Here is a 57611-nt window from a genome sequence, read left to right on the forward strand (position 1 = left end):
CGCGATCGCCACTAATCCCCGACCGGCTCGTCCTCGAGAACGACCGCAGGCGCGCCCAGCACGGCCAGTAGGTGTTTCTCCACCGCGGCCCTCGCGTTGAGTTCCGGCGGCACCGCCACGCAGAAGACATCGGCCGCCGTCGACCCGAAGGTGTTGACCTTGGCCCACAAGATGTCGGTCTGGGCACGCTCCAGCGCCCGGGTCAACAACGCGAGCAGACCCACCCGGTCCATGGCGCGAACCTCCAGGATCAGCTGGCCGGGAGTATCGGTGTCCAGCCAGAGGATGCGCGGCGGTGCGGTGGAACGCGTGACCGGCACCCCTACCTGGACCTCGCCGGCCCGGGCGGTGGCCGAGATGGCGGCCTCGCTGTCGCGCTTCTCGAGCGTGGCGCAGACGTCGATATCCCCGTGCAGGGCGCCCACGAACTGCTGACGCAGCAGTTCCGCGGCAGGCGGCGAACCGAACAGCGGTGACACCACGAATTCGGTGATCACCACGCCGTCGTGGATGTTCACCGAAGCCGAGTGGACCCGCAGCGAGTTCAGTGCCAGCACCGCCGCGGCCTTGGACACCAGCCCGCGCTGATCGGGCGCCACCATCACCGCGCACAGCCGCTCGGTGCCGCCGGGTTGCAGCTCAACGTGCACGCCCTGGTGCGCGGCCAGCGAAAGATAGTGCGGCGCAGTGGGTTCGGCTTGTGGCAGCGCCTCCCCCGCCATTGCCAAGCGGCAGCGACGCACCAGGTCCTCGACGAGCGACGCCTTCCAGTCGCTCCACACACCCGGTCCGGTGGCCTTGGAGTCCGCCTCCGACAGGGCATGCATGAGTTCGAGCAGCTGCGGGTCACCGCCGAGCGCCTCGGAGACCGCCTCGATGGTCTTGGGGTCATTCAGGTCACTTCGGGTGGCGGTGATGGGAAGCAGCAGGTGATGACGAACCATCTTGGAGATCGTGTCCACGTCGGCGGGCGCCAGCCCGAGCCGCTGCGCGATCGGGATCACCAGATCGGCCCCGAGCACGCAATGGTCCATTCCCCGGCCTTTGCCGATGTCGTGCAGTAAGGCGCCCAGGGCGAGCAGGTCCGGCCGGGCCACGTTGGTGGTCAGTGGCGCCGCGTGCACGGCGCACTCGACGACGTGACGGTCCACCGTCCACTTATGTGAGACGTCGCGCGGCGGTAGGTCGCGGATCGCGTCCCACTCGGGCAGCAACTGGCCCCACAGCCCGGTCCGGTCCAAAGCCTCGATGGTCGGCACCGCGGTGGGGCCGGCCAGTAGCACCACGAGGAGGTCATCCAGGGCCTCGCGCGGCCACGGGGTCGGTAGCGGCGGCGCGCTGTCCAGACGGCTCAGGGTGGCGGCGCCGATCGGGACGCCGGTGTCAGCCGACGCGGCAGCCACCCGCAGCACCAGCCCGGGGTCGCTTTCCGGGTGGGCTTCGCGGGCGAGCACGATCTCGCCGGCGTACTCGACAACGCCCTCATCCAGCGGTCGCCGCTTGGGCCGTCGCATCAAGGCGGTAAGGCCCCGTTTGGGCAGCGCATTGGCGGCGGTGCGCAGTCCCGTGACGGCATGGAAGCTGATGGTGCGCCCGGCGCTGGACAGCATCCGCGCCAAGTCGAATCGGTCACCGACGCCGAGCTTTTCGCTGATCTCGTCGGCGAACTGGGCCAGCAACTGGTCACGGCCGCGACCGGAGACCACGTGCAGTTCCGTACGCACATCGAGCAACGTCAGGTACGCATCGTCGAGCGAACCGACCGCGGTGTCCGGACGGGCCATGCCGTGGCGGTCGATGAGTTGCGCCAGGGCCAGGGCGTTGAGCAACTGAACATCGCGCAGCCCGCCGCGGCCCGACTTGAGGTCGGGCTCCGCGCGATGTGCGATGCGGCCCAGCCGCAGCCAGCGGGCATGTGTCATCTCGACGAGTTCGTCCATGCGAGAACGAATTCCGCTACGCCATTGCCGCTTTATCCCGTCGATCAGTTCGGTCGACAAGGCTTCGGCTCCGGCGATGTGCCGCGCTTCCAGCAAGCCCAGCGCGGCGGTCAAGTCGGCGCTGGCCGTGTTCAGCGCCTCACTGACGGTACGCACGCTGTGATCGAGCCGAATATTGGCGTCCCACAACGGATACCACAGCTTGTCCGCGATCGGGCCCAGCACTTCGGGTGGCTTGCCGTCGTGCACCAGCACCAGGTCGAGGTCTGAATACGGCAGCAACTCCCGCCGACCGAGACCACCGACCGCCACGATCGCGAAGCCGCTCTCGTGATTGATGCCGATTTCGGAAGCCTTTGCAACGAGCCAGCTTTCGTGCAGATCGAGCACCGCCTGCCGCATCTCGGCCGGTTTCATGCCGCAAAGTCCGTCAGACAGCAGTGCGCGCCGCGCGGCAGCCAGATCGACTGCCGCGGCGGCGCTTCCTGCTTGCGGTGCGTCCGATTGCGGGGGGTCCGGCCGGTTCGGTGTCACACCCGGCCGGCCCGTCTGCTTTTGTCGGACAACGTGCGGCTACAGGGCGTCGGACCCGCGCTCACCGGTGCGCACCCGCACGATGGTGTCCACGGGGCTGACCCACACCTTGCCGTCGCCGATCTTGCCCGTTCGTGCCGCCCGGACGATGCTGTCCACGACCTTGTCGACAATGGAGTCGTCGACAACGACTTCGATCCGGACCTTGGGCACGAAGTCGACGGAGTACTCAGCGCCCCGGTAGACCTCGGTGTGGCCCTTCTGCCGCCCGTATCCCTGGATCTCGCTGACCGTCATACCCAGGACGCCGGCGTCCTCCAGGCTGGTCTTGACGTCGTCGAGGGTGAACGGCTTGACGATCGCGGTGATCAGCTTCATTTCTATTCCGCCTCAACTTTCTCGGCCACTCGCGCCTGCAGGCCGTTCGGGGTGTCCGGCAGGCTGGCGCGGGGAAGAACCGAACCGCTGGCCACCGCGAAATCGTAGCCGCTCTCAGCGTGCTCCGACTCATCGATGCCCGCCGCTTCCTGCTCTGCTCCCAGCCGCAGCCCAATGGTGTACTTCAGGATAAGCGCCAGGACAAGAGTGACGATCCCGGAGTAGGCCAGGACGCTGAACGCGCCCACCGCCTGGCGTTCGAGCTGGTCAAACCCACCGCCGTAGAACAACCCCTTGGACACACCGGCGACGCCGTTGATCGCGACGCTCTCGGGTGCGGCCACCAGGCCGACCAGCAGGGTGCCGGCCAGACCGCCGACCAGGTGCACGCCGACCACGTCGAGCGAGTCGTCGAAGCCGAGCTTGAACTTCAGCCCCACGGCCAGTGCGCACAGCACGCCGGCGACCACACCGACGACCAGTGCGCCCAACGCGTTCACCGACGAGCAGGAGGGCGTGATCGCGACCAGTCCGGCGACGATACCCGAGGCGGCACCCAGCGTGGTGGCCTTGCCGTCCCGGATGCGCTCGGTAAGCAGCCAGGCGAGCATCGCCGCGGCAGTGGCGATCGTGGTGGCCATGAACGTTGACCCAGCGGCGCCGTTCGCGCTGGTCGCCGACCCCGCATTGAAGCCGTACCACCCGAACCACAGCAATCCGGCGCCGAGCATCACGAATGGCAGGTTGTGCGGCCGGAACAGTGTCGTGGGCCAGCCCTTGCGCTTGCCCAGCACGAGCGCCAGCATCAGGCCGGCAACACCGGCGTTGATGTGCACCGCGGTTCCGCCGGCGAAGTCGATCGCGTGCAGCTTGTTCGCGATCCAACCGCCCTTCTCGGCGGCGAACCCGTCGAACGCGAACACCCAGTGCGCAACCGGGAAGTACACCAACGTGGCCCACAGACCGGAGAACACCAGCCAGGCGCTGAACTTGAGCCGGTCGGCGACCGCACCAGAGATCAGGGCGACCGTGATGATCGCGAACATCAGCTGGAATGCGACGAATACGGTGGCGGGCAAGGTGCCTGCCAGCGGGATATCTGTCGCCGCGACGCCCTTGGCGGCATCGGCCGCGACCGAATTGCCGCCGATGAGGCCCTTCAGGCCCCAGTATTCGGTCGGGCTGCCGACAACGTTGCCGGTGTCGGTGCCGAATGCCATCGAGTAGCCATAGAGCACCCACAGCACCGTCACGACGCCCATGGCACTGATGCTCATCATGATCATGTTGAGCACGCTCTTGGCACGAACCATGCCGCCGTAGAAGAACGCCAGCCCCGGCGTCATCAGCAGCACGAGTGCCGAACTCGCCAGCATCCAGGCCGTATCGCCGGTATTGGGCTGGCCCATCATCGGGAAACTCACTCGCTATCACCTCCAGTCAGCGTTGGGAGGGCCCCAGAATGATGACTGGCGACCTGATCCAGAACCTTGCGCATAAGTTGTTGCGCAAATGGGGCAGCGGTGTTTCGTGGGGATTAACGTAAAAGTGGCTGTGTAAGAGCTTTCAGCCGAGCAGGGCGTCGACGAAGGCCGCCGGCTCGAACGGGGCCAGGTCATCGGCTCCCTCACCGAGCCCGACCAGCTTCACCGGCACCCCGAGTTCCTGCTGGACGCGGAAAACGATGCCGCCCTTGGCCGTTCCGTCCAGTTTGGTCAGCACCGCGCCGGTGATGTCGACCACGTCGGCGAATACCTTGGCCTGAGCCAGGCCGTTCTGCCCGATGGTGGCGTCCAGGACCAGCAGCACCTCGTCGACCGCCGCCCGGCGGGTGACCACCCGTTTAACCTTGCCCAGTTCGTCCATCAAACCGACCTTGGTGTGCAGGCGTCCGGCGGTGTCGATGAGGACGACGTCGGCGCCGGCCTGGATGCCTTTGTCGACGGCATCGAACGCCACCGACGCGGGGTCGGCGCCTTCGGCTCCGCGCACCACTTCCGCGCCGACCCGCGATCCCCAGGTCTCCAGCTGGTCGGCCGCCGCGGCGCGGAACGTATCGGCGGCGCCGAGCACCACGCGGCGTCCGTCGGCCACCAGGACCCGCGCCAGCTTGCCGACGGTAGTGGTCTTGCCGGTGCCGTTGACGCCGACGACGAGCAGCACGGAGGGGTGATCGGCGTGCGGCAGTGCCCGGATCGACCGGTCCATCTCGGGATGCAGCTCTTTGATCAGGACGTCGCGCAACACCGCCCGGGCGTCTGCTTCGGTGCGGACGTTGCTGCTGGCCAGCCGGCTGCGCAGTTGCGACACCACCGCCGCGGTGACCACCGGCCCCAGGTCGGCGACCAACAGGGTGTCCTCGACGTCCTGCCAGGAGTCTTCGTCCAGGTCGCCGCCGCCGAGCAGGCCCAGCATGCTGCGGCCGAGCGCGTTCTGTGTCCGGGCCAGCCGCCCGCGCAACCGCTCTAAGCGCCCCTCCGGGGGCTCGATGACTTCGATGTGCGGTGCTGCGGGCTCGGGCTCTGGTTCTGGCTCTGGTTCGGGCTCTGGTTCTGGCTCTGGTTCGGGCTCTAATTCGGGAAGGTGAACCTCGGAGATGGGGCGCTTGGGCGCGTCGCGCGGAATGGTGGCGTCATCGCCGACGGCGGGGAGCCCGGTGGTGTCGATGCGTTCCGGTGGCTGCACGGTCGGTGTCTGGCTGAACGTGATGCCGGACGACGCGGTGTATCCGCCGGAGCGGTCGATCGCTTCGGGCGCGGCTTTGGGAGCCAGACGTATCCGGCGCTTGCGGTAGCGCACCAGGCCGAAGACCAGCGCGGCGATGACGACCAGGGCGGCGATGACCGCGATGGCGATCCATAGACCTTGCGACACGCTGATAGATCCTTCCCAGATGTTCGGGGGGTTACCTGTGCTGAACGGGCTGAAGGGCCGAACCCCACGCTACGGGCAACCTACGAGGAGTTGGCCACCAACCGGTCGACCTGCTGCCCACGGATTCGCTGCGAGATGACGGCGGTGATCCCGTCGCCCTGCATCGTCACGCCGTAGAGCGCGTCGGCCACCTCCATGGTGGGCTTCTGGTGGGTGATGATGATCAGCTGCGAACTTTCCCGCAGCATCTCGAACAGCCCGATCAGCCGCCGCAGGTTGGTGTCGTCGAGCGCGGCCTCCACCTCGTCCATGATGTAGAACGGCGACGGGCGGGCGCGGAAGATGGCGACCAGCATCGCCACTGCCGTCAGGGCCTTTTCGCCGCCGGACAGCAATGACAACCGCGTGACCTTCTTGCCCGGCGGACGCGCCTCGACCTCGATCCCGGTGGTGAGCATGTCGTCGGGCTGGGTCAGCCGCAGGCGGCCTTCTCCGCCGGGGAACAGTGCGGTGAACACGGTCTGGAATTCTCGTTCGACGTCCACGAACGCCTCGCTGAACACCTGCAGTATCCGCGCGTCGACGTCGGCGACGACGTCGAGCAGATCCTTGCGGGCCGCCTTGACGTCTTCGAGCTGGGTGGACAGGAAGTTGTAGCGCTCCTCCAGCGCAGCGAACTCCTCGAGGGCCAGCGGGTTGACCCTGCCCAGCTCGTTCAGCTCGCGTTCGGCGCGCTTGGCCCGGCGCTCCTGAGTGGCGCGGTCGAACGGCAGGGGCGCCGGGGCCACCACCTGCTCACCGCGCTCGCGGGCCTGTTCGAACTCTGCCACCTCGAGATCGCTCGGCGGCAACGGGACTTCCGGCCCGTACTCGGCGACAAGGTCGGCCGGCGCCATCCCGAACTGCTCGAGGATCATCTGCTCGAGCTGCTCGATCCGCAGCGCCGCTTGCGCGTTGGCCACCTCGTCGCGGTGCAGCGCATCGGTGAGAGCAGCCACCCGGGTGCTCAACTGACTTGTTTCTTCGCGCACCGCTGCCAGCGCCGCCGAGCGTTGCTGCCGCTCGGCGACCAGCTCGTCACGCAGTTGCGACGCCGCGTCCACCACCCGGTTGAGCCGCCAGGCCAGCAGCCGCCCCGACTCGGCCACCGCCGCAGCCACTGCCGCCGCACGCAGCCGGGCATCCGCGGCTTGTTCGGCCCGGATCCGCGCCTCGCGCTCGGCCGCCGCGGCGCGCCGCAGCGAATCAGCGCGCCCACGAACGGCATTGGCGCGCTCCTCGGCGGTGCGCACGGTCAAGCGCGCCTCCACCTCGACACTGCGGGCTTCGTCAGCGGCGGCGGCAATCTCCTGCCGATTCGCGGGTTCGGCCGCGTCCACGTGTTCGGTCTGCTGGGCGTTGCGCAGTCGGGTCTCGAGTTCGACAACCTCCTGCAGGGTCCGAGCACGCCCGGCTTCCAGCTCCTCACGCTGGGCCAGCAGCCTGTTCCACTCGTCCTCGGCCGTCCGGGCCTCCTGCCCCAACCGGCCGAGCTGTTCATAGATCGCCGAGATCGCGGTGTCGGATTCGTTGAGTGCGGCCAAGGCCTGCTCGGCGGCGTCCTGCCGGGCCCCCTGCTCGGTCAGCGCACCCGACAACGCGGCATTGAGCTGCGCCACCTGCGACTCCGCGGCGGCCAGCTCGTTGCGTGCCTTCTCGATCTCCGAGGCGATCTCCAAGGTCGAGACTTTGCGGTCAGACCCGCCGCTCACCCAGCCGGCACCCACCAGGTCACCGTCGAGCGTCACCGCGCGCAGCTCGGGTCGACGGGCAACCAGATCCAGTGCTTCGCCAAGATCGTCGACCACCGCAACACCCGACAGCATGGCCATCATCGCGCCCCGCAATCGCGGCGGCGCCTCGATCAGGTCCAGCGCCCACATCCCCCCGCGGGGCAGGTCGGCTGTCAGCGCGGGCGCCTCGACCGGCCAGTCGCCGAGCACCAGCGCCGCGCGCCCGCCGTCGGCCTGCTTCAGCGCGGCGACCGCGGTCCGGGCTGCGCCCAGCCCGTCGACTGCCAGCCCGTCGGCGGCCGACCCCAGCACCGCGGCCAGCGCCGCCTCGTATCCGGAGCGAACCTTGACAAGCTCGGCGACCGAGCCGAAAAGACCTGCGGCATTGTGGTTCCGGGCCAACCACGCGGTGCCGTCTTTACGTTCCAGGCTGACCGACAGCGCGTCGATGCGGGCCCGCAGCGAAGCCACTTGGCGTTCGGCGGCGCGTTCGGCGGCCTGCAACTCGGTGACCCGGTCGTCGGTCAGCCGCAACGCGGCCATCGTCCGCTCGTGATGCTCGTCCAGACCGACTTCGCCATGGTCCAGTTCGCCGACCCGGCCCTGAACGCTTTCGAACTCGGCACGGGTCTGGTGTGCCCGCGCGGCGGCGTGCTCGATTCGCTCCGACAATCGCGCAACGCTGTCGTCGATCGATTCGACGCGGGCCCGCATCGTCTCCACCTGCCCGGCCAATCGGGCCAGGCCTTCGCGCCGGTCGGCTTCGGCGCGCACCGCCGCCATATGCGCCTTGTCGGCTTCGACGGCGCGGCGCTCCCGTTCGGCCAGTTCGGCGCGCGCGGCGTCGAGCCGGGTGCGCGCTTCGGCGAGTTCGGCCAGCAGCTGCTCCTCGAACTGGGCCACCTGCTCGGCCTCGGCCTCCAGCGCGTCAGGGTCGGTATCGCTGGTCCGGGTCGGCTCCAGATCGAGATGGTGGGCGCGTTCGCTGGCGATGCGGACGGTTGCGCCGACACGCTCGGCCAGGGCCGAAAGCCGAAACCAGGTCTGCTGCATGGCTTCGGCGCGCTGCGACAGATCGTTCAGCGATTCCTCGTGGGCGGCCAGTTCCTCAGCTGCCACCGACAGCCGAGCGGCGACTTCGTCGTGTTCTCGCCGCATGGTGTTCTCGGTGTCGAAGATCGCCTGCCGCTCGGAGCGCCGGTGGACCAGATCGTCGGCCGCCAGTCGCAGCCGGGCATCGCGCAGATCGGCCTGAATGGTCTGGGCTCTTCGAGCCACCTCGGCCTGGCGGCCAAGCGGCTTGAGTTGGCGGCGCAGCTCGGTAGAGAGGTCGGTGAGCCGGGCCAGGTTCGCCGCCATCGCGTCGAGCTTGCGCAGCGCCTTCTCCTTGCGCTTGCGGTGCTTGAGCACGCCCGCGGCTTCTTCGATGAACGCGCGACGGTCCTCGGGACGGGATTGCAGGATTTCGTCCAACTTGCCCTGGCCGACGATCACATGCATCTCACGTCCGATGCCAGAGTCGCTCAACAGCTCTTGTACGTCCATCAAACGGCAGCTGCTGCCGTTGATTTCGTATTCGCTGGCACCGTCGCGGAACATCCGGCGGGTGATGGAGACCTCGGAGTAGTCGATCGGCAGCGCGTTGTCGGTGTTATCGATGGTGACGGTGACCTCGGCCCGGCCCAGTGGCGCACGCGAGGACGTGCCGGCGAAGATGACGTCTTCCATCTTTCCGCCGCGCAGTGTTTTGGCCCCCTGCTCGCCCATCACCCAGGCCAGCGCGTCGACCACGTTGGACTTGCCAGATCCGTTAGGCCCGACGACGGCGGTGATGCCCGGCTCGAAACGCAGAGTCGTTGGCGCGGCGAAGGACTTGAAGCCCTTCAGCGTCAGACTCTTGAGGTACACGAGGGGCCAGATTACCGCTCGGACTGCACGGTCCCTCGCCGCACGCGACCGCCCAGGCGGCAGTTTCGGTGATCTTTATCGCCGGGATCGACGACTGGCGTCGCAGTGGCCACAACTGCCACTTCAGTCTCTCTCCTGGACGGCACTCTGTTTGCCCGGCGACAGCGGTCTGCTACCGCTCGACGAATCCGCTGAAGTGCTCCGTCGGCTCCGACCAGTCAGCGACAACCTTGTCCACGCGCCCCGGCGCGCTGTCGCCCCGCAGCAGTTCGAGGAGCCGTTCGCCGCCCTCGCGCGGCCCGTTGGCAACCACCAGTACCCGGCCGTCAGCCTCGTTGGCGGCATAGCCGGTCAGGCCCTGCTCAAGGGCCCGACAGCGGGTCCACCAGCGGAAGCCGACCCCCTGGACATGCCCGTGCACCCAGGCGGTGAGCCGGACCTCAGGATTCGACATCGACCACCTCGAAGGTGACGCGGGTACCGGCCTTCAAAGTGCGCCCGACGGTGCAGACTGCGTCGATGGCCCGGTTGACGACCACCAGCAGACGCTCCTTGTCCTGCTGAGTCAGGCCGGAGAGGTCTAGTTCGAGCTTCTCTTCGAGAAGGGGGTAGACCTCGTTGTCCCGGTCGGCGGCACCGGACACCCGGACCACCGCCCGGTAGTCGTCCCCGAGGCGGCGGGCCAGCGGCTGGTCGCTGGACATCCCGCTACATGCGGCGAGCGCGATCTTCATCAACTCACCGGGGGTGAAAACACCGTCGACGTCTTCGCTGCCAATCAGTACCTGCGCTCCCCGCGAGCTGTGCCCGGTGTACCGGCGCGTGCCGGTTCGCTGCACCCACAGTTCCGTCATGGCTCCCTTTCTACTGCGTGCCCACCGGCAGCGATCCACGAGCGTCCGCAAAATGCCAGCCTTCGCGGCGTGTCCGTGTACAAACGCGGGCCCTCGCCCCGCGGGGCCTCACCGTCAACGCCGCGGCTTCGGCTGGCAGCGCGGGCAGTAGAACGACGAGCGGTTCATGAACTTCTCCCGCCGCATGACCGCGCCACAACGTCGGCAGTTCTCGCCATCGCGGCCGTAGGCGTCCAGCGAACGGTCGAAGTAACCCGATTGCCCGTTGACGTTGACATAGAGCGAATCGAACGACGTACCGCCCTTGGCCAGCGCCTCGCGCATCACTTCGCCCGCCGCATCCAAGATGGCCAACAGCCGGCGGCGGGACAGGGTGACAGCGATCCGCGCGCCGTTGACCTTGGCCCGCCACAACGCCTCATCGGCGTAGATGTTTCCGATCCCGGACACCACCTGCTGGTCCAGCAGCTGGCGCTTGATCTCGGAGTATTTGCGCCGCAACACGTCAACCACCGCGCCGGCGTCGAATCGGGGATCCAGCGGATCACGGGCCAAGTGCGCCACCGGGTCAGGCACCACGCTGCCGTCCACCGTCACCAGGTCGGCAAGCATCCATCCGCCGAATGTCCGCTGGTCTGCGAAACTCAGGACGGTTCCGTCGTCGAGCAACGCCGAAATCCGGACGTGGTCGGCCCGCGGCACCGCCCCCAGCAACATCTGCCCGCTCATGCCCAGGTGCACGACGAGCGCGGTGTCAGACTCGCCCCCCTCTGTTTCGAGGGTCAGCCACAGGTATTTGCCGCGCCGATCGGTGCCAGTGATGCGGGCTTCGAGCAGGCGGGCGGTCAGGTCTGCGGGACCGGCTTCGTGCCGCCGCACGGCGCGGGGGTGGTGAACCCGGACCCCGGTGATCGTCTTGCCCACGACGTGGGCCGCAAGACCGCGCCGCACCACCTCGACCTCGGGTAGCTCAGGCATCTAGTGATGATCGCAAGCGCGGCGACGCCGCGCGCCGGTGGTCCCCCACGCCTGCTGGGACGGGTGAAAGCGTCGGGTCCCGCGCACCACTAGCCCGCAGTGTCGACAGCTTCCAGGGCCTCGAGCGCTTTGTACGCGGCCGAGGCGGCCTGCTGCTCGGCCTCCTTCTTGGAGCGCCCGACACCCGTCCCGTACTCGGTCTCCATCACCACAACCACCGCGGTGAACTCTTTGTCGTGGTCGGGCCCGGTGGAGGTCAACAGGTAGGACGGCGGACCCAGCGCTCGCGCCGCGGTCAGCTCCTGCAGGCTGGTCTTCCAGTCCAGGCCGGCCCCCAGCGTGGGCGCGGCGTCCAGCAGCGGGCCGAACAACCGCAGGATCGTCGCGCGCGCCACCTCGATACCGTGCTGCAGGTAGATCGCCCCCAGCAGGGATTCCATTCCGTCTGCCAGAATGCTGGACTTGTCGGCCCCTCCGGTGTTGGCTTCGCCACGCCCCAGCAGCACGTGGGCTCCCAGCCCCTCCTCGGTGAGGTCGCGCGCGACGTCGGCCAGCGCGTGTGTATTGACGATGCTGGCCCGCAACTTGGCCAGGTCACCTTCGGAACGGTCGGGGTGACGGTGGTAAAGGGCGTCGGTGATGGTCAGTCCCAATACCGCGTCCCCGAGGAACTCCAGCCGCTCGTTGGTGGGCAGCCCGCCGTTCTCGTAGGCGTAGCTCCGATGTGTCAAAGCAAGTGAAAGCAGGTCATCGGGCAGATCGACGCCGAGCGCATCAAGCAGTGTCTGTCGCGACGGGGTCACCGCTCACCTCGCCGGCGGGTGTCAACGTCATCCTGGCCAGGCAGCATCGCGGCCAGCTTGGCCCATCTGGGGTCGATCTGTTCATGCTGGTGGCCGGGTTCGGCAGCCAGCGACACGCCGCACTGCGGGCACAGTCCCGGGCAATCCGGCAAGCACACCGGCGAGAACGGCAACTCCAGCCCGACGGCATCGATGATCGGCTGCTCCAGGTCGATGGTCTGGTCGACGACGTGCCCCACTTCGTCTTCCTCGGTGGTGGCCTCGGTCGCACTGTCCGGATAGGCGAATAATTCGGTGAGCCCCACCCGCACGTGCCCCTCGATCGGCGACAGACAGCGGCAGCATTCGCCGGCCGTCGGCGCCTCCACCGCGCCGGTCACGAGCACGCCTTCCGACACCGATTCGACTCGCAGATCCAGCTGCAACGCCGCCCCGGGCTGGATGGCGATCAGCTCCACACCGATGCGCGAAGGACTGTCCACGGTGTCGTGCACCGCGAACATGGATCCCGGACGTCTTCCGAGCCGGGCAATGTCGATGGTTAACGGCGTCCGGGCGCGCCGCTGCGCCGTGTGGCCGTGCTGCCGTGCCATACGGGAATCCTACGGCGCGCAGCGCAAAGTTCCACTGCCGCGAGCGGAGCGCCCGCCGGCTACCGCGTTACGTAGTCGTGCGTGCCGGCAGCGGTGCGAAGCTGGTGACGACCCCGCCCCACCGACCGGAGCGTGCCGTTGAGGAACTCTTCGAACTCGGCAAGTTTGTTATCGACATAGATGTCGCATTCACCCCGCAACCGGTCGGCCTCGGCGTGGGCGGTGTCGATGAGTCGAGTGGACTCGGCATGAGCCGCCTGGACCACCTCGTTCTGCGACACCAGCCGCTGCTGTTCCTTGATGCCCTCTTGCACGGCCTTCTCGTATGAGATGTTGCCGTTCTCGATCAGCCGGTCGCACTCGGTCTTGGCGCGGCTGACGCTGGCCTCGTACTCGCGCTTCGCTGAAGCCGCGATCCGCATCGCCTCCTCGCGAGCCTCCCCGACCATCCGCTCGCTATGTTGGCGCGCCTCGCTGACCATTCGGTCGGCTTGTGCCTTCGCGTCGGAAAGCAGCCGGTCGGCCTCGGCGCGGGCATGGTTGATCATCGACTCGGACTCGGTGGTCGCGGCGGACACCATCGAGTCGGCGTGTGTCTTGGCGTCGTGCAGCATCGAATCGCGCGCGTCCAGGACGTCCTGCGCATCGTCGAGTTCGCCGGGGATCGCGTCTTTGATGTCGTCGATCAGTTCCAGCACATCGCCGCGGGGTACAACGCAGCCTGCCGTCATCGGCACGCCGCGGGCCTCTTCGACAATGGCGCTCAACTCGTCCAGCGCTTCAAAGACTCGGTACACGGCCATACCCTCCTGGCGTCATTAGTTGTTACCAGTGTGCCTGGTGTTACGTCTGTGACAGCGGTGATGGCACCGGTGTGTCGGCCTCTATTTTCAGTTGTTCGTGTACCTACAACCTGGACGCCGCAGACGGTCCCTTACCCACCTGGTGTGCCACCAGACTATCGCCGCGGCCCTGCTCCCGGCACTGCGTGCGGCAGCGCATGGACCACCGGCAGCCAGAGCCGGGTACGCCCTGACGGGGCTCGGTGTCGACGGGGGCGTCGATCGGGCGTCGAACAGCGCGTTTTCGGACTCACGCTATGCTGGCGCGGTGCACGGGAGTTCGGCAAACAGCAACAACGAGGAGAACGTTGATAAGCCGACGCTGTATATATTCCCGCACGCCGGAGGGACTGCCAAAGATTACGTCCCGTTTTCCCGCGAGTTTTCCGGCACCGTAACGTGTATCGCCGTGCAGTATCCCGGCCATCGGGACGGAGCCGGCCTGCCATCACTGTCCAGCATTGCCGCCCTCGCCGACGAGATTTTCGCGCTGATGAAGCCGGCGGCCCGCCCGGACATTCCGGTGGCATTTTTCGGGCACAGCATGGGCGCAATGTTGGCATTCGAAGTCGCCGTGCGGTTCCAATCGGCCGGCTACCGGGTAATCGCCTGTTTTGTGTCAGCCTGTTCGGCCCCGGGGCATTTCAAGTACAAACAAGTCAGGGGCATGTCCGACGTCGAAATGGTGGACTTCGTATCGCAGATGACCGGCATGAATCCAGATTTCTTCAACGACGAAGAATTTCTAGTGGGCGTGCTACCCACGTTACGTGCGGCGCGCGTCATCGCCGGTTACGACAGTCCGCCGGAGACGAAGCTGGCATGTCCCATCTACGCCTTCATCGGCGACAAAGACTGGATAGCAAGCCAGGAGGACATGGCGACGTGGGTCGATCGAACGACATCGGAATTCGCGCTGCGGGTGTTTCCTGGAGACCACTTCTACCTCAACAGCAATCTGGCTGAACTGGTCAGCGATATCGGGACCAGAACAGTCGAATGGTCTCGCGGAAGTTAGCTGCTCCACGTAGTCTGCCGCCACCTGGGCGCGGTTGACAGCGCCGCGGTCCCGGGCAGCAGGTTCGCTACTCACCGGCGCACAGCGGATGCCATGAGGTCGCGCTGCGATACGCGGGCTCTAGGTGGCGGTGGAAGCCGGCCCCGATCCGGCCGCGGCCGGCCAGGTACCTTCGCCTGAGGTGTTACGCTCGTAACAACGGGACGCCGGTCCCAAAAATGGGCGACCCGGATTTGAGAACTGCAGGCTCGGTCCTCACCAAGCCCACACCCGCTACGGGTGTAGCACAGGTCACTCCAAATACAGCACCTGGCAGGGGTGAGATGAGATTCAATGCAGTTCAGCCAATAGTGCCGTCGTGCGTAGAGCGTTGCGTCCGCTGTGGGAACTGTGTGGATTTCCCGATAATGCCCGCGCACGCCCCCCGAGATGATTACCGTTGAACACGCGACTAGTTGTATGGGGAGCGAGATTAGTTCAGGGGCGGTAACGACACGGCACACCGGGGTGCCACGGTCGGAACGTAAATAATCTTCGACGGGGACTGGGCAACTAAGACGTGCGGGACTTCGGCATTGGACCCACCGCTGTGCGGACCCAGTCGGATGCCAGTGGTCCGAAGCAGAGAACAAGAGCAGACAGTCGAATAGGAGCGTAACGCGATGCCGGTGACTGACGGTTCCCTTCCCGCTTTGCTGAAAAAGCGGGCCGAACAGCAGGCCGATACCGCGGCATACACATTTATCGATTACGGTTTAGACCCTAACGGATTTGCTGAGACCCTGACGTGGTCTCAGGTGTACGGTCGGGCGCGTGTCATCTCCGAAGAGCTCAAGCTGTGCGGTGCGGCCGGCGACCGGGTAGCGATTCTGGCGCCGCAGGGCTTGGAATACGTGATTGCCTTCCTCGGCGCAATACAGGCCGGATTCATCGCCGTGCCCCTGTCGACACCCCAGTACGGCATCCACGACGACCGCGTTTCCGCGGTACTTCGTGACTCCCAGCCCGTCGCCGTTCTCACCACGTCATCGGTGGTGAGCAACGTCGCGAAATACGTGTGCGCACAGCACGGGAAGGCCGCTCCGGTCCTTATTGAAGTTGATCTACTCGATTTGGACTCGCCGCGTGAATCAACGGGCGTCCCGCGCCTCGCCAGTGGCGCGGCGTATCTCCAATACACGTCCGGATCCACCCGAACACCCGCTGGCGTAATTGTGTCGCACAAGAATGTCGTAGCGAATGTGACCCAAAGCCTGTACGGCTATTTCGGGGATATCGCGAAAATTCCCAAGGAAACCGTCGTCGTGTCGTGGTTACCGCTATTCCACGACATGGGTTTGATTCTTGGAATCTGCGCCCCCCTGGTCGCCGAACGCAGTGCGGTGCTGTTGAGCCCAATGGCATTCCTGCGCCGCCCGGCCTGCTGGATGCAACTGCTCGCCACCAAACCGTCGCCCTTTTCCGCTGCGCCGAATTTCGCCTTCGAATTGGCAGTGCGCCGAACGTCCGACGACGACATGACCGGTCTCGACCTGAGCGACGTGGTCGGCATCGTCAGCGGCAGTGAGCGGATCCATGTGGCGACCGTGAAGCGCTTCACCGAGCGATTCGCCAGGTTCAACCTCAGCCCCACCGCGGTCCGCCCTTCCTACGGCCTCGCCGAAGCGACGCTGTACGTCGCCGCCCCCGAACCTGGAACCGCACCCAAGACGGTGCGGTTCGACTATGAACACCTATCCGCCGGTCAGGCCAAGCGCTGTGGTTCCGACGGGTCGGTGGGCACCGAACTCATCAGCTACGGGTGCCCCGACCCGTCCGCGGTGCGGATCGTGAACCCGGACACCATGGTCGAGAACATGTCCGGCGACGTCGGCGAGATCTGGGTGCACGGCGACCACGTGGCTCTGGGTTACTGGCAGAAGCCCGAGCAGACCAACCGCACCTTCAACGCGCACATCGTCGACCCGGCCCCGGGTACGCCGGAGGGACCGTGGCTGCGCACCGGCGATCTGGGCGTCCTGTCCGAGGGCGAACTGTTCATCATGGGCCGCATCAAGGACCTGCTCATCGTCGACGGCCGCAACCACTACCCAGACGACATCGAGGCGACGATCCAGGAGATCACCGGTGGCAGGGTCGCCGCGATCTCGGTGCCCGATGACATCACCGAGCAGTTGGTGGCCATCATCGAGCTGAAACGCCGCGGCGCGTCGGCCGAAGACGCCATGCACAAGCTCCGCTCGGTCAAGCGTGAGGTCACCTCGGCGATATCCCGGTCACACAGCCTACGGGTCGCCGACCTGGTCCTGGTGTCTCCCGGCTCCATTCCCATCACGACCAGCGGCAAGATCCGGCGTTCCGCCTGCATCGAGCGGTATCGAAGCGACGGCTTCAAGCGGCTGGACGTGACCGTATGACAGCGAGCATCAGCGGCGAGGCCGACCTGCGCCACTGGCTTATCGACTACCTGGTCACCAACATCGGGTGCAGGCCCGACGAGGTCGATCCCAACCTGTCCCTGGCTGATCTCGGCGTGAGCTCCCGCGATGCCGTTGTGCTGTCCGGAGAGCTGACCGAGTTGCTGGGCAGGACGGTCTCCCCCATCGACTTCTGGGAACATCCGACGATCAGCGACCTGGCCGCGTACCTCACCTCCCCCGAACCAGAACCCGAAGCGGCTGAGCTCCATCGCCCGGGGCGTCACTCACTCGACGAGCCGATCGCGGTGATAGGCATGGGGTGCCGCTTCCCCGGCGGAATATCCGGGCCAGAAGCGTTGTGGGACTTCCTTTGTGAACGACGTTCCTCGATCGGGAAGGTCCCTGACGAGCGCTGGGAACTCTTCGACGACGGTTCGGCGGAAGTCAAAGCCGTGCTTGCCCGGACCACGCGGTGGGGTTCTTTCCTGCCCGACATCGACGCGTTCGATGCGGAGTTCTTCGAAATCTCGCCCAGCGAAGCCGACAAGATGGACCCACAACAACGGCTGCTGCTCGAAGTGGCGTGGGAAGCCTTGGAGCACGCCGGAATTCCGCCCAGCTCGTTGCGCCGCTCGCAGACGGGCGTGTTCGCGGGGTCATGCCTGAGCGAATACGGGGCCATCGCCGCCAGCGACCTTCATCAGATCGACGGTTGGTCCAATACCGGTGGCGCGATGAGCATCATCGCCAACCGTCTGTCGTATTTCCTCGACCTGCGCGGGCCCTCGGTAGCGGTGGACACCGCGTGCTCTTCGTCGCTGGTGGCGATCCACCTGGCCTGCCAGAGCCTGCGCACCCAGGATTCTGCGCTGGCGATCGCGGCCGGGGTGAATCTGCTGTTGTCCCCCGCGGTGTTTCGCGGTTTCGACCAGGTGGGTGCCTTGTCGCCGACGGGTCGCTGCCGCGCCTTCGATGCGGCGGCCGACGGGTTCGTCCGCGGTGAGGGCGCCGGAGTGGTGGTCCTCAAGCGGTTGACCGATGCCCAACGCGACGGCGACCGGGTTCTCGCGGTCATCTGCGGCTCGGCAGTCAACCAGGACGGCCGATCCAACGGGCTGATGGCACCCAACCCGGCTGCGCAGATGGCCGTGTTGCGCGCCGCCTACACCGGCGCCGGCATGCAGCCAACCGAAGTGGACTATGTCGAAGCCCACGGCACCGGAACACTGTTGGGCGACCCGATCGAGGCGCGCGCCCTGGGCACCGTGCTGGGCCGCGGACGCCCCGCCGACGCTCCGCTGCTCCTGGGCGCCGTCAAGACCAACTTGGGACACACCGAGGCTGCGGCCGGGATCGCCGGCTTCATCAAGGCGGTACTGGCGGTGCAGCGCGGCCAGATCCCGCCGAATCAGCGCTTCGAGAGCCCCAATCCACACATCCCGTTTACCGAACTGCGGATGAAAGTCGTTGACACACAGACTGACTGGCCAGAAACAGGCCGTCCCCGCCGAGCCGGTGTGTCGTCGTTCGGGTTCGGCGGAACCAACGCTCACGTGGTGATCGAGCAAGGCCAGGAGATCGCTGCACCACCTCAGCAGGATCCGGAACCTGCCGTCTCGACGCTGATTGTGGCCGGCAAGACGCCGCAACGCGTGGCCGCGATGGCCGGTTTGCTGGCCGAGTGGATGGACGGCGCCGGTGCTGAGGCGTCGCTGTCCGACGTCGCACACACGATCAATCACCACCGATCACGTCAAGCCAAGTTCGGCACCGTGGTGGCCCGCCGCGGCGCTCAGGGCCGCGAACAAGCTATCGCCGGATTGCGCGCGCTGGCTGCGGGCCAGCACGCGCCCGGCGTGGTCGGCCCCCAGGATGGTTCGCCCGGTCCCGGCACGGTGTTCGTCTACTCCGGGCGGGGATCACAGTGGGCCGGGATGGGACGCCGATTACTGGCCGACGAACCAGGTTTCGCGTTGGCGGTGGCCGAATTGGAGCCGGTGTTCGTCGAGCAGGCGGGCTTCTCGCTGCACGACGTGCTGGCGGACGGCGCCGAACTGGTCGGCATCGAGCAGATCCAGCTGGGCCTGATCGGGATCCAGTTGGCGCTGACCCAGTTGTGGCGTTCCTACGGGGTGGAGCCCGACCTGGTGATCGGGCACTCGATGGGCGAGGTGGCCGCCGCAGTCGTGGCCGGTGCACTTACCCCGGCCGAAGGGTTGCGGGTCGCCGCAACCCGGGCGCGGTTGATGGCACCGTTGTCCGGGCAGGGTGGGATGGCATTGCTGGAGCTCGACGCCGAGGCTACCGAGGCGCTGATCGCCGATCACCCGCAGGTGACGCTCGGCATCTACAACTCACCGCGCCAGACCGTGATCTCCGGGCCCACCGAGCAGATCGACGAACTCATCACGCGCGTCCGCGCCCGGGATCGGTTCGCAAGCCGCGTCAATATCGAAGTGGCGCCGCACAATCCGGCCATGGACGCGCTGCAGCCGGCACTGCGTGCCGAACTGGCCGACCTGCAGGCGCGCACACCAAGCATCCCGATCATCTCCACCACCTACGAAAGCACAGACACCACACCGGTTTTCGACGCCGAGCACTGGGCCGACAACATGCGCAACCCGGTGCATTTCCAGCAGGCCGTCGCACTGGCCGGCAGCGTCGCGGGCGGCGACCACCATACTTTCGTCGAGGTCAGCGCCCACCCGCTGCTCACCCAGGCCGTCATCGACACCCTGCACAGCGCTCAGCACGGCACCCGGTATACGAGCATCGGCACCCTGCAACGCGACAGCGACGACACGATCACGTTCCACACCAACCTCAACACGGTCCACAGCGCGCACCCGCCACACACTCCGCATCCATCGGAACCGCACCCATCCATCCCCAGTACGCCATGGCAGCATTCCCGGCACTGGATCCGCCCCAAACGTGCTGCCGGTTCCGTGGTTTCGGCTCCGTCGGAAGGCACGTTGCTCGGCCGGCACAGCAGAGTCACCGCCGTGTCCGGCGGCCTGCCGTCCCACCTGTGGCAGGCGCGGCTGGCACCCGACGCCAAGCCATACCCGGGTCGCCATCGGTTCCGCGGTGTCGAGGTGGTGCCGGCGTCCGTCGTGCTGCACACACTCCTGCGCGCGGCAGACGAATTGGGCTACTCGGCGCTGTCCGCGGTGCGATTCGACCAACCCGTCTTCGTCGACCAGCCACGCCTGATCCAGGTGGTGGCCGACGACCAGGCGATCACCCTGGCCTCGCGTCCCGCCGAGACCGCTTCGGACCGCTGGACGCGGCACGTCACCGCACGACTTTCATCGGCACCGCCGCAGCCGGCGACGAACAGTCCGCATCCGAGCCCCGGCACTGCCCGCGAATCGAGCCGCTGGGACGACGACATCACCGACATCACCGAACAGCTCGCGCTGCGGGGGGTAGACGGCCTGCCGTTCAAATGGACCTTGGATTCCTGGGAACCCACCGATGACGGCGTACGCGCCGCGGTCCACCTGCCGAATGCGCTGCGCGACGGATCCGCCGGGCCGCTGCTGGACGCCGCCGTCATCGTCGGAGCGCTGTCGGACGTCAGCGATGCGCGCCTGTACGTTCCGGCCGGTATCGCCCAGGTGTGGTTGGGCGACACCAGCACCGGACCGCGCGCCACGGTGCTGCTCAGCCACGTCGAGCACGACCCGGATGGCATCACCGTCGACATCACCGCCGCGGCGCAGGGCGGTGCACCGTGCCTGTCGATGCGATCGCTTCGATACCGGGCCCTGGACTTCGACGGCGCGCCGCACGCTGAACCACATTCGAATGCATGGCAATTCGTGCATACCCTGGACTGGCAGCCGCGCCATGATCCGGGCGGGCCGCTGGGTACCGGAACCCTCGCGGTACTCGGCCAAGACGCCTGCGCGCTACGGGACCGACTCGGGCACTACGGCTTCGGGCCAGGCACCGTGTCGCAGGCGCGCTACGTGCTGTATGTCGCGGAGTCCCAGCCGGCCAACGCCACCGAGACGGACGTCGACTTCGCGGTCCGGGTCAGCGCGGAGCTCGCCGCCGCGGTCCGGACGCTGGCGCAGCGGACCGACCCGGCTACCCTGTGGATCGTCACCCGCGGAGTGCACGAATCGGCGACCCCGTCGGCACTGCGCCAAAGCTTCTTGTGGGGTCTGGCCGGCGTGATCGCCGCCGAGCACCCCGAATTGTGGGGTGGACTGGTCGATCTCGCCGACGCGCCGTCCCCCGACGAACCCTCGGCGCTCGCCGAACTTATCCAGCATCCGAGCAAGTCGATCCTGGTGCTACGCGACAACGTGGTGCTCGCACCGGCTTTGGCGGCGCTGCGCGGTGAACCGGAACGCAAGGCGGTGCAGTGCAGGCCGGACGCGGCCTACCTGATCACCGGCGGCATGGGCGCGCTGGGACTGCTGATGGCCGGCTGGCTGGCCGGCCGTGGTGCCCGACGACTGGTGCTGACCGGCCGTACCGCGTTGCCGCCGCGACGGGACTGGGACCTTGACAGCCTGGACGCGAGGCTGCGTCACAGGATCGACGCGATCCGCGCCCTGGAAATGCGCGGCGTCGCAGTCGAAGCCGTCGCCGTCGACATCGGATGCCGCGAAGCACTGACGGCGCTGCTGGAGCGAAGGGACACCGACGGGGCCCCACCGATTCGCGGAATCATCCACGCGGCGGGAGTCACCAACGACCAACTGGTGACCACCATGACCGAAGACGCGGTGCGCGAGGTGATGTGGTCCAAGATCGGCGGCAGCCAGGTGCTGCACGAAGCGTTCCCACCCCGCAGCGTCGACTTCTTCTACCTGACCTCCTCGGCTGCAGCCGTATTCGGCATCCCGGGCCAGGGTTCCTACGCCGCCGCCAACTCCTACCTGGACGCGCTGGCGCGGGCGCGCCACCAACAGGGCTGCCACACCCTGAGTGTGAACTGGGTGGCCTGGCGCGAGCTCGGATTCGCCGCGGGCGCCCGCATCGTGAGCGACGAACTGGCCCGGCTGGGGTCGCGCGAGATCACGCCGGAGGAGGCGTTCACCGCCTGGGAGCAGGTCGAGGGCTACGACGTTGCCCAGGCGGTGGTGCTCCCGCTTCCCTCGACCGCGGACGGCTCGGCGATCGAGGACAGCTACCTGATTCCGGTGCGGGACTGGTCCGCGCTCTCGGTGCCCGAGATACGCGAGGAGTTTGAAAAGGGGCTGCGCAGCATCATCGCGCGCGAGCTTCGGTTGCCGGAAACCGACTTGGACAGCGACCGCCCGTTCGCCGAGCTCGGGCTCAATTCGCTGATGGCGATGGCGATCCGGCGGGAAGCCGAGCAGTTGGTGGGGATAGAGCTGTCGGCGACCATGCTGTTCAACCATCCGACCGTGGCGGCGCTGGCGGCGTACCTGGCCAACCGCGTTGCACCCGAACAGGATCCGCGCGACGATGAGATGGTCGCGCTGTCCACGTCGGCGGGCAGTGTGCTGGACAGTCTTTTTGACCGCATCGAGTCGGGGTCGTCTGAGACCGAAGGGCCGTCGTGATGCGAACGGCTTTCAGCCGGATTTCCGGTATGAGCGCCCAGCAACGCGCCACTCTCAGCAACGAGTTCGAGAAGATCTCGCGGATCGCCGTGGCCGAGCCGATTGCCGTGGTCGGAATCGGCTGCCGGTTCCCCGGCGGTGTGGTCGGGCCGGAAACCTTCTGGGACCTGTTGGTGCACGGACGCAACGCGATCTCACCGGTCCCCGCAGACCGGTGGGATGCGGAGGCGTTTTACGATCCCGACCCGTTGACGCCGGGCCGGATGACCACGAAGTGGGGCGGTTTCGTCCCCGACATCGCCGGCTTCGACGCCGAGTTCTTCGGGATCACACCGCGCGAAGCCGCGGCGATGGATCCCCAGCAGCGGATGCTGCTGGAGGTGGCCTGGGAAGCCCTCGAACACGCAGGCATACCGACGGATTCGCTGTCCGGCACCCGCGCCGGAGTCATGATGGGCGTGTACTTCAACGAGTACCAGTCCATGCTCGCCGCGAACCCCGAGACCGTCAACGCCTACACCGGAACCGGAAATGCGCACAGCATCACCGTGGGCCGCATCTCCTACCTGCTGGGGCTGCGGGGTCCCGCGGTCGCGGTCGACACCGCATGCTCGTCATCGCTGGTGGCGGTACACCTGGCCTGCCAGAGCCTGCGACTGCGCGAAACCGACCTGGCGCTGGCCGGCGGCGTGAGCGTCACGCTGCGCCCGGAAACCCAGATCGCTATCTCCGCATGGGGTCTGCTGTCCCCACACGGGCGCTGCGCCAGCTTCGACGCAGCCGCCGACGGTTTCGTGCGCGGCGAGGGCGCCGGCGTGGTGGTGCTCAAGCGGTTGACCGACGCCGTGCGTGACGGCGACCGGGTGCTCGCGGTGGTGCGGGGTTCGGCGGTCAACCAGGACGGCCGCTCCAACGGCGTCACCGCGCCCAACACTGCCGCGCAATGCGATGTGATCGCCGACGCCCTGCGATCCGGTGACATCGCACCCGAGAGTGTGCACTACGTCGAAGCCCACGGGACAGGCACCACGTTGGGCGATCCGATCGAGTTCGAGGCGCTGGCGGCCACCTACGGCCGAGGCGAGGGCAAGTGTGCGTTGGGGGCCGTGAAGACCAATATCGGCCATACCGAGGCGGCGGCCGGCATCGCGGGGTTCATCAAGGCCGCGCTGGCGGTCCAGCGCTCGACGATCCCGCCGAATCTGCATTTCTCGCAATGGAATCCAGCCATCGATGCCGCGTCGACCAGGTTCTTTGTCCCCACCGAGAACGCCGCGTGGCCGACCAGTGAAAGCCAACCGGGCCCGCGGCGCGCGGCGGTCTCGTCGTTCGGCTTGGGTGGCACCAACGCGCACGTCATCATCGAGCAGGGCCCCGACCCGGCGCCGGCACCCAGGCCCGACTCCGGGGTGTCGACGTTGGTGGTCACAGGTAAGACGGCTCAGCGGGTGGCGGCCACCGCGTCCGTGCTGGCCGATTGGATGGAGGGGCCGGGCGCCGAGGTGTCCCTGGCCGATGTGGCCCACACCGTCAATCACCACCGGTCCCGCCACGCAAAATTCGGCGCCGTGGTCGCCCGGGACGGCGCGCAGGCAGTGGTAGGTTTGCGTGCCCTGGCCCTCGGCCACCACGCCGCCGGCCTGGTCAACCCCCAGGACCGCCCGCCCGGGCCGGGCACGGTGTTCGTCTACTCTGGCCGCGGCTCGCAATGGGCCGGGATGGGCCGCCGACTATTGGCCGACGAGCCGGCATTCGCCGCCGCGGTCGCCGAACTGGAGCCGGTGTTCGTCGAGCACGCCGGCTTCTCGCTGCACGACATCATCGCCGGCGGCAAGGAACTGGCCGGCATCGAACAGATCCAGCTGGGCCTGATCGGCATGCAACTGGCGCTGACCGCGTTGTGGCGGTCCCACGGGGTGCAACCCGACCTGGTGATCGGGCACTCCATGGGCGAGGTGGCCGCCGCCGTGGTCGCCGGAGCGCTCACCACCGCCGAAGGGTTGCGGGTGACCGCAACACGGTCGCGGCTGATGGCCCCGCTGTCCGGACAGGGCGGCATGGCACTGCTCGGGCTGGACGCGGCGACCACCGAGACGCTGATCGCCGACTACCCGCAGGTGACGTTGGCGATCTACAACTCGCCGCGGCAGACCGTGGTCGCCGGGCCCACCGAGCAGATCGAGGAACTCATTGGCCGGGTGCGCGCGGATAATCGTTTCGCGAGTCGGGTCAACATCGAAGTGGCCCCGCACAACCCGGCCATGGATGCGCTGCAACCCCGGATGCGCGCGGAGCTGGCTGACCTGAGGCCGCGGACCCCCACTATTCCGATCATCTCCACCACCTACGAAAGCGTAGACACGACAGCGGTTTTCGATGCCGAGCACTGGGCCACCAACATGCGCAACCCCGTGCGCTTCCAGCAGGCCATCACTCATGCGGCGGATCGGCACACCTGCCACACTTTTATTGAGATCAGCGCGCACCCGCTGCTGACCCAGGCCATCACCGACACCCTGGAAGACGCGCAGCGCGCACGCAGGTCCGCGGCCAGCTATCTCAGCATCGGGACTCTGCAACGCGATACCGACGACACCGTCACCTTCCGCACCAACCTCTACGCCGTCGACACCACGCAACCGCCGCACACACCACACCCCCCCGAACCGCATCCCCCGATCCCCACCACCCCCTGGCAACACACCCACCACTGGATCACCACGTCCGTCACCAACAACGGGGCCACCAACAACGGCGCGCCGGCGTTGCTGCAACCTCAGGGCCACAACGTCATTGCGGAGAACGCCCTCGACAGCTGGCACTACCGGCTCAGCTGGCCGGTGCACCCGATCCCCAGCGCCCTGACCAAGGGCAACGCCGCCTGGCTTGCGGTGGCCGATCCCGGCCTGTCCGCTGAACTTGCCCGGGCCGCCGGCTCATCGTCCCGGGTCGAGGTCCTTGCTCCCTCGGCACTCGACGGCGATCTCTCCATGCTGAACGACCTGTTCGCCGGTGTCGACAACGTCCTGTACGCGCCACTCGTTTCCCGCCAACCGCTCGATATCGAGTCGGCATATCACCTGTTCCATGCGGCCCGACGGCTCGCCGCGGCGATGGTGGCGAGCGGTTCGGCACCGAAGTTGTACATCGCCACCCGCAATGCGCAGCCCGTCTCCGACGGCGATCGCGCCAACCCGGCCCATGCGGTGCTGTGGGGTTTCGGCCGCACCCTGGCATTGGAGCATCCCGAAATCTGGGGCGGCATCATCGATCTCGATGAGACGATGCCCGCCGAACTGGCCGTGCGGCACGTGCTGGACGAGGCCGGCCGAGACGACGGGGAGGACCAGGTCGTTTACCGGTCCGGAGTGTGCCATGTTCCGCGCCTGCACCGGCGGGCTGCGCCGGTGGCCTCGCCCGCGACGCTTTCCGGCGATACCACCCAACTCGTCATCGGAGCCACCGGACACATTGGGCCCCAGCTGATCCGGCAGCTCGTGGAGATGGGCGCGAAAACCGTTGTCACGGTGTCCCGCAATCCCGGTACCCGGCTGGCCGAACTGACCGCAAGCCTGGAATCGACCGGGCATCAACTCATCCAGGTTGCCGCGGACGCGACCGACCCCGACGCGATGGGCGCGCTGTTCGACCGCTTCGGCACGGAGTTGCCGCCCCTCGAGGGGATCTACCTCGCCGCCTTCGCCGGCCAGCCGGTGTTGCTCAGCGAGATGAGCGACGACGACGTGGCAGTCATGTTCCGTCCCAAACTGGACGCCGCGCGGCTGTTGCACCGACTGTCACTGAAACACCCGGTGCGGCAATTCGTGTTGTTCTCGTCGATATCGGGTCTGCTGGGCTCGAGGTGGCTGGCCCACTACACCGCGACCAGCGCCTTCCTGGACACCTTGGCTCATGCCCGTCGCCTGGTCGGGCTGCCGGCCATCGCGATCGCCTGGGGCCTCTGGAAGTCGCTGGCTGACGCACAACAGGACGCGAGCCAGGTGAGCTCCGAATCCGGACTGCTGCCCATGGCCGACGACGTGGCCATCGGTGCGCTGCCGTTGGCGATGAGCCCGGACGCCGGGGTGCAATCCGTTGTGGTGGCGGCGGATTGGCCGCTGTTGGCCGCCGCGTACCGCACCCGCGGAGCACTGCGCATCGTCGAGGACCTGCTGCCCGCGCCGGACGACACACCGCTGCCGGAAAGCGAGTTCCGTAAGGCGCTGCGCACGTGCCGGCCGCAGCGACGCCACGACATGCTGTTCGACCGGGTCGGCATGCTGGCCGCCGAGGTGATGGGACTGCCACACGCCGAGACGCTCGATCCGTCGACCGGGTTCTTCCAACTCGGCATGGACTCGTTGATGAGTGTGACGCTGCAGCGAGCGCTGTCGGACTCGCTGGGCGAATTCCTGCCGGCTTCCGTGGTCTTCGACTACCCCACCGTGTACAGCCTCACCGACTATCTGACCACCATCCTGCCCGAATTCCTTGAGACAGCGAACGCGATTGACGACGTGACAACCGAACAACAGGCCGAACAACAGGCCCACACCTACGACGACCTCTCCGAGGACGAGTTGTTGCAACAACTCTCGGAGAGGCTGGGCTGAACGCTGTGACTAGTCCCAATGCCCCGAGTCCTGACCGCCGGGCGATCATCACCGAGGCGCTGCACAAGATCGACGACCTCACGGCGCGTCTCGCGATCGCCGAGCAGGCCGGCACCGAACCGATCGCGGTGGTCGGCATGGGTTGCCGGTTCCCGGGCGGGGTGAACAACCCGGAACAGTTCTGGGACTTGTTGCGCGACGGCCGAAGCGGCATCGTCCGCGTTCCCGCCAACCGGTGGGACGCCGACGCGTACTACACCGACGATCACACCGTCCCGGGCACCATCTGCAGCCGGGAAGGCGGCTTCCTCACCAGCTGGCAGCCGGATGAGTTCGACGCCGAGTTCTTCTCGATCTCCCCACGCGAAGCGGCGGCAATGGACCCGCAGCAGCGGTTGCTCATCGAAGTCGCCTGGGAAGCGCTCGAGAACGCGGGCGTTGCGCCGCAGGGCATTCGCGGGACCCAAACCGGGGTGTTCGTCGGGGTCACCGCCTACGACTACATGCTGACGCTGGCCGGCCGGTTGCGGCCCGAAGACCTCGACGCCTACATCCCGACCGGAAACTCGGCGAACTTCGCCGCGGGGCGGCTGGCCTACATCCTCGGCGCGCGCGGTCCCGCGGTGGTCCTCGACACGGCCTGCTCGTCCTCGTTGGTGGCGGTGCATCTGGCCTGCCAGAGCCTGCGCTTGCGGGAAAGTGACATGGCGCTGGTGGGCGGCACCAACCTGCTGCTCAGCCCCGGGCCGAGCATCGCCTGCTCGCGCTGGGGGATGCTGTCGCCGGAGGGCCGGTGCAAGACCTTCGACGTGTCCGCCGACGGGTACGTGCGCGGCGAGGGCGCCGGCGTGGTGGTACTCAAGCGGCTGAAAGACGCGCTGCGCGACGGCAACCGCGTCCTGGCCGTCGTGCGCGGCACGGCGGTCAACCAGGACGGCGCCAGCAGTGGGGTCACCGTTCCCAACGGGCCGGCCCAGCAGGCGTTGCTACGCACCGCATTGACGTCGTCGAAGTTGCAGCCGGCCGACATCGACTACATCGAGGCCCACGGCACCGGGACGCCGCTCGGCGACCCTATCGAACTCGATTCGCTGAGCAAGGTTTTCGGCGATAGGGAGAGTGGCCCGCCGTTGGTGATCGGTTCGGTCAAAACCAACGTCGGCCATCTGGAGGCGGCCGCGGGTGTCGCCGGGCTCATGAAGGCCGTTCTCGCCGTCCGTCACGGGCACATTCCGCGTCATCTCAACTTCCACCAGTTGACGGCGCATGCGAGTGAGGCCGCAGCCCGGCTGCACATTGCGGCCGAGGAGCTCGAATGGCCGGCCACCGGTAGGCCGCGCCGGGCGGGGGTATCGTCGTTCGGCGTCAGCGGGACGAACGCGCATGTGGTGATCGAGCAAGCGCCGGATCCGGTAGGCGTGCCACGGCGCGGCCCGGATCCCGCGCTGTCGACGCTGGTGGTGTCGGGCAAGACGCCGCAGCGGGTGGCCGCGACGGCATCGGTGCTGGCCGACTGGCTGGAAGGGCCCGGTGCCCAGGTGCCGCTGGCCGACGTCGCGCACACCGTCAACCATCACCGCGCGCGCCAGGCCAAGTTCGGCACGGTGGCCGCACTGGACCGCGACCAGGCGGTGGCGGGGTTGCGCGCACTCGCCTCGGGTGCAGCCGCCCCCGGCGTGGTCGCCCCCCGTGAATCCGCCGTCGGACCGGGCACCGTATTCGTCTACTCCGGACGAGGATCGCAGTGGGCCGGAATGGGTCGCCAACTGCTGGCCGACGAGCCGGCCTTTGCTGCGGCCGTCGCCGAACTGGAGCCGGATTTTGTTGCCCAGGCCGGGTTTTCGCTGCACGACGTGATCGCCGGCGGTAAGGAGCTTGTCGGCATCGAACAGATCCAGCTGGGCCTTTTCGGGATCCAATTGGCGCTCACCGCGCTGTGGCGCTCCTACGGGGTGATCCCCGATGCGGTGATAGGTCACTCGATGGGCGAAGTGGCCGCCGCGGTGGTCGCCGGGGCGCTCACGCCGGCGCAGGGCCTACGGGTCACCGCGACGCGGTCGCGGCTGATGGCGCCATTGTCCGGGCAGGGCACGATGGCGCTGGTGGAGCTCGACGCCGAGGCCACCGAGGCATTGATCGCCGACTATCCGCAAGTGACCCTGGGTATCCATGCCTCGCCGCGCCAAAGCGTGATCTCCGGGCCGACCGGTTTGATCGACGAACTGATCGAAAAGGTCCGTCAGCAGCACGGTTTCGCCAACCGGGTCAACATCGAGGTGGCCCCGCACAACCCGGCCATGGACGCACTCCAACCCCGGATGCGTTCGGAATTGGCCGATCTGACCCCGCGGCAACCGAGCATCCCGATCATCTCCACCACCTACGCCGACCTGCGCACCGACGCGGTCTTCGATGCCGAGTACTGGGCGACCAACATGCGCAATCCGGTGCGCTTCCACCAGGCCATCACTCGCGCGGCGGACCGTCACGCCTGCCACACTTTCATCGAGGTCAGCGCGCACCCGCTGCTGACGCATGCGATCAGCGACACCCTCAAAAGCGCCCTCGAGGGCACCGACACCGATAACTACCTCAGCATCGGCACTCTGCAACGCGACGCGCACGACACCCTGACCTTCCACACCAACCTGAACACCGCCCACACCACCCACCCACCCCAAACCCCGCACCCGCCCGAACCACACCCCGTGCTGCCCACCACCCCGTGGCAGCACACCCGGCACTGGATCAGCACCACATCGGCCGCGTTCCAGACGGCCGGCACTCACCCGCTGCTCGGCATCGGGGTCACCGATCCCACCAACGGCACCCGGGTCTGGGAAAGCGAGCTCGACCCCGGTCTGCTGTGGCTCGGGGACCACGTCATCGACGATCTCGTGGTGCTGCCGGGCGCGGCCTACGCCGAGGTCGCGCTGGCGGCGGCGACGGACACCTTCGCGCCCACCCAGGAGCAGCCCTGGATGATCAGCGAGCTTGCCCTTCATCAGATGCTGCAGGTGATCGAAGGGACCGTTCTGGTCACCACGCTGACCGGCGACGAGCAGCGGTGCCGGATCGAAATACGTTCCCGCAAAGGATCTTCGGGTTGGATTACGCATGCCACCGCAACCGTCGCGCGCGCCGAGTCCGTTGCGGCGGTGGAGTTACCGCCCCCCGACGCCGCGGTGGATGAACTCGACCCCGAGGACCTGTATCAACGGCTGCGCGGCGCCGGCCAACAGCACGGACCCGCGTTCCAGGGCATTGTCGGCCTCGGTGTCGGGGAATCCGGGGCGGCCCGCGCCGAGGTGCGGTTACCTTCTTCGGCCAGAACGGGTTCCCGCGCCTTCCTGCTGCATCCGGTGATGATGGACATCGCGTTACAGACACTCGGCGCGACCCGGGTCGCGACCGACCTGGCCGGCGGGCAGGCCGCCCGGTCAACTCTGGTGGTGCCGGTGCGTTACGCGGGCGTGCACATCTACGGCGACATCACCCGCGGCGTCCGCGCGGTCGGCTCGCTCGCCGCGGCCGACGGTCGGCTCGTCGGCGACGTGGTGCTGACCGATCCGGCCGGCCAACCGCTCCTCGTCATCGACGAGGTCGAGATGGCGGTGCTCGGATCACACGGCGGCGCAAACGAACTCACCGAGCGCCTGTTCGCCTTGGAATGGGAGCCCGCACCGCTGGAAACAACCGCCGACACGACGACGGGTGCCCTGCTGCTGATCGGGGACGTCGCGGGCGACCCGCTGCTGTCGGGGCTGCGGTCGTCGCTGCAAGACCGGCAGGTCGAAGTCGAATTGGTCACCGCGAGCGACGAGGCGGCGCTCCGTGCGGTCATCACCCGAAGCGACATCGCCTGGGACGGCATCGTCGTGGCCTGCCCGCCCCGGTCGATCGACGAGTCGTTGCCGGATGAGGCTCAACTGGAGTTGGCCCGGACGCGCACCCTGCTGATCGCCAAGGTGGTCGAGACCCTGACGCGCATGGGCGCGCGCAAGAGCCCGCGACTGTGGATCGTCACGCGGGGCGCACAGCAGCTCGACCCCCGCGAGTCAGTCACGTTGGCACAGACCGGGCTACGGGGACTCGCGCGGGTGCTCACCTTCGAGCATTCGGAACTGGCGGCCACCCTGGTGGACATCGAACCGGAAGGCTTGACGTCATTGGAGGGCGCACTGGCGGACCTGACCGGGGAATTGCTCGCCGGTGCCGACCAGGACGAGGTCGCCTACCGCGACGGCCGGCGCTACGTGAACCGGCTGGTGCCCGCGCCGACCACGGCGAACGGCGATCTCGCCGGTGACACCCGCCGCACCGTCGTCGAACTCGACGGGACGGGCTCGGTGCGGCTGCAGATCGATCAACCCGGTCGGCTGGACGCACTGACTGTCCATCAGGTCAAGCGGATCAAGCCGCACGGCGATCAGGTCGAGGTCCGGGTCGCCGCCGCGGGCCTGAACTTCAGCGACGTGCTCAAGGCGATGGGCGTGTATCCGGGACTCGACGGTGCCGCGCCGGTCATCGGCGGCGAGTGCGTCGGCTACGTGACCGCCGTCGGCGACGGCGTCGATTCCGTCGAGCCCGGGCAGCGCGTCATCGCTTTCGGCCCCGGCACTTTCGGCACTCACCTGGGCACCATCGCCGATCTCGTCGTCCCCATCCCCGACACGCTGCCCGACTACGAGGCGGCGACGTTCGGCGTCGCGTACCTCACCGCCTGGCACTCACTGTGCGAGGTGGGGCGGCTGGCGCCCGGCGAACGCGTGCTCATTCACTCCGCCACCGGCGGTGTCGGGATGGCGGCGCTGTCGATCGCGAAGATGGTCGGCGCGCGCATCTACACGACGGCCGGCTCGGACGCCAAACGCGAAATGCTGTCCGGACTCGGCGTCGAGTACGTCGGCGACTCGAGAAGCCTGGACTTCGCCGACGAGATACTCGAGCTCACCGACGGCCACGGTGTCGATGTCATTCTCAATTCCCTTGCGGGCGAAGCGATCCAACGCGGCGTCCAGATCCTTGCGCCCGGCGGGCGGTTCATCGAACTGGGCAAGAAGGACGTCTTCGCCGATGCCAGCCTGGGATTGGCCGGGCTCGCGAAAAGCGCGTCATTCGCCGTCGTCGACCTCGACCTCAACCTGAAGCTGCAGCCGGCGAAGTACCGCCGGCTTCTGCAACACATCCTGGGCCACGTGGCCGACGGCACACTCGAGGTGCTGCCCGTCACCGAGTTCAGCCTGCACCAGGCGGCCGACGCGTTCCGGCTGATGGCCTCCGGTAGGCACACCGGCAAAATCGTCATCTCCATACCGGAGCACGAGACCATCGAGGCGGTCGCAGCCCCACCGCCTCAGCCACTGGTCAGCAGCGACGGCGGCTATCTGATCGTCGGCGGCATGGGCGGTCTCGGTTTCGTGGTCGCCCAGTGGCTCGCCCAGCAAGGCGCGGGATTGATTGTCCTGAACGGGCGTTCGGCTCCCACCGACGAAGTTCGGGCCACCATCGAGGAGCTCAATGCAGCGGGTCACCGGATCGAGGTGGCCATCGGCGACATCGCCGAGCCCGGCACCGCCGACCGGCTGGTGGCGGCCGTCGACGCCGCCGGCTTCCGGCTGGCCGGAGTGCTGCACAGTGCGATGGTGCTCGCCGACGAGATCGTGCTGAACATGACGGATACCGCCGCCCGGCGGGTGTTCGCCCCCAAGGTGACCGGCAGCTGGCGGCTGCATCAGGCGACCGCCGCGCGCGACGTCGACTGGTGGCTTACCTTCTCCTCGGCCTCCTCGCTGCTGGGCACCCCCGGGCAGGGCGCCTACGCCGCCGCGAACTCCTGGGTCGACGGCCTCGTCGCATACCGGCGCGCCGCCGGACTGCCCGCCGTCGGAATCAACTGGGGGCCATGGGCCGAGGTCGGCCGCGCCCAGTTCTTCGCCGATCTCGGCGTGTCGCTGATCACCGTCGACCAGGGGCTGGCCGCGATGCAGACGGTGCTCGCCGCCGACCGGGGCCGTACCGGTGTGCTCAGCCTCGACGCGCGGCAGTGGTTCCAATCCTTCCCCGCGGTCGCGGGATCGTCGCTGTTCGCGAAATTGCATGACGCCGCGGCCCGGAAAAGTGGGGAGCGTCGGGGCGGCGGCAAGATTCGGGCGCAGCTGGACGCCCTCGACGCCGCCGAGCGCCCGGGACACCTGGCAGCCGCGATTGCCGACGAGATCCGCGGGGTGCTGCGCTCGAGCGATCCCATCGACCACGACCGGCCGCTGGAAACCCTTGGCCTCGACTCGCTGATGGGCCTGGAATTGCGAAATCGGCTGGAGGCAAGCCTGGGCATCACGTTGCCGGTCGCGTTGGTATGGGCATACCCCACGACCACCGATCTCGCGACGGCCCTGTGCGAACGCATGGACTACGCGCCACCGGCCGCAGCCGAGACCCCCGATGGGGAAGCCGAATTGTCCGACGAGGAACTGGACTTGCTCTCCGATCTGGTCGACGCCAGCGAGCTGGAAGCCGCGACGAGAGGCGATTCATGACGAGTCTGGCGGAGCGCGCGGCGCAATTGTCGCCGAACGCGCGCGCGGCGCTGGCGCGTGAGCTGGTCCGGGCCGGCACGGCCTTCCCGACCGACATCGCGGAGCCCGTCGCGGTGGTGGGCATCGGTTGTCGTTTCCCGGGGAATGTGACCGGGCCGGACAGCTTTTGGCAGCTGTTGGTGGACGGCGTGGACGCGATCGCCGAGGTCCCGCCGGATCGGTGGGATGCGGAGGCGTTCTACGATCCGGATCCCGCGGCGTCGGGACGGATGACGACGAAATGGGGCGGTTTCATTCCTGACGCCGACGCCTTCGATGCCGACTTCTTCGGCATCACTCCGCGCGAAGCCGTGGCGATGGACCCGCAGCACCGGCTGCTGCTCGAGGTCGCCTGGGAAGCGCTCGAGCACGCAGGCATTCCACCGGATTCCCTGAGCGGCAGCCGAACCGGCGTGACGATGGGCCTGTCGTCGTGGGACTACACGATCGTCAACATCGAGCGGCGAGCCGACATCGACGCTTACCTGAGCACCGGGACGCCGCACTGCGCCGCGGTGGGACGGATCTCGTATCTGCTGGGACTACGTGGTCCGGCCGTCGCCGTGGATACCGCGTGCTCGTCGTCGCTGGTGGCAATCCACCTGGCCTGCCAAAGCCTGAGGCTGCGCGAGACCGACGTGGCCCTGGCCGGCGGGGTGCAGCTCACCTTGTCCCCGTTCACCGCGATCGCGTTGTCCAAGTGGTCCGCGCTGTCGCCGACGGGGCGGTGCAACAGCTTCGACGCCAACGCGGACGGATTCGTCCGCGGCGAGGGCTGCGGCGTGGTGGTGCTCAAACGCCTGGCGGATGCGTTACGCGATCAGGATCGGGTGCTGGCGGTGGTGCGTGGCTCGGCCACCAACTCCGACGGTCGGTCCAACGGCATGACCGCGCCGAACGCGCTGGCGCAACGCGACGTGATCACGACCGCGCTGCGGCTCGCGGATGTCAGTCCCGACAGTGTCGACTACGTCGAAACACACGGCACCGGAACGGTGTTGGGTGACCCCATCGAGTTCGAGTCGCTCGCGGCGACCTACGGTGTTCGCAAAGGCCCCGGTGCCGGCTCGTGCGCATTGGGATCGGTCAAGACCAACATCGGCCACCTGGAGGCGGCTGCCGGGGTGGCCGGATTCATCAAGGCGGTGCTGGCGGTGGAGCGCGGGCGCATTCCCCGCAATCTGCACTTCAGCCGATGGAACCCGGCCATCGACGCGTCGGCGACGCGCCTGTTCGTGCCCACCGAGAGCGGCCCGTGGCCGGCCTCGACGGGTCCGCGCCGGGGTGCGGTGTCGTCGTTCGGCCTCAGCGGGACCAATGCGCATCTGGTGATCGAGCAGGCACCCGACACGCCCGATACCGGGGGCCTCGCGACCCCCGTTGGCACACCGCATGTTTCGGCGCTGACGGTGTCGGGCAAGACCCCGCAGCGGGTGGCCTCGATGGCGGCGGCGCTGGCCGACTGGATGTCCGGCCCGGGCGCGACGGCGTCCCTGGCCGACGTGGCGCACACGCTGAGCCGGCACCGGACCAGGCATCCGAAGTTCGCCACGGTGGTCGCGCGCGACCGCGCGGAGGCGATTGCCGGGTTGCGGGCGCTGGCGGCCGGGCAACCGCGCGTGGGTGTCGTCGGTTGCGATCAGCACGCCGCCGCGCCCGGCCGGGTGTTCGTTTATTCCGGTCAGGGTTCGCAGTGGGCCGGGATGGGACGGCAGCTGCTGTCCGAAGAACCGGCATTCGCCAAGGCGATAGCCGAACTCGAGCCGATATTCGTGGCCCAGACCGGTTTTTCGCTGCAGCAGACGCTTGCCGACGGCGAAGCGGTATCAGGTATCGACCGCATCCAGCCGGTGCTGGTCGGGATGCAGTTGGCGCTGACCGAACTGTGGAAGTCCTACGGCGTGACACCGGATGCGGTGATCGGGCACTCGATGGGCGAGGTTGCCGCGGCGGTGGTGGCCGGCGCGTTGACGCCCGAACAGGGCCTGCGGGTGATCGCCACCCGATCGCGGTTGATGGCGCGGCTGTCCGGGCAGGGGGCGATGGCGCTGCTGGAGCTGGACGCCTCGGACACCCAAGCCGTCGCGTCGCTGCTTGCCGACTACCCGGACGTGACGCTGGCAGTGCATGCCTCGCCGCGCCAGACGGTGATCGCCGGGCCGCCGGAACAGGTGGACGCGGTGATCTCGGCGGCGGCCGCACAGAACCGGTTGGCGCGGCGGATCGAAGTCGACGTCGCTTCGCATCACCCGATCATCGATCCGATACTGCCCGAATTACGAAGCGCACTGGCCGATTTGGCACCGCAGGCGCCGAGCATCCCGATCATCACCACCACCCGCCCCCTGGACGAAACGTCACACCGGGCGATGGATGCCGACTACTGGTCGGCAAACCTGCGCAACCCGGTGCGATTCCGCCAGGCCATCGCCCATGCCGGCAGCAGCGCCGGTGGGTCCAATCACACCTTCGTCGAGATGAGCCCGCACCCCGTACTCACGCACGCCATCGCCGACACCCTGGAGGGCACCGGCAGCCACACCGTCTTGGCGGCGATGAACCGCGAGCACGACCAGACCCTGTTCCTGCACGCCCAACTCGCCGCCGTCGGAGCGGTGGCCGCGGACCACACCGCGGGTCAACTGGTGGATCTGCCACCCACACCGTGGCACCACGACAGATTCTGGGTCGCGGACCGCTCGGCGCTGTCCGAGTTGGCCGCCGGACACCCGCTGCTCGGCGCGCACATCGAAATGCCGTCCAGCGGCGGCCATGTCTGGCAATCCGACGTGGGAACCGACGTGTGTCCGTGGCTGGCCGACCACAAGGTGTTCGGCCAGTCCATCATGCCGGCCGCGGGATTCGCCGAGATCGCCCTGGCGGCCGCCGGTGCAGGACTCCAAGCAGGCCCCGGCCGCGTCGTGATCACCCAGTTCGAGGTGGAGCAGATGCTTCCCCTCGACCGCCACACGATGCTGACAACACAGTTGATTCGTCACGGAGACAGTCGGATCCGCGTCGAGATCTATTCTCGTGCCGCCGCCGGTGAGTTCACCAGGCACGCCAGCGCAATGGTCGAACAGGCACCGGCCGCCGCCGCGCGCACCTACGACGAGCCAACGGGTTCCGCGGGCGCGACAACCGTTTCGCCGGGGGATTTCTATGCCCTGCTGCGCCAGACCGGCCAACACCACGGTCCCGCCTTCGCGGCGCTGACCCGGATAGCCCGGCTGCCCGACGGTTCGTCGGAGACCGAGATCACCGTTCCCGACGAGGTTCCGCGGCATCCCGGATATCTGCTCCACCCCGTCGTGCTGGACGCGGCGCTGCAAAGCATGGCCGCCGCGAGTTCCGACGGCGAGGTCGCGGGTTCGGCCGAATCCAGCTATCTGCCAGTGTCGTTCGAGAAGATCCGGGTCTACCGCGACCTCGGTCTGCAGGTCCGGCGGTTGCGGTGTCGCGCGTACCTGACCAATCTGGACGCCGGCGCCGGCAAGATGGGCCGGATCGCCCTGATCGAGGATTCCGGTTCCATCGCCGCCGAGGTCGACGGCATCTACCTGCGCCGCGTCGAACGCCGTGCCGTGCCACTGCCGCTGGCGCAGAAGATCTTCGACGCCGAATGGGCCGAGAGCCCACTCACGGAGGTCCCACCGGACACCACCGCGACAGAGCCGGGAAGTTGGCTGGTGCTCACCGATCCCACACTGGATGCACCGGCCACATCGCTGGCAGACCAATTCGTCGAGCACTGGCGCTCGCCGACGCGGCGGGTGCACACCGCCGATCTGCACGACGAGTCCGCGGTGCTCGCCGCATTCGCCGAAACCGCAGGCGATCCGGAGCACCCGCCCGCGGGTTTGGTCGTCTTCGTCGGCGGTGCCTCGACCGGGCTGGACGACGGACTCCTGGCAGCGCGAGAGGCGGTGTGGTCGATCACGACCGTCGTGCGTGCGGTCGTCGGCACGTGGCACGGCCGATCGCCGCGGTTGTGGTTGGTCAGCGGGGGCGGGCTTTGCGTTCACGACGGCGATCCGGTGTCCCCCGCGACGGCCGCGCTGAAAGGTCTGGTGCGCGCCCTGGCCTTCGAGCATCCGGACATGCGCGCCACGTTGTTGGATCTGGATGTCACGCACGATCCGATGACCGCGCTCACCGCTGAACTCAACGGCCCCGGTGGCGACGACCTGATCGCCCGCCGAGGCGAACACCGCTTCGTCGAACGGCTATCGCACGCCACTCTCGATTCGGGCAAGCACAACCCGGTGGTGCGGCCGGGCGCCGCGTACGTCGTCACCGGCGGTCTCGGCGGTCTCGGCCTGGTCGTCGCCCGATGGCTGGTGGATCGCGGCGCCGGCCGCGTGGTCCTGGGCGGCCGCAGCGAACCCGACGACGAACAGCGCACGGTGCTGGCCGAATTGGAAGCCCGGGCCGAGATCGTGGTTGTCCGAGGCGATGTGACCGCGCCGGGGGTGGCCGAGAGCCTCATCGACGCGGCGGGAAGAACCGAGCTGCGCGGCATCGTGCACGGCGCCGCCGTCATCGAGGACAGCCTGGTGTTCTCGATGACCAGAGAAAGCCTGGAGCGGGTGTGGGCGCCCAAGGCCGCCGGGGCCTTGCGGATGCACCACGCCAGCGCCGGCTGCGAGCTGGACTGGTGGCTCGGATTCTCCTCCGTCGCTTCACTCTTGGGCTCCCCCGGGCAAGCCGCTTATGCCTGCGCCAGCGCCTGGCTCGACGCGTTGGTCGCGTGGCGCCGAGCGGCGGGTCTGCCGGCGGCGGCGATCAACTGGGGGCCGTGGTCGGAGGTGGGCGTGGCGCAGGCCCTGGTGGGCAGCGTGCTCGACACGATCACACCCGCGGAGGGCATCGAAGCTCTCGACGCACTGCTGGCCGCCGATCGTGCCGTCACCGGCGTTGCGCGGCTGCGCGCCGACCGGGCGCTGATCTCCTTCCCGGAGATGCGCGGCATCGGCTATTTCACCCGGGTGGTCGAGGAGCTGGATACCGCGGGCGACCTCGGCGACTGGGCCGGGCCCGACGCGCTTGGCGACCTCGACCCCGTCCAGGCGCAGCGTGCGGTGACCGAACGGATGTGCGCGCGCATCGCGGCGGTGATGGGCTACGCCGACGCATCGGCCGTCGATCCGAGCATGCCCCTGACCGATTTGGGACTGGATTCCCTGATGGCGGTGCGCATCCGCAACGGAGCGCGGGCGGACTTCGGCGTAGAGCCGCCGGTGACCCTGATACTGCAAGGCGCGTCCCTGCAAGATTTGACCGCCGACCTGATGGGACAACTCGGGCTATCGAGCCCGGATGTGGGCGCGGAGAACGTGAAAAGTACTGCCACCGTTCGCGACCGGGCGCAGCAGCGCGCGGCAACGCGACAAGGCGCCGCGATGCGGCGCAGAGTGAAACCTGGAGCACAGGGAGGACCAAACCAGTGAGCATCCCCGACAACGCGATCGCGGTGGTCGGCATGGCCGGCAAATTTCCGGGCGCCAATGATCTTTCGACGTTCTGGAGCAATCTTGTCAGCGGCAAGGAATCGATCGTCACGCTGTCCGAGCAGGAGCTGCGCGACGAAGGGGTCAGCGAGCAGACACTGGCCAATCCGGCGTATGTGCGCCGCGCACCGCTGCTCGACGCGATCGATGAGTTCGACGCCGACTTCTTCGGCCTCTCACCGCTTGCCGCGCAGGTCCTCGATCCGCAACACCGATTGTTTCTGCAGTGCGCGTGGCATGCCCTCGAGGACGCCGGCTGTGACCCGGCGCACTACGACGGCTCGATCGGCGTGTACGGAACCAGTTCTCCCAGCGGCTATCTGCTGCACAACCTGCTGTCCCATCGGGACCCGAGCGCCGTGTTGGCCGAAGGACTCAACTTCGACCAGTTCAGCCTGTTCCTGCAGAACGACAAAGACTTTCTGACCACCCGGGTCTCTCATGCGTTCGACCTGCGCGGCCCGAGCATCGCGGTGCAGACGGCGTGCTCGTCCTCGCTGGTCGCGGTTCACCTGGCCTGCTTGAGCCTGCTCAGCGGCGAATGCGACATGGCCCTGGCCGGCGGGTCCTCATTGTGCATACCGCACCGCGTCGGGTACTGGAACTCGCCGGGATCGATGGTGTCGGCGGTCGGCCACTGCCGGCCATTCGACGTGCGCGCCGACGGTACGGTCTTCGGCAGCGGTGTCGCGATGGTGGCCCTCAAGCCGTTGCAGGCCGCGATCGACGCCGGAGACCGCATTCATGCTGTCATCCGCGGATCGGCGATCAACAACGACGGATCGATGAAGATGGGTTACGCGGCGCCCAATCCGGCGGCTCAAGCCGATGTCATCGCGGAAGCGCATGCCGTGTCCGGGGTCGATGCCGCGACGGTGAGCTATGTCGAAACCCACGGCACCGGCACCCCGCTCGGTGACCCCATCGAAATCCGCGGCCTCCGAACGGCGTTCGAGGTTTCCGAGACACCCCGCAAGGCTCCCTGTGTTCTAGGGTCGGTCAAGGCCAACATCGGCCACCTGGAAGTCGCCGCCGGCATCGCAGGTCTGATCAAAACGATTCTCTGCCTGAAGAACAAGGCGATTCCCCCGACGCTGCACTACACCAGCCCGAACCCGGAGCTGCGGCTGGACCAGACTCCGTTCGTCGTGCAGAGCGAGTACGGCCCTTGGGAGTCCGACGAGGTACGCCGGGCCGGGGTCAGCTCGTTCGGCGTGGGTGGCACCAACGCGCACATCGTGCTCGAGGAAGCGCCGGCCGCGGCCACGTCGCACACCAAGCCGGCCGGCCCGCAGGTGCTGCTACTGTCGGCCAAAACCGCTGCGGCGCTTGAGGAGTCACGGTCAACGCTGGCCGCCGCGCTGGCCGGCCCGGACGCCCCGGACCTGGCCGACGTCGCCTTCACGCTCGCCGGACGCCGCAAGCACAACCTCACGCTGGCGGCGGTCGTGCACGACCACGAGCAGGCGGTCACCGTGCTGCGGGCGTCCGAACACGACAACATCATCGAGGGTGCGGCCGTCACCGAAACCGACGCTGACAAGGCTGCGTTGGACCGTGTCGTCTTCCTGTCTCCGGGTCAGGGCGCTCAGCACGTCGGAATGGCGAAGGGGCTCTACGACGTCGAGCCGGTGTTCGCTGAACATTTCGACGCCTGCGCCGCCGGGTTCCGCGCGGAAACCGGCATCGACGTGCACGCCGAGGTATTCGGTGGATCCGCGACCACTTTGGAGCACATCGACCGCGCTCATCCCGCGCTGTTCGCCGTGGAATACGCGCTCGGAAAGTTGGCCGAGAGCTACGGCGTCCGCGCCGGCGCCTACGCCGGACACAGCATCGGCGAGTACATCGCGGCCACGCTGGCCGGCGTCTTCGACCTCGAGACCGCGATCAAGGTTGTCGCGAAGCGTGCCCAGCTGCTGCACGCGTCGCCGGCCGGCGCCATGGTTGCGGTGACGCTGGGCCCCGACGCCGTCGCCGAGCACCTGGTACCCGGCGTCGACATCGCCGTGGTCAACGACCCCGCCAGCTGCGTGGTCGCTGGGGCGGACGACGCGATCCGCGCCTTCACCCAGCGCCTCGGCGAGCACGGGATACTCGCGCGCCGCGTACGCGTATCGCACGCGGCGCATTCCAGCTCGATGGATGCGGTGGTACCGGAATTCGAAGACTTCCTGTCGCGCGTGCAGCTCCGCGAACCACACACACCGCTGCTCAGCAACGTCACCGGGACGTGGATGTCCGCCGAGGAGGCAACCGATCCCGCCAGGTGGGCGCGCCAGATCCGTGCGACGGTCAGGTTCTCCGACGAGCTCGAGGCGATGCTGGCCGACCCGCACCGCGTCCTCGTCGAGCTCGGACCCGGCGGCAGCCTGACCGGATCGGCGGTACGCCACCCGAAATGGTCCAGCGGGCACCGGGCGGTCCGGCTGATGCGACACCCCGTGCAGACCGTCGACGATCGGGACGCCTTCCTGCTGGGCCTCGGTCAGCTCTGGTCGGCGGGTGTGCCGGTCGACTGGTCGCCGCTGAGCGGGTCCGCTGCCGGCTCCCGGCCGCAGCTGGTCACGCTGCCGGGCTATCCCTTTGCACGCCAACGGCATTGGGTCGAGCCAAATGTCGCAGTCCGCAGCGTCACCACCGATGCGCGCCAGCCGGCGGCGAACGGCGCCAGCAACGGCGCAGCCGTGGATCGCGGCCCCGGTATCACGTCGAGCACCGAGGACACCTTGCGCCGCATCTGGTCGCAATGCCTGGGCGTCGAATCCATTGACCGCAAAGACAACTTCTTCGAGCTCGGCGGCGACTCCCTGATCGCGATCAGCATCGCCACCAGCGCCGCCCACGAGGGATTTGAGATCGCTCCGCGGGATCTCTACGAGCATCCGACGCTGGCCGGCCTGGCGTCGGCCATCGACGCGCAATACGCTGCGGGCGGGCTCGCGAAGCCGCCGGACGAGACGGCCCATCCCGTCGTCCCGCCGACCATCGCGCACTTCCTCGAACACGGCGTGCGGGAGACCGGCAGCTGGCGGATCCCGTTGATCCTGCGGCTCGACCCGAAGGTGAGCGCCGACGACGTCCGCGCGGTGCTGGCCGCGGTGATCGACCACCACGACGCGCTGCGCATGCGGCTCGTCGAGCGTGCCGGGACCTGGGAGCAACACATCAAGGCGCCCGAAAAGGTACCCGGAAAAGCCGAAGCGACAGGCGAATTCGACCGGCTGCTGCTGCGCACACTGCCCGACGGCGTCGATCCCGAAACGCCGGCTGCCCGCGAGGCGGTCCTGGCCATCCTGGCCGAGCTCGCCTCCGGCCCGGATTCGGCCGACCCGCTGGCAGCGGCGTACGTGAGTAGTGCGGGCAGCGGCCCGCACTACCTGGCCCTGTCCGTGCACGAGATGGTCGCCGACAACACGTCCCGTGAAATTCTGGCGACCGACCTCTTCACCGCGTTCACCCAACGGCTCGCGGGCAACGAGATCGTGCTGCCCCCCACCAGCGCCACCTGGCGAGAGTGGTCACTGCGGTGCGCGTCGCTGGCGACGCACCCGGCGGTCCTGGAATCCAGCGACTTCTGGCGCGACAGCGCACGGGCGAACCTGCGGCTTGCCGATCCGGGCGTCACCAGTCCGCCGCACCGCGCCGACCTGACGCGGCTGCCGTCGGCATTGACCAGCGACCAGACGGCACAGGTCGACGACGCCCGTCGCAGGCTGACCGTGTCGCTCGAGGAGCTCCTGCTGGCTGCGCTGAGCCGGACCATCACCCAGACGGTCGGTGAGGGCACGGTGACCGTCGATCTTGAAGGGACCGGCCGCTCGGTGCTGCGGCCAGACGTCGACGTGCGCAGAACCATCGGCCGATTCAGCACGCTCTACCCGGCGCCGTTGCGCTGCGTGCGCGACAGCGACTCCACCGAGTTGCTGGGCTCGATTCGCGAGACCCTGAAATCGGTTCCGCACTACGGGATTGGCTATGGCCTGCTGCGTCATGTCTACGCGCCCACCGCGCGGCTGCTCGCGGCCGAAGGCCCCGCAGACATCCACTTCCGTTATGCGGGAGTAATTCCCGAGCTGCCGCCACTCGACGCGCCGGTGCAGTTCGACTCCGACGCGGCGATACCGGTGCGCGACCCGATCCCCGGCCTGGGCCACGCCATCGAACTGCGGGTGTACCGACATTCGGGAGTGCTGCACCTCGAGTGGTGGTACGACGCCCGGCGAATTCAGGCCGCAAGGGCTCAGGGGATGGCGCAACGCTTCCCGATGGCGCTGCGAGTGCTGATCGAGGACGCCATCGAGGCAATGCCCGACGATGACAGCTTCGGCTCGGAACGCGTGGAGCTGGCGCTGGTGGACTTGTCGACGCTTGATGCGGGTTGAGGACATTTCGATGAGCAAATCCGATAGGGACTACGAGAAGGCAGTCGTCGTCGACGGAGTGCGCAAGACCTTCGGCGAGGTGGTGGCACTGCACGAGGTCAGTTTCGAGGTCAACCGCGGCGAAGTGATCGGTCTGCTGGGCCCGAACGGCGCCGGCAAGACCACGCTCGTCGACATCCTGTCGACGCTGAGCCGGCCGGATCAGGGCCGGGCGGCGGTCGCCGGCTACGACTGTGTCACCGAGCCCGCCGGGGTGCGCCGTTCGATCATGCTCACCGGCCAGCAAGTGGCCATCGATGACATGCTGACCGGTCACGAGAACCTGGTGATGTTCGGCCGCCTGTACGGACTGAGCAGATCGGCGGCGCTTTCCCGGGCCACCGAACTCATCGAGGAGTTCGATCTGGTGCACGCCGCCGATCGGCGGGTGAGCACCTACTCGGGCGGCATGCGCAGACGCATCGACATCGCCTGCGGCCTGGTGGTGCGGCCGAAGGTGGCGTTCCTGGACGAGCCCACCACCGGGCTGGACCCCAGGAGCCGGCAGAGCATCTGGGACCTGGTCTCCAGCTTCAAGGCCAGCGGAATCGCCACCCTGCTGACCACTCAATACCTGGAGGAGGCCGACGAACTCGCCGACCGGATCATCGTGATCAACCACGGCGGGATCATCGCGGAGGGAACCGCCAACGAGCTCAAGGAGCGCACGGGGGCCAGCTTCTGCGAGATCGTTCCCCGCGCGATCAAGGACCTGCCCGCCATCGTCGACGCGCTGGGCTCGCTGTTGCCGGACAAGCACCGCGCCGCGTTGACGCCCGAGTCCGACCGCATCGCCATGCCGGCGCCGCACGGCACCCGCACCCTCGTCGAAGCCGTGTCACAGCTGGCGGCCGCCGACATCGAGGTGGCCGACCTGGCGCTGCGGCGCCCGTCGCTGGATGACGTTTTCCTGGCCCTCACCGAGGACGCCACCGCGGCGCCGATCGCCGAACATTCTGCTGCAGAGGTCATTTCGTGACGGCCGTGAGCTCCATACCGGCGAACCCGCGGGCGCTCACGCAATGGTGGGTGCTGACCGCGCGGTTCATCAGGCCGACCCTGCGCAACGGGGAGCTGGCACTGACCATCGCGTCCTCGGTGGTGTTCACCGCCGGCTTCTACGTGCCGCTGAGCCACGTGATGGCGAACGCCACCCGGGCCGCGGCCAGCAGCTACGCGCAATACATCATGCCGCTGGTCGCCCTGCAGGCGATCGTATTCGCCGCCATCTCGACCGCGTTCCGCGCGGCGATCGACTCTCGGCAGGGAATCAACCGCCGGTTCGGCACCATGCCGATGGCCCCGCTCACCCCGGTGGCCGCCCGGATCGCTGCCGCGGCGTACCGGTGTTCGGTGGCCTTGACGGTGTCGATCATCTGCGGCCACGTGATCGGGTTCCGGTTCCATCGTGGCGCCGTGTACATCGCCGCATTCTGCGGGTTGGTGATCGTGATCGGCGTGCTGCTGTCGTTCGCCGCCGACCTGGTCGGCACCGGCAGCCGCAACCCGGAGGCGATGATGCCGCTGCTGATACTGCCCCCCTTGATCTTCGGTCTGCTCTCCGTCGGAGTGCAGCCGGTCGAGCAGTTCCCGCACTGGATTCAGCCCGTCATCCGCAACCAGCCGATCTCCCAGTTCGTGATCGCGTTGCGCACGCTGGCCGGGGACACCCTGCCCACCGCGGGTTCGGTGACCTGGCCGGTCCTGACGCCCACGCTGGCATGGCTGGCCGGCCTGGCGTTGCTACTGGTTCCGACGTCGACGCTGGTGCTGTCCAGGCGGTCCTCATGACAACGATCGTGCGCGAGCACATCACGGCCGGCGATGCCGCCCCGTGGCATCCGGAGAATTCGCTGCGGATGCTGATCCCGCAGACCCTGGTGCAGACCAAACGGATACTCGTTCGATGGTCGCGGGATCCCGTGACACTCATCGAGACTCTGGTATTGCCCATCATGTTCTTGCTGACACTGAATATCGTTCTCGGGCAGCTGATTTCACAAACCACCGGGCACAGCGGGCTGTACGGCACGGTGCCGATGAACGCGCTCGCGGCCGCGATCAACGGCTCCTCCATCGGGGCGGTCGGTCTCATCGGGGAGCGCACCAACGGTCTGCTGCGCCGGCTCTGGGTCGTGCCGGTGCACCGCGCGTCGGGCGTCCTGGCCCGCATCCTCGCCGAGGCGGTGCGAATCCTGATCACCACCTTCGTCGTACTCGCTACCGGCCTGGCACTCGGATTCCGCTTCACGCAGGGTGTGCCCGCGGCCGCGGCATGGCTGGCGGTCCCGCTGATTTTCGGGATGGCGTTCGCGACGCTGATCACCATGGTCGCGCTCTACACGGCACGGACGTTTCTCCTCGAGGGCGTCACGCTGGTGCACATCCTCGCGGTCGTGTTCTCCACCGGCTTCCTGCCGGTGGACCAGTACCCGCGCTGGATTCAGCCCGTCGTCGCCCACCAGCCGATGAGCTACGCGATCGAGGCGATGCGCGGGTTGTCGCTGGGCGGCCCGGTGCGGTCACCGCTGACCGCGACGCTGCTGTGGTCCGCCGGCATCGCCGTGCTTTGCGTGGTGCCGATGCTGGTCGGCTACCGTCGCGCGAGCACTCGCTGATTCAGACAAGGGGATTGTTGAGGTGTTTCCCGGATCGGTGATCCGCAAGCTGGCACGCAGCGAGGAAGTGTTCGCGCACAACGAGACGTTTTTCGCGCTGGCCGTCGACCTGATCGGTACCGTCGACATCGGCGCGATGTCGGACGCTTTCGACGCGCTGCTGCAGTCACACCCGATTTTCGCCGGCCGCCTCGAACGAGCCGCCGACGGCCGCCATCAGATTGTCGCCGACGACCTGCTGCACCCCGGGATCTGGCTCGTCGGGGCCGCCGGTGCGGGTGCCTCCACGGGTTCGACGGCGAGCGCCGCGATGCAACTCGACCAGTACCAGTCGCTGCTGAATCTGCGGTTGAAGCTCGACGGCGACCGCTGCGAGCTGACGCTGTACGTGCAGCACGCCCTGGCCGACGCCCACCATGTGTTCAGCCTTCTCGAAGAGCTGTTCACCCGCTACACCGACGCCGTCGTCAACGGCGACGTCGGTGCGGTAACCCCGGGGCCCGCGCCCGAATCGCTGGAACAGGTGCTGGAGAAGCGGGGCATGGGCAAAAAGGCGCGGTCCGGGCTGGAGCGTTTCATGCCGCTGATCTTCGCCTACGACCTGCCGACCAGCGAGCCGCCGCCGCTGCCGGCGAACCCCGATGTCCCGCAAGAGATTCCCGCGGCACGGATCCGGCTCACCGAGCAGGAGACAGCCGACCTCGTCGAATTCGGGCTGGCCAACCAGCTCAGCCTGAACTCGCTGGTGGCGGCGGCCATCCTGCTGACCGAATGGGAACGCCGCAACACCCCGCACATCCCGATCCCCTACCTCTACCCGGTGGACCTGCGCTATCTCGTCTCGCCGCCGGTCAGCGACACCGGCAGCACCAACCCGATGGGAGTGGCGACGTTCGTCGCCGAGATCACCGCCGAGACCGACATCGTCGAGCTGGCCCGCAACATCGTCGCGTCGTTTCGGGCCGACCTGGCCGACGGCGTCATCCAGCAGTCGGTGTTGCATTTCAGCCTGCAGTACCAGGGCAGTCCGCCCGGCCTGCCACCGATGGTGCTGTGCACCGACGCCGGCCCGATACCCGCGGTGCAGACCCCGCCGGGGTTGGAGGTCGACGACTTCCGTAGCGAAATGCATTGCCCTGCAAGAACTCCAGTCGACATGTACAGCTGTGGGACGTTCGCCGGCCGATTGTTCATCGAGCACCATGCCCATGCGCCGGAGGCGCGGGAAAGTTCGCTCGAGGCAATACACGAGCTGTTGCGCTCCGTCGCCACCGAGGACAGCTGGGCCTTCGAGTAGTCCCGCTGAGCCCGCTGAAGCCCGCTCAGTCCGCCGATTCGGCCGTCAGCGTCTCCGACAGGTGCTGCCCCAAGGCGCGCGCGGTGTTGTAGGTCGCGATGGCCTTCGGGGTGATCCGGATGCCGGTCTCGGCCTCCACCCGGGTCCGCAGCTCCAGGTTTCCCAGCGAGTCGAGGCCGTGGTCGGCGAACGGACGGTCGGGGTCGACCGCGCGGCGCAGGATCAGGCCGGTCTGCTCGGCCACCAGACGGCGCAACCGGGCGGGCCATTCCTCACGCGCCAGGCCACGCAATTCGGCTCGCAGCGTTGAACTTTCGGCCCCGTGCTGGTCTCCGGCGGCCTGGAAGGCCTCGGCGAACGGGCTGCGCGCAACGAGTGCGGCCAGCCAAGGCGCGCCCGTCGTCGGAACGTAGCCGGTGTAGCCGCGGTCGTAGCGCAACAGCGTCTCGAAGGCTTGCGCACCCTCCGGCGGGGCGATCATCGTGGTCCGGCCGCCTGCCGCCAGGAACGTCGCCCGACCGATCTCGCCCCACGCCCCCCACGCGATGGTGGTGGCGGGCAGGCCCTGCCTGCGGCGCCAATGGGTGAACGCGTCCAGCCAGCTGCAGGCGGCGGCATAAGCGCCCTGACCGGCCGAGCCGAAAAGCGCGGCCACCGAGGAGAACGCGCAAAACCAGTCCAGCGGCTGCCCGGCGCTCGCCTGGTGCAGGTTCCACACGCCGTTGACCTTCGGCGCCCAGTCCCGGTCGATCAGCTCATCGGTGATGTTGGCCAGGGTGGCGTCCTCGACCACCGCCGCCGCGTGCAGCACACCACGCAGCGCGAGCCCGGAGTCGGTGGCCGCGGCGACCACCCGTCGTGCGGTCTCGGCCTCGGCGATGTTGCCGCTCTCCACCACGATGTCGGCTCCGGTCGAACGCAACCGCTCGATCGCCTGCTTCGCCTTGGGAGTCGGGTTGGATCGGGCGGTCAACACGATTCGCCCGCAACCCGCTTTGGCCATCTCGGTGGCCAGGAACAACCCGAGGCCGCCCAGGCCGCCGGTGACGATGTACGCGCCGTCCCCGCGGAACACCGGGGCCTGCTCCGGCGGCACCACCGCGCGTGTCTGGCCCGTGCGCGGCACCGTGAGCACCAGCTTGCCGGTGTGCTCGGCCCCGCTCATCACCCGGATCGCGGTGCCGGCGTCCGACAACGGGTATTCGGTGATCTTCGGCAGCGGCAGATCGCCGTCGGCGACCCGCTGGTACACCGTTCGCAACAGCTCCTGCAATCGCCGGGGGTGTGTCTGCGACAGCAACGCCAGGTCGACGGCGTAGAAAGTGAGGTTGCGACGGAACGCGAACAATCCCAGCCGGGTGTCGCCATAGATGTCGGCCTTGCCGATCTCTACGAATCGGCCACCGTAGGCCAGCAGGTTCAGCCCGGCCCGCTGCGCGGCACCGGTCAACGAATTGAGCACGATGTCGACGCCGTAACCGTCGGTATCGCGGCGGATCTGCTCGGCGAAGTCGGTACTGCGCGAGTCGTAGACATGCTCAATTCCCATGTCGCGCAATATCTGCCGACGTTCCGGGCTGCCGGCCGTCGCGTAGATCTCGGCGCCCACCAGACGGGCGATCGCAATCGCGGCCTGGCCGACGCCGCCGGTGCCCGAGTGGATCAGCACCTTGTCCTCGGCCGTCATCTGAGCCAGGTCGCAAAGCCCGTACCAGGCGGTCCCGTAACCCGTTGCGGCGCAGGCGGCCTCGCCGGCGCCCAGACCGGGCGGCAGCGTGGCGACCAGTCGCGCGTCGCAGGTGACGAAGGTGCCCCAGCAGCCGTTGGCGTAGCCGGAGAAGCCGCCCACCCGGTCCCCGACCGCAAGGTGGGTGACGTCGGCGCCGACCCTGGCCACCACGCCGCCCAGGTCGAATCCCAGCTGATGCGGCCGGCCCTCGAGGTCGGGGTAACGGCCCAGTGCGGCAAGCACATCCAGGAAGTTGAGGCTGGACGCGTCGACCGCGATCTCGACCTCGCCGGGGCCCGGCGTCGTACGCGCCAGGGCGATGAATTCCAGGGTTCGTAGGTCACCGGGGTGCCGAACGGTGGCCCGCATGCGGTCGGATTCGTGGTGGACGGTGGTGAGCCGGCGCTCGTCCGGACCCAGCGGCGTGCAGCGCAGCCGCGCCGTGTACCGCTGCCCGCCGCGCCAGGCGGTCTCGTCCTCGGGCGAACCGCTGAGCAGTTCCTGGGCCACCTGCTCGATGTGGTCGTCCTCCTCGAGGTCGATCTGGGTGGTGCGCAGCTGCGGATTCTCCGCGCCGACCACTCGGAGCAACCCGCGCAATCCAGCCTGGACCAGGTTGGGTTCGTCGTCGGGCAGCACGATCTGTGCCCGCCTTGTCAGCACGTACAGGCGCGGCGGCTCACCCGGCATCTCGGGTAGCTCGCGGATCATGCGGACGACGTGGCGGACCTGCTCGCGACCGCCGAGCAGCCCCTGCTCGTCGGGCTCACCGGCGGGCGGGGGGCAGACAACCACCACACCCTCGAGCCCACCACGCACCGCTTCGGCCAGTCGCGCGGTATTGGCGGCCCGGTCGGCGTGCTCCGGCCAGCTGAGGGTCGTGCACTGCGCACCAAAGGATTTCAGCGCGTCCGTCAGCCTCGACTCAAGAAGGTCGGCTTCGTTGGTGTTGATCAACAGCCAACCGCCAACGGCCCGCTCCGGGCCGGACGGCAACGCCTGCTGCTGCCAACCGATGGTCAGCAACCGCTCGGCCATCAGCTGGTCGGCTCCCCCGCCACTGCTGCCGATCCGCAGGCCCTCGACCGCCAGCAGCACGGCGCCGCCCTCGTCGAGCAGGTCCAGATCGACCTCGAACGTGGAATCTTGGTGGGAGCCCTGCTCGGAGACGACCCGGAGGTGACAGTACTTGGTGCCGCGCGTCGGGGCGTAGCGGCGCAGCCGCTTGACGCTCAGCGGCAGCAGCACGCCGGCGTCGGAGGCGTCCCTGAGAGCCGGATGCGCCATCACCGACTGGAAGCACGCGTCCAGCAGCGCGGGATGCACCTCATAACCGGACTGCTGCGACCGGACGCCGCTGGGCAGCACCACCTCTGCGACCACACTGCGGCCCTTACCTTCGGCAGTGCGCGCGGATATCAGACCACTGAATGCGGGACCGTAGTGAATACCCCTCTCCCCGAACGACTCTCGTAGTGTGGCGCCGTCGGCCCGTTGTGGGTGAGTGGCCAGCAGCGCGGCGATGTCGCGTCGCGGGGGGCTAGCACCGGCCGGGTCGCTCGCGTGCAGGACCGCCGCGGCTCGCCGGGTGCGTTCACCCTCGCGTTCGGTCTCCACCACGAACGCGGCAACCCCCGCGTCCTCAACAGAAGCCACCGCGCTCACCGAGGTCTCGTCGTCGAGCATCAGCATCTGCTCGAAACGAACGTCGCGCACCTCCGAGTCGGGCCCCAGCACGACCGCGGCGGAGGCGAGCGCCATCTCGCAGAAGCCTGCGCCGGGAAACACCGGGACGCCATTGACTTGGTGGTCGGCGAGCCAGGGCAGCGGCGCCGTGCCGATCTCGCCCTGCCAGGCGTGCCGCTCCGGTTCCTCGGGCAAGCGCACGTGCGCGCCCAGCAACGGGTGCACCGCCAGCGTGGATTCGCCGTGTGACCGTGAGCCGTCGGGCTCGACGAGCAACCGCTGGTGGGTCCAGGTCGGCAGCGGGGCATCCACCAAACGCCCGCCCGGATGCAGTACCGAGAAGTCGATGTCCGCGCCCGCCGCGTACAGATCGGCGAGGAAGTCGCGCAGCCCGTGCGGGACGGGCTGTTCGCGCCGCAGTCCGGCAAGGGCCGCGACGGCGATGTCGGCCGCGGCCGCGGTCTGCTCCACCGCGCGGGTGAGCAACGGGTGGGGTGAGGGCTCGCCAAACACCCGGTGCCCGTCGTCGAGGGCGGCCTGCACCGCGGTCGCGAACTTCACCGACTGGCGCAGGTTGTCCACCCAATAGCCGGCGTCGAATGCCGGCCGCTCACGCGGATCATCAAGCGTCGCAGAGTAATACGTGACTTTCGGCGTCATCGGCCGCAGGTCGGCCAACTGGTCGGCCAGGTCGGCCAGGACCGAATCGACCTGAGACGAGTGCGACGCAACGTCCACCGCCACCTCGCGGGCCATCACCCCGGCCGCCTCCCACCCGGCGACCAGGTCCCGCACCGTTTGGGTCGCCCCGCCGATGACGGTCGAGTTCGGTGAGGCGATGACCGCCACCACAACGTCGCTCACGCCGCGGGCGGCCAGCTTGTCGCGCACCTGCTGGGCAGGTAGCTCCACCGAGGCCATCGCGCCCGCACCCGCGATGCGCGCCATCAATTTCGAGCGCCGGCAGATCACCTTGGCCCCGTCCTCGAGGGACAGCGCCCCGGCGACGACCGCGGCTGACGCCTCGCCCAGCGAGTGGCCGATGACTGCGCCGGGCTGCACGCCGTAGGCCCGCATCGCGGTGGCAAGCGCGACCTGAAAGGTGAACAGCGTCGGCTGAACCCGGTCGATGCCGGTGACGGTGTCGGGCGCCGACATCGCCTCGGTGACCGAGAATCCGGACTCCCGGGCAATCAACGGCTCGGCCTCGGCGACGGTCGCGGCAAACACCGGCTCATTGGCCAGCAACTCTTTGCCCATGGCCGCCCACTGCGAACCCTGACCCGAGAAGATCCACACCGGCCCACGATCGTCGCGGCCCGCCGCCGGCGCGAACGGGGCCTCGCCGTCGGCGATCTCCCGCAGCCCGGCGGTCAACTCATCGAGGCTTTCCGCGATCACCGCCGCGCGAACGGTGCGGTGCGCGCGCCGGCGCGCCAGCGTGTAGGCCAAGTCCGAAGGGGCGACGTCTTTATGGTCGTCCAGCCATTCGGCCAGCCGGTGCGCCGTGCGGCGCAGTTCGCCGGTGGACGTGGATGACACCGGGAACAGCAGTGGGCCCGAAGCGGGCGTCTCGCCGCCGGCTTGTGCGTCGGGGGCCTGCTCCAGGACTGCGTGCACGTTGGTTCCGGACATCCCGAACGACGTCACCCCGGCACGGCGCGGCCCGCTGCCCTTGTCCGGCCACGGTGTGACCTCCTGTGGCACGAACAGGCCGGTCTCCAGTTGCTGCAGCTCGTCGGGCAGCCGGGTGAAGTGCACCATCGGCGGAACCACCCCGTGCCGCAGCCCGAGGATGGCCTTGATCAACCCGATGGCGCCGGCCGCCCCCTCGGTGTGGCCGAGGTTGCTTTTGGCGGAGCCCAGCGCGACGCGATTGCCGTTGGCGCCGTACACCTCTGTGAGGCTGGTGAATTCGAGTGGGTCGCCGACCGGCGTTCCGGTGCCGTGGGCCTCCACCATGCCGACGGTGGCCGGGTCCACCCCGGCCGTCTGCAGCGCGGCGCGATACACCGCCGCCTGTGCGTCCGACGACGGCGTCGTGATGGTCTCGGAGCGGCCGTCCTGATTTGCCGCGGTGCCGCGCACCACGGCCAGAATCCGGTCGCCGTCGCGCAGCGCATCGGGCAATCGCTTGAGCACCACCACGCCGCAGCCCTCCGAGCGGACGAACCCGTCGGCGGCAACGTCGAACGTGTGGCAGCGACCGGTGGGCGACAGCATGCCCTGCGCGGACGCGGCCGCCGAGACCCGCGATTCCAGCAGCGCCATGGCCGCGCCGGAGACCGCGAGATCGCTCTCGCCCCGGTCCAGGCTCTGGCACGCCATGTGCAGCGCCACCAGGCCTGATGAGCACGAGGTGTCCACGGTGATTGCCGGGCCCAACAGCCCCAGCCCGTAAGCGATACGCCCGGACGCCATGCTGAACGGCGTGCCGGTGAAGCCGTAAGCGTCATCGAGGGCGCCGGCGTCGGTGGTCAACACCGTGTAGTCGTGGTGGCACAGCCCCACGAACACGCCGGTCCGTGAGCCCGCCAAGCTCGGCGGGACGATGCCAGCGTGCTCGATCGCCTCCCAGGACGTCTCCAGAAGCAGTCGGTGCTGCGGGTCGATGGCGGTCGCTTCGCGCTCGCCGAAGCCGAAGAATGCGGCGTCGAAGCCGCCGATGTCGTCGATGAACCCACCCCACCTGGACACCGAGCGGCCTTTCAGCCCGCGCTCGGGGTCGTAGTGGTCATCGACGTCCCATCGGTCGGCGGGGATCTCGGTCACCAGGTCGTCGCCGCGTAGCAGCGCCTGCCAGAAGGCCTCGGGCGAGTCAATCCCGCCGGGGAGCCGGCATCCCATTCCGATCACCGCAATGGGGGTTACGCGTGATTCCATCGCCTGCTCATCCTCTTCTCAGCTCAACTCTTGCCGCTCCTGGGCGGCACGCAGATATTTCTCATTTGTGTTGGAATCCGACAGCGTCGCCCTCGCACCCCCCACCCCGGGCCAGGCTCGGGGCATCGACGCAGGATCACACTTATCCCCGGCAAGGATAGTGGCCCCACCCATGGGGAATACCGGAAGACAGAAATTTGGTCACTGAACCACCAAGGCTCGATGCACACGTGATTATCGGTGTGCAGTCACAGAGGCGAGTGTATCTGCACCGTAGTGCGCGGTTTCGCCCTCTGAACCACCTTGCCCAAGCAAGGAGGGTCCTGACCCGGGAAACGAGGACGCAGGCATGCCCGGTGCGCGGGCAAGGTCGCAGGCCTAGCCGGGTCCCGGGAACCCGAAAGCTGTGGGCAACGGCACGTCGAGCCGGCCGCCCTCGGCTGAGTCCGGTGGCACAACACCGCCACCTCCGCATCAACAACGCCGGCGTACCCCCACGGATTCGAGGCCGGGTTTACGATGCATCACCGACCACCCTGGTGGAGAATCATTATTCCGAATCTCCGCCAAGAGCGGGCAGTCACTCATACCGGACGCATCCGTCCCGGCCTACCGCGCGTACAGCAAACCGCCCCCAGCCTGGTCGACTAGTGTCGGTCCGGTGAGCCCAACCGAGCGTGAGTTTGACATCGTCGTGTATGGCGCCACTGGCTTCTCCGGCAAGTTGACCGCCGAATACCTTGCACGCCACGGATCAGACGCGCGGATCGCGCTGGCCGGCCGCTCCCGCGAACAGCTGCTGGGCGTGCGCCGGTCACTGGGCCCCGCCGCGCAGGATTGGCCGCTGATCGTCGCCGACGCGTCGGAACCGTCGACGCTCGAGGCGATGGTCAACCGGACCCAGGTAGTGCTGACCGCGGTCGGACCCTATGCGCGCTACGGCCTGCCGCTGGTGGCTGCGTGCGCCAAGGCCGGAACGGACTATGCCGACCTCACCGGTGAATTGATGTTTTGCCGAACCTGTATCGACCTATACCACAAACAGGCCGCCGACACGGGGGCACGGATCGTGCTCGCGTGCGGATTCGATGCGATCCCTTCGGATTTGAATGTCCATCAGCTCTACCGCCGGGTGATCGAAGACGGCACCGGTGAACTCTGCGACACAACTCTGCTGCTGCGCTCGTTCTGGCAGACCGGGGCCTCCGGTGGCTCGGTCGCCACGTATCTCGACGCGATGCGTACCGCATCCAGTGATATGCAAGCCCGCCGACTCATCGACGACCCGTATACGCTGACTACGGACCGGGGTGCAGAGCCCGAATTCGGTGCGCAGCCGGACTTTCCGTGGCGCCGAGGACGCGACGTGGCGCCCGAATTGGCGGGGTTGTGGCTCGGCGCATTCGTGCAGGGCCCATTCAATAGTCGAATTGTTCGACGTAGTAACGCATTACAGCACTGGTCCTACGGCAGGCGGTTCCGCTACTCGGAGGTGATGAGCCTGGGCCGCTCCGTTGCGGCCCCGGTCGCTTCCGCGGCTGCCACCGGAGCTATTCGGGGCTTGTTTCGGTTGGGCAATACGTACTCCAGCCGATTGCCACAACGATTGGTGGAGCGCGTCTTGCCAAAGCCAGGCACCGGCCCGGGTGCGCGGCGCCGAGAGCGCGGCCACTACACGATGGAGACGTTTACCACCACGACAACCGGCGCCCGCTACACGGCGACTTTCGCGCAGCAGGGCGACGCCTACCAGTCGACTTCGGTACTATTCGCGGAAAGCGGTCTGGCGCTGGCACTCGATCGCGATCGGCTCTCCGATTTACGGGGCGTGCTCACCCCCGCCGCCGCAATCGGCGATGCGCTGCTGGCCCGTCTGCCAGCCGCCGGGGTGTCTCTGGGGACGACCCGGCTGAACTGAAACCGACGCCGCTCCCCACGGTCGGCACCACGGTTCGCCGGCGCTCACCTCATCTCCGGGTAAGGCGGGTGGTTTCGCTGGGCGCGCAACGACAACCATGGGTGATAATCGCCAGGACACGCCAGGACACGCCAGGACACGCCAGGACACGCCAGCCTAGCGATCGGAGAACTTCATGGCAGACAAAGTGATAGCGGCCCTCGGCCATGCCTTATCGCTGACCGGCTCGATGACGTGGGAGATTCTGTGGGCGCTGATTCTGGGCTTCGCCCTGTCCGCCGTGGTACAGGCGGTCGTCCGTCGCTCGACGATCGTGGCGCTGTTGGGCGACGATCGGCCGCGAACCCTGGCCGTGGCGGCCGGGCTCGGCGCGGCGTCGTCGTCGTGCTCGTACGCCGCGGTGGCGTTGGCTAGGTCGCTGTTTCACAAGGGCGCCAATTTCACCGCCGCCATGGCGTTCGAGATCGGCTCGACCAATCTCGTGGTGGAGTTGGGGATTATCTTGGCCCTGTTGATGGGCTGGCAATTCACCGCCGCTGAGTTCGTGGGTGGGCCGCTGATGATCATCGTTCTCGCGCTGCTGTTTCGACTGTTGGTGCGTCAACGGCTGATCGACGCCGCCCGCGAGCAGGCCAGCAAGGGACTCGCCGGCTCGATGGAAGGCCATGCGGCCATGGACATGTCGATCAAGGGCGACGGTTCCTTCTGGCAGCGGCTGTTCTCTGCAGCGGGCCTCACCTCGGTCTCGCACGTATTCGTGATGGAGTGGTTGGCGATCCTGCGCGACCTCGTGTTGGGGCTGTTCATCGCCGGCGCTATCGCGGCATGGGTCCCCGAAACTTTCTGGCAGAGCTTCTTTCTGACGAGTCACCCAACCTGGTCGGCGGTGTGGGGACCGATCGTGGGGCCGTTGGTGGCGATCGCGTCGTTCGTCTGCTCGATCGGCAACGTGCCACTCGCCGCGGTGTTGTGGAACGGCGGCATCAGCTTCGGCGGGGTCATCGCGTTCATCTTCGCCGACCTGCTGATCCTGCCGATCCTGAACATCTACCGCAAGTACTACGGCACCAGGATGATGCTGACACTGCTGGCAACCTTCTATGCCGCGATGGTGGCGGCCGGGTATATGGTCGAATTGTTGTTTGGCACAGCGGGTCTCATTCCGAATCAGCGCAACGCCATGGTGATGTCTGCCGGGATTTCCTGGAACCACACCACCTGGCTGAACATCGTCTTTCTGGTGATCGCCGCGGTGTTCGTCGCGCGGTTCTTCACCACGGGCGGAATGCCCATGCTGCGCATGATGGGCGGCTCGCCGTGTGCCGAACACTCGCACGGCGGGCAGGGCGGGCACATGCACCACGAGGGCCACAGCCGCGAGCACCACTGACGGGATACGCTGATATCAGGCTGTCCGTGGGTGTTTGGTTCGGCCGGGCAGAGCGGGTCGGTGTCCGCCGAGGGCGAGCATGGCCGGTGCGATGAGCTTCTGGGGAGCGGAATCCGAACGCAGTAGGCCGTGCTCGAGGGCGGCGCCGATGAACCGGCGTGTCGCACGATGCGGCGAAACAGCTCGACGAATACGGGAATCCGGCAGCGCCGTACCCAAGAGATCCCATTGGTCCAATGCGTATTTGCCTTCATCTCCCTTGGCTGAGAACACTGCCGCGGGAGCGACAACGACGTGCTCCCCCTCGGCGGCGCAAAACACCCACGAAAGTGTCAGAAGAGGCTGCCATCAACGTATCTCAGGCTCTCGCGGCGACCCGGACTTGTCGGTGCTCCTTCGTAGAATTCATCCATGGCCGTCAGTTCGCGTGAGGAGATCGTGGCGGTCTTCGATGCCCTCGATGCGGTGGCGGAGCGGTTGGGTGCGTTGAGTTTTGATG

General features: G+C 67.9%; 25 protein-coding genes and 1 pseudogene. 13 read left to right on the forward strand and 13 right to left on the reverse strand.

Annotated features, from left to right (window positions below):
* Nucleotides 1-11: 11 nt before the first annotated feature.
* From ACX9NE_RS26080 to sepIVA, 11 genes are all read right to left on the reverse strand, one after another.
* Nucleotides 12-2474 (reverse strand): [protein-PII] uridylyltransferase, encoded by a 2463-nt coding sequence (locus ACX9NE_RS26080; protein ID WP_459364531.1) that lies wholly within the window; start codon nt 2472-2474, stop codon nt 12-14.
* Between the two features lie 39 nt (nt 2475-2513).
* On the reverse strand, nt 2514-2852 hold the full coding sequence (gene glnB, locus ACX9NE_RS26085) for a nitrogen regulatory protein P-II (RefSeq protein WP_055577570.1): 339 nt from the start codon (nt 2850-2852) through the stop codon (nt 2514-2516).
* A 2-nt stretch (nt 2853-2854) separates the two neighbouring features.
* Complete coding sequence (locus ACX9NE_RS26090) at nt 2855-4264, reverse strand: ammonium transporter (protein ID WP_459364532.1); 1410 nt, start codon at nt 4262-4264, stop codon at nt 2855-2857.
* A 154-nt stretch (nt 4265-4418) separates the two neighbouring features.
* Nucleotides 4419-5726 carry a signal recognition particle-docking protein FtsY gene (ftsY, locus tag ACX9NE_RS26095; RefSeq protein ID WP_459364530.1) on the reverse strand — a complete coding sequence of 436 codons (1308 nt, stop codon included), beginning with the start codon at nt 5724-5726 and terminating at the stop codon, nt 4419-4421.
* 80 nt (nt 5727-5806) lie between these two features.
* Nucleotides 5807-9406 carry a chromosome segregation protein SMC gene (gene smc, locus ACX9NE_RS26100; protein WP_459364529.1) on the reverse strand — a complete coding sequence of 1200 codons (3600 nt, stop codon included), beginning with the start codon at nt 9404-9406 and terminating at the stop codon, nt 5807-5809.
* A gap of 172 nt (nt 9407-9578) precedes the next feature.
* The gene (locus ACX9NE_RS26105) at nt 9579-9860 is read right to left on the reverse strand and encodes an acylphosphatase (RefSeq protein ID WP_459364528.1); all 282 of its coding nucleotides are present in this window, start codon (nt 9858-9860) and stop codon (nt 9579-9581) included.
* Nucleotides 9847-10260: an OsmC family protein gene (locus ACX9NE_RS26110; protein WP_459364527.1), complete on the reverse strand. Its 414-nt coding sequence runs from the start codon at nt 10258-10260 to the stop codon at nt 9847-9849. The genes ACX9NE_RS26105 and ACX9NE_RS26110 overlap by 14 nt, the downstream gene beginning before the upstream one ends.
* Before the next feature lie 114 nt (nt 10261-10374).
* Nucleotides 10375-11238 carry a DNA-formamidopyrimidine glycosylase gene (gene mutM / locus ACX9NE_RS26115; RefSeq protein WP_459364526.1) on the reverse strand — a complete coding sequence of 288 codons (864 nt, stop codon included), beginning with the start codon at nt 11236-11238 and terminating at the stop codon, nt 10375-10377.
* An 89-nt stretch (nt 11239-11327) separates the two neighbouring features.
* The gene (rnc, locus tag ACX9NE_RS26120) at nt 11328-12041 is read right to left on the reverse strand and encodes a ribonuclease III (RefSeq protein ID WP_459364525.1); all 714 of its coding nucleotides are present in this window, start codon (nt 12039-12041) and stop codon (nt 11328-11330) included.
* Nucleotides 12038-12634: a YceD family protein gene (locus ACX9NE_RS26125; protein ID WP_459364524.1), complete on the reverse strand. Its 597-nt coding sequence runs from the start codon at nt 12632-12634 to the stop codon at nt 12038-12040. The genes rnc and ACX9NE_RS26125 overlap by 4 nt, the downstream gene beginning before the upstream one ends.
* 59 nt (nt 12635-12693) lie before the next feature.
* Complete coding sequence (gene sepIVA, locus ACX9NE_RS26130) at nt 12694-13431, reverse strand: cell division protein SepIVA (protein WP_459364523.1); 738 nt, start codon at nt 13429-13431, stop codon at nt 12694-12696.
* A gap of 313 nt (nt 13432-13744) precedes the next feature.
* Between sepIVA and ACX9NE_RS26135 the strand changes: the two genes are divergently transcribed.
* The 11 genes from ACX9NE_RS26135 (at nt 13745) to ACX9NE_RS26185 (ending at nt 47506) form a co-directional block, all read left to right on the forward strand.
* Nucleotides 13745-14494 (forward strand): thioesterase II family protein, encoded by a 750-nt coding sequence (locus ACX9NE_RS26135; protein ID WP_459364522.1) that lies wholly within the window; start codon nt 13745-13747, stop codon nt 14492-14494.
* Between the two features lie 662 nt (nt 14495-15156).
* Nucleotides 15157-16911: a long-chain-fatty-acid--AMP ligase FAAL26/FadD26 gene (gene fadD26 / locus ACX9NE_RS26140; protein WP_459364521.1), complete on the forward strand. Its 1755-nt coding sequence runs from the start codon at nt 15157-15159 to the stop codon at nt 16909-16911.
* The gene (locus tag ACX9NE_RS26145) at nt 16908-22466 is read left to right on the forward strand and encodes a type I polyketide synthase (protein ID WP_459364520.1); all 5559 of its coding nucleotides are present in this window, start codon (nt 16908-16910) and stop codon (nt 22464-22466) included. Before fadD26 ends, ACX9NE_RS26145 begins: the two co-directional genes overlap by 4 nt.
* Nucleotides 22463-27079 (forward strand): type I polyketide synthase, encoded by a 4617-nt coding sequence (locus ACX9NE_RS26150; RefSeq protein ID WP_459364519.1) that lies wholly within the window; start codon nt 22463-22465, stop codon nt 27077-27079. Before ACX9NE_RS26145 ends, ACX9NE_RS26150 begins: the two co-directional genes overlap by 4 nt.
* Nucleotides 27080-27084: 5 nt before the next feature.
* Nucleotides 27085-33618 carry a type I polyketide synthase gene (locus tag ACX9NE_RS26155; protein ID WP_459364518.1) on the forward strand — a complete coding sequence of 2178 codons (6534 nt, stop codon included), beginning with the start codon at nt 27085-27087 and terminating at the stop codon, nt 33616-33618.
* A complete protein-coding gene (locus ACX9NE_RS26160; RefSeq protein ID WP_459364517.1) occupies nt 33615-39107 on the forward strand; it encodes a type I polyketide synthase in 5493 nt (1830 codons plus the stop codon). The genes ACX9NE_RS26155 and ACX9NE_RS26160 overlap by 4 nt, the downstream gene beginning before the upstream one ends.
* Nucleotides 39104-43552, forward strand: coding sequence for a type I polyketide synthase (locus ACX9NE_RS26165; RefSeq protein WP_459364516.1), 4449 nt, complete (start codon nt 39104-39106; stop codon nt 43550-43552). Before ACX9NE_RS26160 ends, ACX9NE_RS26165 begins: the two co-directional genes overlap by 4 nt.
* A gap of 10 nt (nt 43553-43562) precedes the next feature.
* Complete coding sequence (locus ACX9NE_RS26170; RefSeq protein ID WP_459364515.1) at nt 43563-44570, forward strand: ATP-binding cassette domain-containing protein; 1008 nt, start codon at nt 43563-43565, stop codon at nt 44568-44570.
* Nucleotides 44567-45382 carry an ABC transporter permease gene (locus tag ACX9NE_RS26175; protein ID WP_459364514.1) on the forward strand — a complete coding sequence of 272 codons (816 nt, stop codon included), beginning with the start codon at nt 44567-44569 and terminating at the stop codon, nt 45380-45382. The genes ACX9NE_RS26170 and ACX9NE_RS26175 overlap by 4 nt, the downstream gene beginning before the upstream one ends.
* The gene (locus tag ACX9NE_RS26180; protein WP_459364513.1) at nt 45379-46209 is read left to right on the forward strand and encodes an ABC transporter permease; all 831 of its coding nucleotides are present in this window, start codon (nt 45379-45381) and stop codon (nt 46207-46209) included. Before ACX9NE_RS26175 ends, ACX9NE_RS26180 begins: the two co-directional genes overlap by 4 nt.
* 22 nt (nt 46210-46231) lie before the next feature.
* Nucleotides 46232-47506 carry a phthiocerol/phthiodiolone dimycocerosyl transferase family protein gene (locus ACX9NE_RS26185; protein WP_459364512.1) on the forward strand — a complete coding sequence of 425 codons (1275 nt, stop codon included), beginning with the start codon at nt 46232-46234 and terminating at the stop codon, nt 47504-47506.
* Between the two features lie 25 nt (nt 47507-47531).
* Here ACX9NE_RS26185 and pks2 read toward each other — a convergent pair whose 3' ends face one another.
* Nucleotides 47532-53804: a sulfolipid-1 biosynthesis phthioceranic/hydroxyphthioceranic acid synthase gene (gene pks2 / locus ACX9NE_RS26190; RefSeq protein ID WP_459364511.1), complete on the reverse strand. Its 6273-nt coding sequence runs from the start codon at nt 53802-53804 to the stop codon at nt 47532-47534.
* 661 nt (nt 53805-54465) lie between these two features.
* Between pks2 and ACX9NE_RS26195 the strand changes: the two genes are divergently transcribed.
* Nucleotides 54466-55722 carry a saccharopine dehydrogenase family protein gene (locus ACX9NE_RS26195; protein ID WP_459364510.1) on the forward strand — a complete coding sequence of 419 codons (1257 nt, stop codon included), beginning with the start codon at nt 54466-54468 and terminating at the stop codon, nt 55720-55722.
* A 175-nt stretch (nt 55723-55897) separates the two neighbouring features.
* A complete protein-coding gene (locus ACX9NE_RS26200) occupies nt 55898-57112 on the forward strand; it encodes a permease (protein ID WP_459364509.1) in 1215 nt (404 codons plus the stop codon).
* Between the two features lie 15 nt (nt 57113-57127).
* Here ACX9NE_RS26200 and ACX9NE_RS26205 read toward each other — a convergent pair.
* Nucleotides 57128-57385 (reverse strand): annotated as a pseudogene (locus ACX9NE_RS26205) (ISL3 family transposase); the annotation flags it as partial.
* Nucleotides 57386-57611 lie beyond the last annotated feature (226 nt).

The organism is Mycobacterium sp. ML4, from assembly GCF_054515735.1.

Excerpts from the sequence above, each read along its gene's own strand:
- glnB (WP_055577570.1), bottom strand. The coding sequence starts at position 2,852 with ATGAAGCTGATCACCGCGATCGTCAAGCCGTTCACCCTCGACGACGTC.
- ACX9NE_RS26090 (WP_459364532.1), bottom strand. The coding sequence starts at position 4,264 with ATGATGGGCCAGCCCAATACCGGCGATACGGCCTGGATGCTGGCGAGT.
- ACX9NE_RS26105 (WP_459364528.1), bottom strand. The coding sequence starts at position 9,860 with ATGTCGAATCCTGAGGTCCGGCTCACCGCCTGGGTGCACGGGCATGTC.
- ACX9NE_RS26110 (WP_459364527.1), bottom strand. The coding sequence starts at position 10,260 with ATGACGGAACTGTGGGTGCAGCGAACCGGCACGCGCCGGTACACCGGG.
- mutM (WP_459364526.1), bottom strand. The coding sequence starts at position 11,238 with ATGCCTGAGCTACCCGAGGTCGAGGTGGTGCGGCGCGGTCTTGCGGCC.
- ACX9NE_RS26125 (WP_459364524.1), bottom strand. The coding sequence starts at position 12,634 with ATGGCACGGCAGCACGGCCACACGGCGCAGCGGCGCGCCCGGACGCCG.
- fadD26 (WP_459364521.1), top strand. The coding sequence starts at position 15,157 with ATGCCGGTGACTGACGGTTCCCTTCCCGCTTTGCTGAAAAAGCGGGCC.
- ACX9NE_RS26145 (WP_459364520.1), top strand. The coding sequence starts at position 16,908 with ATGACAGCGAGCATCAGCGGCGAGGCCGACCTGCGCCACTGGCTTATC.
- ACX9NE_RS26160 (WP_459364517.1), top strand. The coding sequence starts at position 33,615 with ATGACGAGTCTGGCGGAGCGCGCGGCGCAATTGTCGCCGAACGCGCGC.
- ACX9NE_RS26170 (WP_459364515.1), top strand. The coding sequence starts at position 43,563 with ATGAGCAAATCCGATAGGGACTACGAGAAGGCAGTCGTCGTCGACGGA.
- ACX9NE_RS26180 (WP_459364513.1), top strand. The coding sequence starts at position 45,379 with ATGACAACGATCGTGCGCGAGCACATCACGGCCGGCGATGCCGCCCCG.
- pks2 (WP_459364511.1), bottom strand. The coding sequence starts at position 53,804 with ATGGAATCACGCGTAACCCCCATTGCGGTGATCGGAATGGGATGCCGG.
- ACX9NE_RS26200 (WP_459364509.1), top strand. The coding sequence starts at position 55,898 with ATGGCAGACAAAGTGATAGCGGCCCTCGGCCATGCCTTATCGCTGACC.